This window comes from Citrobacter sp. TBCP-5362, from assembly GCF_005406305.1.
In the GTDB taxonomy this organism is placed as follows: Bacteria; Pseudomonadota; Gammaproteobacteria; order Enterobacterales; family Enterobacteriaceae; genus Citrobacter_B; species Citrobacter_B koseri.
This window is the reverse complement of record NZ_CP040234.1, coordinates 690,006-747,676: the sequence shown is the minus strand read 5'-3', so window position 1 is coordinate 747,676 and position 57,671 is coordinate 690,006. Positions and strand designations below refer to the sequence as shown.

The following is a 57,671-nucleotide window of genomic DNA, read 5'->3' as shown; positions in this document are numbered from 1 at the left end:
TTCCGGGATGAAGACCATCACGGGACGAAGCGGTAATGAAGACGCATATGTGCCGGGCTGAATCAACAACTGAGTGACGTATCCATTTCCAGGGGCCCGGACGATTGTTTGTGCAAGATTATATTTCGCTTCAGCAAGTTGCGCTCTCAGACTAACAATCTGGGACTGTTCGCCATTTACCTTACTGTCCAGTTGACTCTGAATCTGAGCCTGCTCGGCAACAGAAGCTTTTACTACTGCATCCTGAGACAGATAACTTTGTCGGGCATTGTCTATATCTCTTTCAGAAAAGGGATTTACCTTAGCCTGGCTCCCCTTCACATAGCGTTGATAATCTTTATAAAGACGGTCGCGTTCAACTGAGACTCGTATGGTATTTTCCTGAGCTTCAGACAACTGGGCCTTTAGTACCTCAACATTATGGATAGCCGTGACTAAATCTGCCTGTGAACGCTCGACGCGAGACTGATATTTATCAGGCTCAATTTTAAAAAGTACTTCTCCTTTTTTAATTAGTTGATTTGGTTTGTCAATGACTTCAATTACCCTTCCCGTAACCTGAGGGATCACAGGAACAGAAATCACTGCTTTTTGGGCGGTAAATGTATAGGGATGGTTATAGTTCATTAATAAAATAAGCCCACTAACCAGCCCTATACCGCCAAGAGCCGCTGACGAAAGTGTCCACTGATTTACTGGTATCCTGAATAATTTAAAAACTGTCCATGCCAGTGCAATATAGGTCAGTATAATAAGCAAATCCACAATTAAATCTCCGGTGATTCTTTATCTATTTTGTTATGTGTTTTATTTACCAATGTCTCCAGATCTGCAATACGTTTTGTTAATGCGTCTATATCAGGATTTCTTTCAGACTGAGCGGCATTCGCCTGCATGCCCCACCCACGTTCTGGTTGATAGAGCGTGGCCCAGATCCACAAAAAAGGCCAGATGATATGCAGTGTAAACAAGCTAACCCAGCCAGCTGTATGGATCGCGTCAGCATGAGGATGATTACGTTTTTTTGCAATAACATAAGGAATATCATGAATCATGATGACCCCATAAAAAATTATCAGGAATACAAAAAACAGCATTCCTAAAGAGAAATAGTTCAGGAACATACACCCTCACTGAATTATATTTTAAAAATGTAATTAACTACATTATTTCAAATAAATGGATTCTCAGTTTATAGCTAAGGTACTTATGATGGCGCTACAATGAAATAAAATATCCAGGGCCGTAGCCCTGTTTTTGTCTACAATAGAACCCAAAATTACAGGTTGAAAACAGCTGCATCGGAAGCCATTTTATCAATCACCGCTTTCAAATCATCAACTGTAAGTAACTGGTTACTGTTCGGAAGATCTTTACCTTGCCCCTTTCTCAGCACTTTAGTTACGGCATTTCCACTTTGTGAATCAATCAATTCACCTTCAAAGTAGAGCCTGGTTTCCTGAGTCCTGTATCCGCTAATTACCTGTGTTCCTGCCAGCACCATCGCTATCGGGATTACCTCATAAAACTGTAATCCCATATTACTGGTATCAACAGCAGTAATTGCCCCTCTGAAGATCAAGGTGCCAGGGCCTGGTTTATCAACCAGCATAAAGCGCTTTGCGGCGGCCGTTTTCATACTCTGATTAGTGTAATCCAGAATCCCCTGTAGAACAGCTTCACCTACCTGAGTTGATGAGCGAGGCTCAGGATAATAGACAACAGGTTCATAAATAATTTTGGAATAATTTTCCAGATGAGCATTAGAATCGATCCAGCGCATAACTGGCACACCGGTAGTAGAAACGGCTGGTTTCAAGGATGAATAATCCTTCAGGAACCCTGAATATTGTTCTGGTTTTACTCTGTCATTTGCACAGCCAGTTAGTAATGATGTTACCACTATGATGGTAGCAACATATTTCATACTCATTATAACCTCCATGAAAATAATTCTGTGTTGTGTGCTTCCCGGTTCAGACTGATTGAACAAATAAAAGAAGAATAGAAAACAGGCATAAATAATAATATATAAAGTTACATAACATAATTACTTTTTTGGGACACAGACACACAGCCCTGAGACTTTAAAATTATGTATCACATTGATTTAAATGAAATAAATTCATATACACAGATGTTTTCATACCACAAATTCCCATACAAAAAAGTTGAAAATGTAAAATCGAACTTTTCAACGCTAGGGAATATCTGATAGCTGGAGAATAATAACTCCCGATATCTCCTGGTAGCCATATCCCGGCTTAATGCCGGATAAATCAAATTCATCTACTCATCTTTTGACAGCGCATCCATTGCAGATGTGGCTGCACCAACGCCCGGCAGAGCCCCAGAACCGCTACCGACCCGTCGATCACAGCAGTATGTCTGGTAGCCAATGACCACCTGAGTCATCGCGATATAAATCCATCTCCCGTCTCGTTTAGGCTATTATCGTTAGTATATATTGTATTCAGAATGACAACTTTCAGGATGAATATGAGTAAGTTACGCACTGCAATTATCGTGGATGATCATCCCCTCGCGCGTCTGGCTATCCGTGGAGTGCTGGAGAAACAGCGCATTACTGTAATTAACGAATATGAAGACGGGGCGACTGCGCTGGAAGCGTTAACAAAAACGGCTGCGGATATTGTTGTCGTGGATGTCGAGATCCCCGGAGTGAATGGCGTCGAACTGGTAGAAAAGCTCAGAGCATGGCAGTTCACCGGCGTGCTGATCGTCGTGTCCGCGAAAAACGATCGTTACTACAGCAAACGTTGCGCTCAGGTGGGCGCTAACGCTTTCATCAGTAAAAAACAGGATATGGAAAACATTCTGGCCGCCATTAATGCAGCGCAAAATGGTTATAGCTATTTTCCTTTTTTCCTTGAAGCCCCCTCAGTTACGTTAACCGATGCACAACGCCTGGAATCCCTCTCGGCACAGGAGATGAAGGTGATGGGCTATATGCTTAATGGTCTTGATAATTCAAAAATTGGCGATGCAATGCATATCAGCAGCAAAACGGTCAGCACCTATAAAACACGGTTAATGGAAAAGTTAGGCTGCAAATCATTAATTGAACTGCTCTCATTTGCCCACCAAAATAAGCTGACCTGATGATGAATAAATGGCTCATATTCGTGCTCATTGTTTTATCGATTACCGGGCGTGGCGTTCATGCCCAGGATGAGCTACCCGTTGAGCTGGAGTTGTCGGGCTACAATTACATTACGCCGGTTCCTGTTTATCTGAGTGAGGATGATAAGCGCTGGCTGAAGCAGAAAAAAACGCTTAAGGTTGCGGTTTATCAACCAGAGCAATCGCCCCTCGTGCAGACCACGCTTACAGGACGTTACCGTGGGATGAATGCCGATTATCTTGCGCTGATTCAGCATTCACTCAACACCCACATCAGCGTGACGGCCTGGAAAAATCAGGAATCGGCAATTCATGCGCTGAAAGCGGGCGAAGTCGATATGGTATTGACCGGTCTGGAGAGTCGCCCTTTCGCCGAAGAAGGCATTCTGTCCTCGCAGCCGCTGGTACATTCCTGGCCAAATTTAGTGACGTCGTTAGCCAATGTCATGCTTCCCTTGCAGAGTGCGCAAAGCACCCGGGTCGCTACTGTGAATCACTATCCTGATGAGGGGTTTATTCAGCAGTCATTTCCTAACGCAGAGATCATCAATTATCCCACCTATCAGGAAGCGCTCAGCTCCGTCGCGCATGGGCAAAACGCCTGGTTTGTTGGCGACTCACTGACAACCAGCACCTGGCTATCGCAGGAATTTAGCCTCGCGTTGACGACGGTGAAATACTGGCCTGAACCACAGAAAAAAAGCGCCTTTTTATTTTTGCCAACGCAGGAACGTCTGCTGACAATTGTGAATAACACGCTCAGCGCCATCGATGAAAATGTGCATGGGCAAATAGCCCAGTCAATGATCGATAAAGGCAATCTGTCCTTTCTGTTAGAGCCGCTTAACCTGACCAACCGAGAGAAACAGTGGCTGAAAAGTCATAACACACTGCGTGTCATCATTAACCCGTGGTTTGCGCCTTACACTATGGTCGACAGTAACCAGGAAACGCGGGGCGTGGTGGGGGATATCCTGAATCTGATCGGTCTGCAAACCGGTATGCAGTTTGAAACCATTGTCGTCAAATCGAACGAAGAAATGGTTTCTGAAATGAAGAAAAACAACTGGCATATTGTGCAGGCCGCAACCTACGACTTGAGCCGTGAAAACGCGCTCTCCTTTACCCATCCCTTTATTACCACCCAATTCGTCACCGTTGTCAGAAAAGAGAATACGCAGGAGACCACGCTACGGGCGGGGATGAGTGTGGCGATCGGCGCCGACCACGCGTTACTGGAAAAGCTTAAAGCCCAACACCCCGGCATCCAATGGAAAGAGGTGGAAAACTCCAGCGTAGCCTTGAATCTCGTGGCGACGGGAAAGGTGGACGCGGCCATTTCAAATCAGCTGACGGCCCGCTATATGAGCGAGCATTATTATCCCGATCAGCTCGCCTGGCTCCCGATTGCCGGTGAAGCGCCGGCGGCAATCAGTTTTGCCGTTCCCCGTTCCGAACCGGAACTTCGGCAGATCCTGGACAAAGCCCTGGATGATATCCCGCAAAAAGAGATTTTCCAGATCGTCAGTAAATGGATACGCCTGCCGGACGTCAAAATTGATACCTGGGAGTTGTATAACAGACCGTTTTATCTGGTGGCGATACTGGCGACGTTGCTGGTGGTGAGCAGCTTGCTGTGGGCCGTTTACCTGTCGCGGAAAGTCCGCCAAAGGAAACGTTCTCAACGCTTACTGGAGGCGGAACGAAACAAGGCACAGCAAGCCAATGAAGAGAAGCGGGAGTTTCTTTCCCATATGAGCCACGAGATCCGAACGCCGGTCAGTGCAATTATGGGATTTCTGGAACTCTTGCAGCTCTCCCCCGCTCGCTTCAGCCCTGAGGACAAAGCATCGGTGGATCAGGCCGCCCAGGCCTCGCGATCATTGTTAAAACTGATTGGCGAGATCCTCGATCTGGAAAAGATTGAATCAGGACTCTTAGACACCGTTCCGCAGTGGGTAAATGTTGATGCTCTGATAAAAGAAAAAATGACGCTGTTTAGCGCACTGGCGGCCCAAAAAGGGATCGACCTGCGTTATGACTCGCGGCTGGACCCGCAAGAGACGATGCATCTGGACCCCCAGTTACTGGGGCAGGTACTCACCAACCTCATTGGCAACGCGGTTAAATTTACGCAGCAAGGGCATGTCAGGATTTCGGCGACAAAGTCCAACGCGATGCTGGCGCTCTCGGTAAGCGACTCCGGTCCGGGTATTAGCACTGAAGAACAGAACCGTTTATTCACCGCCTTTAGTCAGGGGAAAGCGGGTAAGCATCATCGCGGTTCGGGCCTGGGATTAGCGATCAGCCGGGCATTGATGACGCAAATGGGGGGAACCATCGCGCTGCAAAGCGAAATAAACCGTGGAACCACCCTGACGCTGAACCTGCCCGTGCAAACCTCGCGTGATATCACGCCGGTATCTATTGACGCGCCCCCGCCACCTCCCGTTATTCGGGGGACGCTGCGGGTATTAATCGTTGACGATCATCCCTCCAGTCGACTGCTCCTGAAACGCCAGCTTGCAACGTCAGGTATTGTTGCGGATGAAGCCGAAAACGGCGAAGAGGCCTTACGACACCTTCAGCAACAGCATTATGATTTGCTTATTACCGACCTCAATATGCCCGCAATGGACGGCATTGAACTTACCCGTCAGGTACGGAAATTTAATCGCGACCTCACCATCTGGGGGTTGACCGCCTCAGCGCAAGAACATGAACGCGAACGCTGTCTTGCGGCAGGCATGAATGCCTGTATTTTCAAGCCGATTACGTTATCGCAAATCTCGCACTTCCTTTCAGGAATGTGTGAGACAGCCAATACGATGTTTGATATCGAAATGCTGGGTATGCTGGCGCAAGGCAACCGGGCGCTCATGCTTACAGCGTTAAAAGATGCACAGCAGGAGAACCGCCGTGATTTAATCGCCGCCCGACAAGCGGCGCATACTGAAGATTATCTGACCGTGAAGCGCCATATTCATCGCATTAACGGGACTGCCCAACTGCTGGGCGTTAAGGCATTGATGAAGGTAGCACAGTCGCTGGAAGATAAACTACCTGACGCCATTTCCGCCGCAGACCTTGCCACAGACCTTGATCGCATCGACGCCTTACTTGATGAATTAGATCAGGCTATCGCAACATTCATTCCATAACCTTCCTACACGCGTAGGCGGCGCCTGACAGAAAAATAAGGTGCCGCTGATGTTGTCCCGTTGTTAACCAGGTAAAATTAGCCTTGTTCTGACGGAATATATTTCGTTAATTAAACCTGGGATATTTCCTAAGAAAAATCCATTTTTACCGTCATTTCAAGTTTCAACTATCAAATGACATCAAACCATTAAACCACACCTATCAATAGTGATAGTGTTAAATTTCATCTTTATGGTACATAAATAGTTTTTTATTTCAATAAAGACGGCAATCAGTGGATTGTTGTTCTTTTGAAAGGGAACAAATAGAAGAAACGATCGTTTTTATGATTATATTCGAAATCCATTATTTTTGTGGTGTCATCTGATTTTATTTTCTGTAAATTTCACAAAGAAACATGAGGTGAATTTCTGGCGTTAAATAACCAAAGAGGGCATGCCAAAAAGGGAAGTTTTATGGATTTGTCAAACTCCGTTTTTTCTGATGATTATTTTTTTATCGTCGGTATCAGTACGCTGTTAACATCGGAGTTGATTGATGAAAATTACTACATAGTAGATGTTGAGACAACAAACCTCCTGCAGGTTAAAGAGCATTTTTTTGCAGACAGGAAGATTATTGCGTTTATAAGCAATGATCTTGACTACTATGCATTAAAACATCTACGGAGTATTACGTTTGTTGATAAGCGAAGCCGACTTAATGAAATTCTGTCCTGCCTGTTTGTCAATGATTCCCGATATATTTATCGGGTGAAGTACACGCTTTCAATGCGAGAAAGCGAAGTGCTCTCATGTATGCAAAAAGGGCTTGATGCGAATGAGATTGGTAAACAATTAGGTATGACGGTTAAGACATTTTATGCCCACCGGCGCAGTTTGGTTTTTAAACTTCAGGTCGGCAATCGTATATCTTTGTACCGAACTATCGCACGAGTAGAAAGTTATAAGCAGGACACCTGCGAACACAGTATTTCGTTAATCAGACAATGTCATTCGTCAGATAAGTATTTCACTGGAGGGAATTAGCACATTATTAATTAACATTTAAAGTATCAGTATATTATTTCTTAAATATTAACTTAACTAACTGGATCTTATATGAAAAAGATTGCACTGATTTCCGCGATTTTATCGCTCTCTGTATTTCAGGCAGCAAATGCTGCTGACGGCGTAATTAGTTTTACTGGCAGCATCACCGGTACGGCCTGTGTGGTGGATACCTCTGCGATTGCGCAGCCTGTCAACCTGGGGACTGTCGCGACAACCGCATTCTCAGGCGGTAGCGGAGCAACGGCGGCGGCGAAGCGTTTTAATATTGTGCTGAAATCCTGCCCGGCCAGCATTTCCAACGCCAGTATTCGTTTTGATGGCATCACCGACACGATTAACCCTTCTATTTTAGCACTGAGCAATGGGCAGACAGCGTCGAATGTTGGTGTCGCGATTTATGAGCAGGACAACTCAACGCTGATCCCTGTGGGTTCCGCATCCTCCAGCGTAGCGCTGGAAGAAGATGTTGATAACACACTGACTTACTTTGCCAAATATATGGCAACCGGCGCTGTTGGCGCGGGTACGGCAAACTCTTCAACCGCGTTTACCGTTATTTACCAGTAAAAGCAGGGCCCTTCGCGGCCCTGAGTAATTCACTCAGGATCTCTTCATGTTTCAGAAAGTCTATAAAAAGATTGCCGTTGGTCTTTTGTTTATCTCCGCAACGGCAATAAGCGGTGTGGAAATAGGCGGCACCCGGCTTATTTATAACAGCAGTGGCAATCAGGCGGCAATCAGCGTTAACAATCCAGATAACAAGCCGTATTTAATTCAGTCATGGGTGAGCAAAAGTGAAAATGGCGATGACAGTGACAATGCATTCATCACCACACCGCCTTTATTCAAATTAAATTCGCAGGCGCAGAATTCAGTACGCGTTATGTTATCAGGCGACACGCTCCCTACGGACAGAGAAAGTGTTTACTGGTTGAATATTAAAGCAATCCCTTCGTCATCACCGGATGCTAAAAATGAATTATTGATTGCGGTCAAAAGTAAAATGAAGCTGTTTTATCGTCCGGCAGGATTAAAAGGCGACCCTTCGCTTGCGTATCAGCAGCTAACGTTTTCAAGCGTGGGTGGAAAGTTAAGTGTGCATAACCCCTCGCCGTATAGCGTGTCGCTATACGACATCAAGGTGAATGGGAAACAACTAGCAAAACCTCCAATGGTTTTACCATTTCAAACGGTATCGCTACCTCAGTCGGCGGTAACGGGTGGTGAAGTATCGTGGCGTGCGATTAATGACTTCGGAGGCATTACGGCTGAACATAAATTTAAAATGTAGGTTACAAAGCCATGTTTCATGTCAATGCAGTTTCGGGTTTTGCTAAATTAACTCGGTTATCCACACTTATTTATCTGTGTACGCATACTCCTGCTGTACTGGCTGACGATTATTTCTCTCCAGATTTTATTGAAACCCGTGGAAATATCCCGCGTGATATTGATATTTCTCGTTTTAATGAAGCTGACGGGCAGGTGCCTGGCGTCTATCACGTTGATGTCTATGTAAATGGAAATTATCTGGCATCACAGGATATTTCATTTATTGACAGTAAGAGTGGGTTAATACCGGTGTTGACTCGTGCAGATCTGGTGCAATGGGGCGTTAAGCGCAATGCACAACCTGAATGGATGCACATAGCAGATACCGCGAACGTTGAACACCTCAGCAAACTGCTTCCCGGCAGCCAGCTTATTTTCCAGTTTGACGGGATGCGCCTGGATCTCTCCGTACCGCAGGAGTATCTACAGCGCGATCCCCGGGGGTCGGTATCGCCTGAGCGGTGGGATGACGGACTGAATATGCTGTTCCTGAACTACAACTTCTCAGGCGCTAACACGCATGGCAGCGACAAGTCGAGTAACGACAGCTATTTGAACCTACGTAGCGGTATTAACGTTGGGCCCTGGCGATTGCGTCATTACGCCACTTATAACAACAACGATGGCGCTGGTCACTGGAACACCCTTGGCACATCACTGGAGCGTGACATTAAGGCTCTGAAAAGTCAGTTCAGCATAGGCGATGGCTATACGCAGGCCGGTGTGTTCGACAGCGTGAATTTTCGCGGCGCGCAGCTTTATTCAGATGACAGCATGATGCCGGAAAGCGTCCGTGGTTTTGCTCCCGTGGTACGCGGTATTGCACAAACCAACGCGCAGGTCACCATTCGTCAGGGTGGCAACGTTATCTGGCAATCTTATGTGCCGCCAGGCCCGTTCGCGATTGACGACCTGTACCCGACCACCGCCAGCGGCGATCTGGAAGTGGCGGTACGTGAGGCGGATGGGTCGGTGCATCAGTTTATTCAGCCATTTTCCGCGGTGCCGGTGATGCAACGCGAAGGTCAGTTCAAATATGCGCTGGCAGCAGGGAAATATCGCGCGGCAAACAGCAAAGATAAAGAGCCGGAATTTCTACAGGGCACGCTGAGCTACGGTTTACCCTGGGATAGCACGATATATGGCGGCACGCTGGCATCCGCAGATTACTGGGCCGGAGCACTGGGGATCGGAAAAGGGTTCGGTGAATTCGGCTCGCTCTCTTTTGACGCCACTTTCGCCCGTACGCAAATGCCCGGTAAGACAGAAGAAGGCGTGTCGCTACGCGCGCAATACGCCAAAGACTTTGCTTCGACAGGCACCTCATTCAGTTTGATGGGCTATCGCTATTCCTCATCAGGTTTTCGTGATTTCCAGGAAGCGAACGGGGACGTGAATACCTTTCGAATGGGGAGCGACACAATACGTGAAGGCAACAGCTGGCGCTATGAACGGAACAAACGCAGCAAGGCGCAGGTGACGCTGAACCAGCGACTTGGCGACTGGGGAAATATAAACCTCTCCGCCTGGCAACAGGATTACTGGGGCGGCGACACCGAGCGCAGCGTTAACGTGGGTTACAACACCAGCATAAACAATATCAACTACGGCCTGAACTACAGCTATTCACGCGGTCCCTGGCACAATGAAAACGATCATATCGTCTCTCTGACGATGCAGATTCCGCTCTCACGTTTCCTGCCAGACAGCTGGATGACGGTATCCGGGAACAGCAACAAAAAAGGCGATACGACTTCGCAGGTGGGGTTATCCGGTTCAGCGCTGGAAGATAAAAACCTGAGCTGGAACGTGCAGCAGGGCTACAACAGCAAAGGCTCGGATGCGATGGGAAGCGCTTCCGTCAATTACAAAGGCCGTCATGGCGAGTATCAGCTTGGTTACAACTACTCTCGCGATAACCGCCAGATGTCGGTTGGGGCGATGGGCGGCATTGTGGTTCACCCTTACGGCGTCTCGGCCACGCAGCCTCTTGGCGAAACTATGGCACTGGTGAAAGCGGACAACGCGGCGGATGTGAAAGTGGCGAATAACAGCGGGATTTACACCGACAGCAGAGGTTTTGCCGTGGTGCCGTATGTCACGCCGTATCGGCAGAACAGTCTGTCATTGGATACCGCATCGCTGAACCCGCATACCGATGTGCTGAATGACACCTACACCGTTGTACCGACCAAAGGCGCGCTGGCGCTGGCTGATTACCCTACCGTCACCGGTTATAAGGTCATGCTTCAGTTCACCGGGAAAGAGATTCCGTTTGGCGCGACGACCCGTATTAAAAATCACGACAACATTCCAGAAGGAATGGTTGACGATCGCAAACGCGTCTGGCTCAACGGCGTACCGGAAAAAGGAAGCGTGATCGTTAACTGGGCCGAGGGAAGTTGTCAGGCAACGTATCAGATAACGCAGATCGCTGACAAACCGCAAACAGTCATTGCGCAATGCCACTGATCTGGAGAGAAAGAAAAATGTATCGAATTTTAATCAGCTTAATTTTTACCTCGCTGGGATTATTTTCACACACCGCCCTGGCGTGGAACTGCACTACGGTTACGTCAACAACAACGATCTCACCGCAGAATGTAACTATCTCGCGGGATCTCCCTGTAGGCTCAATAATAGGAACACAGGTTATTACACCGACAATTAATGCCTTTAACTGTTGGGACTCCGCTGAGGGCGTTATATCCAGGCAGATTTTTGGTATCAGAGCCATTGGCACATTCGATTCGTCACTCAACGGGCGTCAGATATATAAAACGAACATTAGCGGCGTGGGGTATTCCCTGTCCGCCGCAACGACAAAATGTGCCGCAGGCATCGTGACCGTTACGGGAAGCAATACCATACGGGGAGACATAAATACCGCTAAGCTCTGTGAAAATATGGCGGGGATGGTGAACAGCAATTTGGATGGCGTGGTTATCGTGACGTTTTATAAGACGGCAGCCGAAACCGGGTCTGGAACCATAACGGCAAGAACCGTGGGATCGTTGGTTATGTTAAATAACGCGCTGCTGTGGCATTCACCCGAATCTTCCGTCAATATCAACGCGTTCACGGTTACCACGCCAGCCTGTAATCTACAAACGACGTTTATCCCCGTGAATATGCAGGACGTGGATAAACAAGCCTTTAATGGCAAAGGCACCACACCGGGAGACGCACACACGCAGTCTTTCGATCTGCCGATGGTTTGTAATGCCGGAACAAAGGTCAGCGTTAAGATGGAAGGCGATATTTTTGATGCGAGCAAAGGCGTGCTGAAAACCATTGGCGGAAATAATGCCGCCACGGGCGTGGGAATCCAATTACTTTATAACAATCAGCCGATGGCGCTGGGTTCTGATGTCGCCGTTGGCACTTCATCCTCCGGCGGCGGATTCACGGTGCCGCTGAAAGCGCGTTATTACCAGACCGGAGACACCATCACGACCGGTGCAGCGAATGGCGTTTTGTCATTTACCATGACATACCAATAAGACAGTGAGGGGGCGGCAAGACCGAAGCTGAACCACGTCCCCTCGCCATTTATTTTACCGGTTTTCCGTGGCGGTCGCCGGATTACGCAATTGCCCTATCAGCCGCTGCATGTTGTCCTCACAGGAAATACCGTCAGGCCGGTTTGCAATACTGGCGATCAGACTCAGCAACTCGCTCTTGCTCTCTTCAAGCTGCTTCTGCATGAGTTCGATCTCCGCGATACGCTTCTCCAGGGATTGTATCAGCCCCTCGTGATCCCACTTTTTCTGCTCCTGCGGTAAAAAGCAGCGGATCTGCTCAAGTGAAAAACCGGCACGCTGAGCGTTATCAATAATCTTCAGCAGATTCGCCACCTCCGCCGAATAATTACGATACCCGTTGCTCTGACGCTGAGGAGGACTGATCAGCCCTTCTGCTTCGTAAAACCGAATACGGGAGGGCGTAAGCCCCGTTACTTTTGCCAGTTCACCAATCTTCATACCGTTTACAGACCTCTCTTGACCTTAAAGTTAACTTTAAACTTATACTCTCTAAACGGTCAACAGAAGATCGTTGCCGGACGAGCGCGCAGACCCTGACGTTTCTCCTTTTTTCGGGAGCCAACGTCCTGGCGCTACGCGCAAGACAAGTCTCTCCCTTTAACAACTTACTGAACCGGAGAAACGATATGGGTTACGTAACAACCAGCGATGGCGTTGACATTTTCTATAAGGACTGGGGGCCGAAAGAGGGAAAAGTGATCTTCTTCCACCACGGCTGGCCGCTCTCCAGCGACGACTGGGATGCTCAGATGCTGTTTTTCGTGGACAAGGGGTTCAGGGTCGTCGCGCACGACAGGCGTGGTCATGGACGTTCCAGCCAGGTGTGGGACGGTCATGACATGGATCATTATGCCGATGACGTTGCCGCAGTCGTTAAGCATTTAGGCGTCCAGGGCGCAATGCACGTCGGGCATTCAACCGGCGGTGGCGAGGTCGTGCGCTATATCGTGCGTCACGGCGAAGATAACGTCTCCAGGGCCGTGCTGATCAGCGCAGTTCCGCCATTGATGGTAAAAACCGACAGCAATCCGCAGGGTACGCCCCGGTCGGTGTTTGACGACTTCCAGGCGCAGCTGGCCGCCAGTCGGGCGCAATTCTATTACGATATCCCTGCGGGTCCCTTCTATGGCTACAACCGTCCGGGTTCCAGTCCGTCTGAGGCGGTCATCTGGAACTGGTGGCGTCAGGGAATGATGGGGGGAGCCAAAGCGCACTACGACGGTATCGTCGCGTTCTCGCAGACGGATTTCACGGAAGATCTCAAGCGTATCACTATCCCGGTTCTGGTTATCCACGGCGATGACGATCAGGTCGTTCCCTACCATGATTCCGGCGTACTTTCAGCCGGGCTGCTCAAAAACGGTACGCTGAATACGTACAAGGGAGCCCCGCACGGCATCCCCACCACGCATGCAGATCGGGTTAACGCCGACCTGCTGGCCTTTGTGAATAGCTGATGCACCGACCACGACGGATGGGCTGGCAAGTCAATTAGCAAAAAAAGGGGTCGCGGGCGGCTGCATTCCAGTTTAAAACATACGAACCTATGTTGAGGAGTCTGACCATGCTGGATCACCGCCCGAACTCACAGGATGATCGCCTGCGGCAGGACACCGCATCGTTGCGCCACGAAATTACCGCAAAAGTCAGAACATATACCGAACATCAGGAACGGGTCGTCTACCCGTTCCCCGGTCTGAGCGTTGCTGAACTCCACGGCCCAATGCCGCCGCTTTCTTATATTTACCAGCCCAGCGTGTCGCTGATCCTCCAGGGAGAAAAGCGCGTCACGTTAGGCGATACGGCCTATGTGTACAACGAATCCCGTTTTCTTCTGACGGCGGTCAATCTGCCAACCGTCGCCGAAGTGATGCAGGCCAGCGCCGAGCGTCCTTTTATATCGCTGTTGCTGGAACTGGATTTATCTGTTGCGCGTGAAGTATTGGTTGATATGGAACAGCACGGCAATGACGTGGGATTCGCAGGCGAAGGACTCTCGCTCAGCCATGCCGACCGTTTTTTGTTTGACGCCATACTGCGCTACATCACGCTCGCAGAACGCCCGCAGGATAAAGGGTATATCGGCAACCTGATTCAGCGGGAAATTCTGTATCGCATTTTAACCAGCCCGGCAGGTATGACGCTGCGGGAAACCGTACTGACAGGATCGAGCAGCCAGAGGATATCTTCCGCAATCAACTGGTTACGCACGCACTATTCCCAACCATTAAAAATGGAGGATCTGGCCGGGATTGCAGGAATGGGCGTTTCGACGCTGCATCACCACTTTCGTCGCATGACCAACATGAGCCCGTTGCAGTATCAGAAGCAATTACGGCTCCATGAAGCCAGACGCCTGTTGTTGTCAGATAATGTGGATGCCTCGACAGCGGCCATCAGAGTGGGTTATGAAAGCGTCAGTCAGTTTCACAGGGAGTACAAACGCCTGTTCGGCATCACGCCAATCGGCGATAAAGTGCAGTCGCTGAAAGGCGCAGAACGCGTCCGGGAAGCGGGAACGTTGACCGGGATACCGCGCTGATACACGCATATCGGACCGCAAAACAGTCGATCCGATATGCGTTGCTTACCGTCAGTTCGACAGTGAAGCCATATCAATCACAAAGCGGTATTTCACATCACCCCGCTCCATACGCTCAAAAGCCTGGTTAATCTGCTGGATATCGATGATCTCACACTCCGGGTACACACCTTTACGGGCGCAGAAATCCAGCATCTCCTGCGTTTGTGCAATCCCGCCAGACGGTGAACCCGTGATGCGACGACGCCCCAGAATCAGCGGCAAGGTACTGAACCCTTCCATATTCCCCAGATTACCGACAATAACCAGCGCCCCTTCCACATCAAGTAGCTGAACGTAGGGTGAAACATCATGGCGCGTCGGGATGGTGTCAATAATCACATCAAAAGAGGACGCCGCGTTATTCATCGCCTCTGCGGAAGTCGAGAGCAGAACGTGTTCGGCGCCCAGCTCATGCGCCTCTTTCGCTTTTGACTCACTGCGGGTGATAACCGTCACCTCTGCGCCCAAAGCGGCCGCCAGACGAACCGCAAGGTGCCCCAGGCCACCGATGCCAATCACCCCTACGCGCGAGCCGGGGCCAACGTTCCAGGTCCGCAGCGGCGAGTAAACGGTGATGCCCGCGCAAAGCAACGGCGCCGCTCTGGCCGGATCAAGGCCTTCCGGCAGATTCAGGACAAACTCCTCGCGAACCACGATATGTTTCGAGTAACCGCCGTAAGTGACGTCTCCTGAGATGCGGTCACGCCCGTTATAGGTCACCGTCGGAAACTCACGGCACATTTGCTCTTCGTGCCTGCGGCACTGATCGCACTCCTGACAGCTATCGACAAGGGTTCCGACCGCCACCTGTTGCCCGACCTGATAACGCGTCACTTTACTGCCGACATCAATCACCCGGCCAATGATTTCGTGTCCGGGAATACAGGGGTAAATCGTCGCGCCCCACTCTTTCCAGTCGTCACGGGTTTGATGCAGATCGCTGTGACAGACGCCTGACCACAGGATCTCGATCGCCACATCATTGGCACGCAATGCGCGTCGTTCAAACGTAAAAGGGGCCAGTGGCGTAGTCGCGTTTAATGCAGCATAACCGATGGTTTTCATAGCAGCTCCAGTTGTTTGTTTTCCACCTGAAACTGTAGCGGTTTGATGAATGGCAGAGTGAGCCTAATCCTGCCGGATGATTGCCTGATACTCCCGACAGAACGTCTGTTACGAATCCCCTGTCATTGAATGGCCCGGGCGGACGCTGGCGCATCATGCCCCGGGCTCTTTTTCAGAAGAGGCTATTCCCCTTTCTCCACAATTAACGGCTCGATATCACTCTCTTTTTTGATAACCAGCGAATCATCGCCACGCAGGCACGTACCGCCATAGTTGCCGCCAACGGTGAAAGTGCAGACCTGAATATACTTCCCGGCCACGTTTGGCAGGCACCACAACTGCTGGTAAATGTTTTTCTGCGCGGCAAATTTCCCACTGGTTTTATCGAGTAACTCTTCCTGATGGCTCACCAGATCGATATTGCTGCCGCAGCGCCCGGCGATCGGTTTCACCGCATAACCGGTGCGCGCCAGTTCGTCATTAACCGTGAAATCGGTATCCAGCAAATAGCGGTGATGCGGGAAGAGCGACCACAGGATAGGCAAAATAGCCTTATTGCCGGGGATCACCGTCCACAGCGGTTCAAACACCAGCACTTCCGGTCGCAATAGCACATCAATCAACCGCACTTCATTTTCAGGATGGCCGGTACGAATCGGCACGGCGGCGTATTCCGTCTCGCTGACTTCACGCACCTGTTCAATTGCGGTTTCCCACGCCCAGGTTTTCCAGACGCAGTTCACCAGGCGGCCATCGCCGTCAATCAGCTGACCGGCATCATCCCAACGCAGCGCATCCAGTCCCCGGAGAATTTTGCTTTCAAACCCGGCCTGGCGCAGCGCCTGCTGCATAAACTGGGCGTGATAGTTCTCCTCAATGTCCTTATCCTGCATGATGTGGACGAAAGGACGCGCGAGGCTGTGTTTCCATGCGCCCGCCAGTTCGTTGATCAACCCTTCCGCCGGATTATGCCCCTTCCCGGTGTAGCCCTTTTCGGCCCAGCGTTCGAGGATCAGCCCCGCTTCGGTATGGCATGATGCGGAATCGGCGTTGTACTCATACACCTTCAGGCCGCGTTCATCCATACAGAAATCCATACGACCGGTGATCATATGGTGGCGACGACGCTGCCAGGAGAGGCGCAAACGCGGCCAGAGGATTTTCGGAATGTCGAACAGCGCCAGCAGGTTATCGTCTTTCAGCACCTTGTCGGTGGCATGCAGGTACATCAGATGCAGCTCGTTGGTGGCTTTAATCAGCTCCTGCTCGGCGCTTTCCGTAATGGTGAAATACTGATGCGGGTCCTGATTAATCACATGCCCGTTCGCCAGCACATAGGCTTTTTGCAGCGGGTCCCGCTCATCCAGCCATTTGCCGTCAAACTGCCCTTTCTCTTCCAGCCGCGCGCCGCGAATCTTCAGTGAATCGTTGGCGATGTCTGGTTGAGGCAGGCTGTACTGCGTGTCCTCGGTCTGAATCATCCAGCCCAGGATCGTGGTGTCGTCAAAGGTATCGCGCAGGGTATAGCAGCCGTTTTCCACCACCATATCCAGCTCGCGGGTCCACTGTTGCCCTGGGGGCAGCGGCGTGTGGATCACATTCTGTTCGGCGATACGGATCTTGTTATCCAGCAACTGGGTAATGATCGCCACATGGCCGGTATCTTTAAACTCGCCGCCGTTTTGCCAGATAAGCAGCGCGCCAGCGACCGGCGCGCGGGGCGAACCATTGGGGAACGCCTGTAACGGCAGGATGTTGTCGTTCACCACTTCGCGCAGGAAACGCAGCGAGAAGATCTCCCACGCCATGCCGACATCCGTGAACACAACCCCATAATTGAGAAAGAGAAAGCGGCGGGCGAACTCAACGCACTGCCATTTATGGCCCATATACTCGTTGCCGATGTAGCTGCGAAACGCGGCATCATCGCTGTATTCCCGTGGGTCGAGGGAGCTGTAATCTGAAGAGTAGATTGCTACGCCACCGGGGGCGTAGCCCAATAATGTCCCGAATGGGGCATCCTGACGGGTCGTTCCTTTGCTCATGCACCTTACCTCAAAACAATACAGCCTGAGCAGTATGGCGTGAATTTTTCGCTCTGCTTGCCTGCTCAATAACACTAACCGGACAGAGGTCGATTCATCATACACCTCTACCCGGCCAGACGGCGCACAGAGACAAAAAATTCATAGCGGGAACGATGTTATGTTTTATTGATAACCACCGGCACGCTCTTATAGGCTGGCGTCAGGCTTTCGCTATCGACCGCATCCAAAGACAACAGCACATTCGCTTCCGGCAGATAGGCGCCAATCGATCCTGCCGCCATGTTGTAGATCACGACCGTCAGCCCGCACATCGCGCGATCCTCACAAGGGCGGCCATGATCGTCCAGCGCCTGAATGGTCACCACATCACCCTGCGCCAGACCGCGCGCCCTGGCTTCCGCCGCATTTAAAAACACGACGTCACGGCGGCCAGTAATGCCGCGATAACGGTCATTCAGGCCATAAATGGTGGTGTTGTACTGATCGTGGCTGCGCAGCGTTGCCAGCACCAGCGCATCAGCGGGTTGCTGCTGACGCTCAACGGCGCGCTGCTGGCTAACGACAAAGTTGGCTTTGCCATTCCCGGTATGCCACTCACGGCGCGAGGCAGGCGTGTCCATGCGAAATCCGCCCGGCGCGGCAATGCGGGCATTGTAGTCATGAAACGCCGGAATAACGGCTTCAATGGCGTCGCGGATCAGAGCATAGTTTCCCACCATCTCTTCCCAGTTCACCGGCGAGCGCGCAAGCGTGGCGCGTGCCATTCCCGCCACAATCGCAGGTTCCGATTTCAGCCACGGCGAAGCCGGTTTCAGAGAGCCGCAGGAGGCGTGCACCATCGACATCGAATCCTCGACGGTGACGGACTGAATCCCCGTCGCCTGAAGGTCGCGCTCCGTTCTGCCCAACGCGGGCAGCAGATAGTTATGCTTCGCCAGCAGCAGGTGCGAGCGGTTCAGTTTGGTTGCCACATGCACCTGCATATCCAGCTTTTGCATTGCCGCAAACGTCCGCTGCGGCTGCGGCATCGCCACGGCCAGATTGCCGCCCATGCAGATTAACGCCTTAGCCTCGCCCCGCTCTATCGCCCGAATGCTCTCCACGCTGGCGCGGCCGTGTTGACGAGGAACGGTAATGGCAAAACGCGCTTCAAGGCGTTGCAGGAAGGCGTCTGACGCCGCTTCGTTAATCCCTACCGAACGGTCGCCCTGCACATTGGAATGCCCACGCAACGGGCAGATACCCGCGCCCGGCTTTCCGATATTGCCTTTCAGCAACAGCAGGTTAACCAGTTGCTGCACATTCCCGGTGCCGTTTTTATGCTGGGTGATCCCCAGGCCGTAGCAAATGATGGTGGCGCGCGATTTATTGTAGCTGTGCGCTAAATCTTCCATCTGGCTGCGCGTCAGACCTGAATCTGCTTCCAGTTCCGCCCAGTTGCACTGGCGCAGGTCATCATACAGCGCCTGATAACCGGCGGTATGCGCAGCAATAAACTCATGATCGAGGCAAGGCTGCTGGTTTAGCAGCACCCGCGCCTCATCCATTTCAATCAGCGCCTTCATCATGCCTTTGAGCAACGACGCATCGCCGCCCATTTTCACCTGGTAGTAGCTGCTGCTGAGTTCGGTCGCCTGGCCGGTGAGCATCTCTTTAGGGCTTTGCGGGAAGCTAAAGCGTTCAAGTCCTCGCTCCGCCAGCGGATTGATGGCGATAATTTTGGCGCCGCGCTTTGCCACATCGCGCAGCGTGGTCAGCATACGAGGATGGTTGGTTCCCGGATTATGCCCGATGCAAATCACCAGATCGCAGCGGTCAAAATCCGCCAGTTCAACGGTGCCTTTCCCCAGACCAATAGCGCGCGTCAGCCCTGCGCTGGTCGGGCCGTGGCACATATTGGAACAGTCCGGGAAGTTGTTGCTGCCGTATTCACGGGCAAACAGCTGATACAGGAACGCCGCTTCATTCGAGGTTCTGCCGGAGGTATAAAACTCTACCTGTTCCGGGGAATCGTAGCTGCGCAGGCGTTCGCCGATTTCCTGAAACGCGATGTCCCATTCCACGGCTTGCCAGGTATCGGTTACGGCATCATATTTCATCGGGTGCGTCAGGCGGCCAATATTTTCCAGCTCGTAATCACTGTACTGCCATAAGGTGGACACCGGATGACGACGGAAAAACGCCGGTGAGGCTTTCTTGCTGGTGGTTTCCCAGGAGACCGCTTTGACGCCATTCTCACAAAGTTCCATCGGCGCCCGATGGCCAGGGTCAGGCCATGCGCAGCCAGGGCAGTCAAAGCCTTTGACCTGATTCATTTTGAACATCGCGATAATATCGCGCGTGACGGCCTTTTGGGAAAACACCGACGCAGAGACCGCTTTCACGGCTCCCCAGCCGCCCGCCGGGCCCTGATAACCGCTTACTCCTGGAACACCATTTTTCATTGTTACTGCTTATTCACTGCCAATTTTTAATGGCGAGTACGGTAACAATTTCCGTCTGATATTGATTTCCTCTTGATGGAGTACAGGCGGGCTACAATTAACGAGTTATATTGTGTTCCCCTTCCAGCGAAAAAACCGGCGCTTAATGTCCCAATCTGTTAAACCGCATGGCCTCCGACTGCTACACTGCTTCAACACACCAACCCAGAAGGCAGGTCAACATGTCAGAGAATACTTATCAACCCGCAAAAGTATGGACGTGGGATAAATCCGCAGGCGGCGGCGCATTCGCCAATATCAACCGTCCCGTTTCTGGCCCGACTCACGACAAGACGTTGCCCGTCGGCAAGCATCCGCTACAGCTCTACTCCCTGGGAACGCCAAACGGCCAGAAAGTGACCATCATGCTGGAGGAGTTGCTGGCGCAGGGCGTGACGGGCGCAGAGTATGACGCCTGGCTGATTCGCATTGGCGACGGCGATCAGTTCTCCAGCGGTTTTGTCGATGTGAACCCAAACTCAAAAATCCCGGCGCTGCGCGACCACTCGCAGAACCCGCCGCTGCGTGTCTTTGAGTCCGGCGCAATTCTGCTCTACCTGGCGGAAAAATTTGGTTATTTCCTGCCGCAGGATCTCGCTAAACGTACCGAAACCCTGAACTGGTTGTTCTGGCTCCAGGGGGCGGCGCCGTTCCTCGGCGGCGGCTTTGGTCACTTCTACAACTACGCGCCGGTGAAAATAGAGTACGCGATCAACCGTTTTACGATGGAAGCCAAGCGTCTGCTGGACGTGCTGGATAAGCAGCTGGCGCGTCATCCGTATGTGGCGGGCGATGAGTACACCATTGCCGATATGGCTGTCTGGCCGTGGTTTGGCAATGTCGTGCTCGGCAACGTGTATGACGCCGCAGAATTTCTGGATGCGGGAAGTTATAAGCACGTACAGCGCTGGGCGAAAGAGATTGCGGAACGTCCGGCGGTCAAACGCGGACGCATTGTGAACCGCACCAACGGGCCGCTCAACGAGCAGCTTCATGAGCGTCACGACGCCAGCGACTTCGACACACAAACCGAAGATAAGCGTCAGAGCTAAACCGTGACGCCGGATGAGATTTTAACGTCGCCATCAGGTGTTATATTGCCTGATGGCGTTCGTTTATCAGGCCTACGGGTTTGTGATAGTCGGCGTTTAATTAAACCCATGTTGCATGAGAATCAGTCCTGCCGGAGTGGAAAGCAGAAATTCGGCAAGCGGTTTTCCGCGCGCCGTCAGACAGGCAAACGCATACTCAGCGATCGGATTATACGGTTCAGGAATATCAACCACGCGCAGGGTACTGATTTGCCGCAGTCTGGGGGCATAGCTGGCATAACCAATAAAAACATCCGTGTAATCGTGGTCGATTAACCATTGCGCCGCCAGCGCTCCGGCGGGAAGCGGCAAAGAATCCCGGCCGCCGACCAGCGCCACAGCACGCGAGCGGATCGCCTCGCCGACGGCTCCCATTCGCGAAAAAAGCTGTTGCGTGTAATCACCGGAAGGATCGCAGCCCGGCGTTGATGTGCCAATTCGCAGATCCTCGCGCATCAGCAACGACCGCCAGTCGTCGCCCTCCCGCATAACGTCAGCACGCACGGTCAGGCAGAGGCGATTCAGCGCAAAGGACGAAACCGACAGCGCCCGCCCGCTCGCCAGCAGCGCCTGCGGATGCGCCACATTAGCCGAGGCGAAAAAGTCGCACGGCTCACCGGCTTCAATCCGTTCACGCAGCAATCCCGCCGGGCCGAAATCACAGCGGATCGTCTCTGCCTGAAAACAGGCCATTAGCGGTTGCCAGACGGCACGCAGGCTGCCTGCGGCAAGGATTTTCATCAGTCAACGCCCTGATAGTCAGTGCGATAAAAACGCTGATACCAGTCATTGGCGACCTTGCGCATATCAATATCCTGGAATTTCTGCGGATAGAGTTTTTTCGCCATCCACAGCTCGCCAATGCCCATCGCTTCCGGCATCGGATAGCCCCAGGCCTTCGCGTAGTCCGGCATCAGATAGACGCGATGATTTTTCACCGCATCAATCACCTGCCACTGCGGGCTTTGCAGGATCTCATCCACCACTTTCGGATAGCGATCCTGAACAAAAATCACCTGCGGATTCCAGGCGATAACCTGTTCCATCGCGACCTGCTTAAAGCCTTTGATGGTCGATGCCGCCACGTTCAACGCCCCCGCGTGCGCCATCATCAGGCCAGTATATTTACCGGAGCCGTAGGTGGTCAGTTCCGGGTTCGCCATATAGGCGCGAACGCGTTGATCTTCCAGGATGTTTTTCAGGCGATCGCTCACCATCTTGCGCCCCTCATCCGTTGCGGCAATCAGCGCTTTTGCTTCGTCAGGTTTATTGACGATATCGCCGATCAGCGTGATCCCTTCACGCAGCCCTTGATCGTAAGCCTGTTCTTCATCCGTCATTGTCGGGTTCATTTTAGCCTGTTCGCCCGCCGCATCATGGCGCAGAGAAATCGCCACCACCGAAATGCCCAGGCTGCTGATTTTGTCGATCATTTCCTGCGGTGCATAGTTAGTGACAAACACCACCTGCGGATGCAGCGCGACCAGTTTTTCCGCATCAACGTGGGTTAAATCACCCAACGCGGCTTTCGTTGTCAGCTCCGGCGCCAGGCGGGCATAACCGTCGCCAAGCTGTTGTTTCCAGTTCGCCATCACGCCAACAATTTTGTCGGTGGCGTTCATCTGCACCAGCAAATTCAGCGTCTGATGCTGGAGTACCACCACGCGATCCACCGTATCCGGGACGGTAACCTGGCGACCAATCTGATCGGTAAACGTACGCTCGGCCTGAGCCATAAACGGCAGGGAAAAAAGCAACGCCAGCAGGGAGAGCTGGCGTAAGGATTTAAACATGGGAGATGTCCTCACAAACGATATATATATTAGTATACAACGATTGCAAGGCCGCTTGATAGATTGCCTTCAGGGATTATCAGGCGCTGGTAACGTCATACTCCATTCGGCGTAGCGCGTCTAATGTGGCTTTGGCTTCCTCTTCATCAATGATGCTCATGGCAAATCCCACATGCACCAGCACCCACTGCCCCACCAGCGTTGCAGGACTGTCTTCGCAGATCAGGGCAATATTCACATCACGCTTGATGCCGCACACTTCAACCTGCGCAAGCTGGTGAATATCTTCACCAACGGACAGAACCTGCCCCGGGACTCCAATACACATAGTTAACCACCTGGACGTTATTCCACTTCAATACTTTTCACTTTCAGCGAGTCGCCGGTATCCACCCGCAGGCGATCGCCCTGACAGTGTGGACACTGCGCGTCATGCTGCGTGATTTCAACCGCCTGGCTGCAATCCCAGCACCACGCCTGAGCGGGTTTATAGTCGATGTGCAACGCACACCCCTGCGCGAGCGTACCCTGGCAAACGATATCAAAGCTGAAGCGCACGGCGCTCTCTTCAACGCACGAGAGCGCGCCAATTTCCAGCCATACGCCGGTGACTCGCGTCACGCCATGCTGTTCCGCCTGCTGCTGGATAATCTCAACCGCGCTCTGGCACAGGGACAGCTCATGCATGCTCGCCGCTCCGGCGTCCAAACAGCAGAGCACGACGCCCTGCCAGCTGCGGCGCATCGGGATCGCTGACCGGCAGCGACAGCAGCATCCGCGCGCAGTCGTCCGCCAGACGCATCCCCTCCTGCGCCGACATACCGTGATTGAGCGGCGACATCAGCGAGCAGGAGAGGTATTGCGAAACCCCGTCCAGTTCACCAACGGTAAAGGTCATCGCGCCATACGGCAGACGTAATCCGAGTTTTTCACTGACTTTGCGTACCGGCCAGAGCTGATCGGGGCCGGGAAAAATCAGCGCGCTCAGCATCCACGGCGCGATCACGCAGCCCGTCCACTGCCCTTCAAACAGGGTGAAGTCAGAGACATACACCGGCATATTCGGGTGCAAAAACGAGAGATCGTGCATTGAGCGTCGGGCAATCTCTTCAAACGCCGCCTGAACCTGCATTCTCGGAGAGGACGGGAACCCTGAAATCTCCTCAGACATGCGCAGCCTCCCGTGGAATAGCCTCAACGCCCGACTCGCGCAGCGCGGCAAGAACCTGCGCCAGAGCAGGTTCAATCATCGCTTCAACCGTTGGCGTCAGGCCGATATGCGGCTCCAGCGATTCCGGGATCACGCCGATCAGCGTCAGCTTTTTCGGAAACTCGCCAGTGAAGCGCAGGGCCGACAGAACGTCGGCCAGGCCAAGCTGATGCGGTGAGATTTTGTTGGTGAACAGCGCAGGCACCTCATCATCACGCAGGATCATAAGGGTTCCCGGCGTGTTCTTTCTCGACACGATGGCGTCCGCGATGATCAGGTGATCTCTGTCCGCCATATCGCCGAGAAGCTCCATTCCCGCCGTGCCGCCATCAAGGATCTCCACGAAATCCGGCAGGATGTACCGCTGTTCTAACGCTTCAACGATACGCACCCCGATGGCTTCATCGGTCAGCAAAATATTGCCGACCCCTAACACTAAAATCCGCATTACAGAACCTTAACTGAGACGACTTCGTTCCCGTCAGCGTCCACTACGTGCACCGCGCACGCCATGCAAGGGTCGAAGGAGTGAATGGTACGCACCACTTCCAGCGGTTTTTCTGGATCGGCGATCGGCGTCCCCACCAGCGACTGCTCGTACGGCCCCACTTCATCGTTAAAGTTACGCGGACCGGAGTTCCAGGTGGACGGAACCACCGCCTGGTAGTTGCTGATAATGCCGTCTTTAATGACCATCCAGTGAGAGAGCATACCGCGCGGCGCCTCAAGGAAGCCCACCCCTTTAAACTCACCCGTCGCCGGGATATCCGGTTTGACGAACGTGGTGTGGTCGCCTTTCCCGATATTGGCGATCAGCGCGCTGTACTGATTTTGCAGAATACCCTGCAATTCGCAGCAGTGAACGGTGCGGCCAATGATACGCCCCAGCGTGGAGTGCAGTTGCGCCACTTCCAGCGTTTTGCCGGTCAGTTTCTGGTAGATCGCGATGATTTCATTCAGTTTGGCCTTCGTGGACTCGCGTCCCGCCGCCAGTTTAACCAGCATATTGGCCAGCGGCCCCACTTCAACGGTTTTGCCGTAGAAGGTCGGGGACTTAACCCACGAGTATTTACCGTCATCAGACCAACCGGTGTATTCCGGGACGGTAGTCCCTTCCCACGGTTCCTGCGGCGCTTCGTCTTTGTACCAGGCGTGCTTCGCGCTCTCCTGAATCCCTTTAATCAGGTATTCATCGGAATGCGAGGCGATCGGGCGATACGTCGACAGATCCGCATTCTGGATATAGCCGCCAGGGAACAGGAAGCTGCCGTTTTTACCGTCGGTCGGAAATTCCGGCGCGCTCAGGTAGTTAACCGCGCCTTTTCCGCGCTCCAGCCATTCTGGATAGAACGCCGCGATTACCGCCGTATCCACCTTGTAAACCTGCTCAACAAAGTCGCTCAGCTTGTCGATGAAGGACTTGATGTACATCAGGCGTTCAAGGTTCAGCACGCCGAGACCGTCGAGGTTGATCGGGTTCGCCACCCCGCCCACCGCCAGGTTCTGGATGTGCGGCGTTTTACCGCCCAGCAGCGCCACCACGCGGTTGGCGTCACGCTGGCATTCCAGCGCTTGCAGATAGTGCGCGACCGCAATCAGGTTCACTTCCGGCGGCAGTTTCATCGCCGGGTGTCCCCAGTAGCCGTTAGCGAAAATCCCTAACTGGCCGCTGGCAACGAGGTCTTTGATCTTGTTCTGCACCTTCGTGAACTCTTCCGCGCTATTCAGGTGCCAGCTCGACACGCCGTTCAACAGCGCCGACGCTTTCGCCGGATCGGCCTTCAGCGCAGAGGTGATATCCACCCAGTCCAGCGCAGAAAGCTGGTAGAAGTGCACAATATGGTCATGGGTAGTATGCGCCGCCAGAATGATGTTACGGATGTACTGCGCATTGACCGGAACGTCAATCTTCAGCGCGCTCTCCGCCGCACGAACGGAAGAGATCGCGTGGGTCGTGGTACATACGCCACAGATACGCTGCACAATCATCCAGGCATCGCGCGGATCGCGATTCTTCACGATCTCTTCCATGCCGCGCCACATGGTGCCGGATGCCCATGCTTTTGACACCACACCGTTCTCGATTTCGCAGTCGATGCGTAAATGACCCTCAATACGGGTTACCGGATCAATAGTAATTCTCTGGCTCATGCTTTGCTCGCCTCATGACGATTGTGATCGTTTTGTTTTAATGGAGGAAGTATCGGCAGTAGACGAATGAGTAAGATGTATGCACAAATCTCAATAGCCACAAAACCAATAGAAATCAGCAGTTCTTCCCAGGTGGGGAAGTAGTGGTAGCCGCCGCCGGGATTGAACGCCACCAGCGAGTAGGACATACGCCACGTTGCGCAGCCCAGCAGCATACTGAGGGCGGACAGATACAACATCCGCGAGTCGCCGCGCAGTTTCGGCAGACGGAGCACCACCAGCGGGAAGACCATCAGCAGGACTTCAACCCAGAACAGCAAGGAGTAGTAGTCACCGGCAAACGCATAAGAGAGCTTGTCGCGGTAAATCAGTTCACCGAAACGGCACACGAGGAACAGCGCGATGAAAACGCTGATAGTACCGGTCAGCTTGATAAACAAACTTTTCTCATCCGGGCCGTTGCCTTTTAAGCCGCTCTGCACCAGAGAGCCTTCAAAAATAACGATGGAGAAACCCATGATGAAGGCGGTGAACAATGAGAACAGCGGTAGCATTTCATAGCTCTGCCACAGCGGATGTACTTTAATACCGGCGGCAATCATCAACGATCCCATTGACGACTGGTGCATGGTCGGCAGCAACGCCCCGAGAGCGATAACAAAGAACATCACTTTGTTCAGACGCTTAAGCGAGACTTTCCAGCCCAGACGTTCAAACAGCGCGGGGGCAAACTCCAGCGCCATCACGCCAATATAGATGGTCATACAGACCGCCGTTTCAAACAGCACCGAGTTCACATTGAAGTGCCCTGGGATGTAGAAATACGGCAGGTTCCAGTAACGACCAACGTCAATGGTGATCGACAGCCCGCCCAAAGAGTAACCGAACAGGCTTGCCAGCAGCGCCGGGCGCACCAGCGGATGGTATTGCCCCCGGTTGAAGACATACACCGCCCACGCCAGCGCCCAACCGCCGCACGCGAAGCCGGTGCCGATCAGCAGGTCAAAAGCGATCCACACGCCCCAGGGGAAGCCGCCGTTCAGATCGGAGACCGATCCCAGCCCGAAGACCAGACGTTTCACAATGAGAAGCATACACAGGACGACAAGCGGCCCGAAGATGATGATCGGTTTACTGATTATTTTCCCGCCCAGCGGTTTAGGATCATGACTCATGATCGTCTCCTCCGTCGTGATGCTCGTTTTTCGTATTACGACGAACCATCACGGTTAAGCCCGCCAGCACAGCCAGTGGCAGCATCATGCCTTTATACAGGGTGTGTTGAATGTGTTCAGAACGCGCGCCAGTTGACAGATCGGCCAGTTGAGGGAGATCCAGATTCTGGTAAGGAACGCCAGTCAGCACCAGCACCTGCGTGCCGCCGCCCTCTTTTTCACCGTACAGATGCGGGTAATACTTCGGTACGGTATGCAGATACGTATCGCCAGTCTGCAACGTCTGGCGCGGATAGTGGTATTCGCTGCCAGGCTTCAGCGCCAGGCGTTTTTGCGCCTCCGCCATCAGCTCTTCTCGCGTACCAAAAATCACCGCGCCCGCCGGACATACCTCAACGCACCCCGGCAGACCGCCTTTGTCCAGGCGTTCAACGCCCTTCTGGTTGCACAGTTCACACTTGTGCAGCGCGCCAAACGGGTTGTTGTAGTCGTATTTCGGCACGTTGTACGGGCAGGCGACCATGCAGTAGCGACAGCCGGTACAGACGTCTTTGTTGTAATGAACGATGCCGGTTTTCGGGTCTTTCTTCAGCGCGGATACCGGGCAAACGGAGACGCAGTTAGGGTCAACGCAGTGCATACACTGTTTCTTAATGTACGCGTAGCCGTTCTCTGTCTGATCTTTATTGACGCCACTTCCGCTATGCCACACCTGAATGATGTTATTAGTGTAAGGCGACAGCTTGTCGTTATTCGACCAGGTTTGCGCCCCTTCCGGGTTACGCGCCGGGAAGTTGATATCCTGGCATTTGGTCACACACGCCTGACAGCCCACGCACAGCGTCGAGTCATACAGCATCCCCAGGGAACCCGGGATAGGCGGACGGTTTTCCGCAGCCGCATGGCTGATGGACGGCGACGCGCCCAGCAGCAATGCCCCGCCAGAGGCTGCTTTAATAAAGTTACGTCTGTTCACGGTTATTCTCCCCGTGAGTCAGCGTTATCTTTCTTCTGCTGACGCCCCAGTTCACGTACCGCCATCACGCTGACACCGGCAACCAGCCCAACCACGCCGCCAAGCAGCCCGACGGCGCCTGTGGAAATGTGGCCGCCCTCTTTCAGGTTGACATCCGGCTTCTCGGAACGCGGGGTTTGATTTTCCACATGGGCGAGTTGGTGGATGCCTTTATGAAAGCCAACGCCTTCCTCGTTACAACCGTAGCAGGGGTGCCCAATCGCCACCGGCCACACGCCGCCGACATCGCAGAACTGCAACGTCGAACAGTTGCCGTAGGTTTCAGGCCCTTTACAGCCCAGATGGTAGAGGCACCAGCCTTCACGGTGGCCTTCATCGCCGAACTCTTTGGCGAAGCGACCGGCGTCAAAATGCGGGCGGCGTTCGCAGTGTTCGTGAATCAGACGGCCATAGGCGAAGGTTGGACGGTTTTTGGCATCCAGCTTCGGCGGTTTACCGTAAGTGATGATGTGGGCAACCGTTGCCAGGAAGTTATGCGGGTTCGGCGGGCAGCCCGGGATATTGATAACGGTTTTGCCCGGCAGGACTTCCTGCAACCCGACGGCGCCGGTCGGGTTTACGCCAGCGGCAGCGACGCCGCCCCACGCGGAACAGGAGCCGATCGCGATAATCGCCGCTGCGCCTTCCGCCGCCTTGCGGATGTGATCCACAATCGGCTCGCCGGCAACCATGCAGTAAATACCGTTATCTTTTAATGGGATGGAACCATCGACAACCAACACATACTGCCCTTTATACTTCTCCAGAGCGTTATGCTTGTTCTCTTCAACCTGATGGCCGAAGGCGGCAGAGAGGACCTCGTGGTACTCCAGAGAGATCGTTTCCAGAACAAGGTTTTCTACCGTTGGGTGGGTCGCGCGAAGGAGCGATTCGGTACATCCCGTACATTCCTGAGCGCCGATCCAGACGACGGGCGGGCGCTGCGGACGGGAAACCGATTCGGCCATTTCTGCGGCGGCTTTGCTACTGAGCCCCATAGTTGCGGCCAGTGCTGCACAAAGCTTCATGAAATCACGACGATTAACGCCGTGAGAAGTGATGAGAGTATTATCTCCAGTCATTTTATTGTTATTCCGTTGCAAAGACCTGGCTCTATTTTGCACCGTTCACAAATAACTTATTGCGATCGGCGCGCCATTTACCACACTTTCTTTATGGTTATTGAACCATGATACTTTGACGGAACAACAAAACGAAGGAGTAAGACAATAGTGTAATTAATTAAACCGGGGTAATACCCCCTTCGGATCAATTTTCGAGACGATAACCCGCCATAAAGAACCGGATAGTCGTATTCGATTGATTCTCCCGAAAGAAGTCCATCACCATATCTTTGTCCAGGCCATAACGGCGCGTCAGAATCCCCGCTTCCCAGGCGCTTAATTGTCGATCGCCGGTTTTTTCAAACATGCGATGCGAAAATCCTAATACGAATCCGCGCTTATAATCAGAACAAAAACCCGCCACGTTACGCGCGCTATCGGCACACGTTGCGTTTAATCCGGCCATCAGGCCCTTACCAAAATGATTGTCCATGATACCTCCAATCGCTATATAACAAATTATATAGCGATTTTTTAAGCGAACGCCAGAGGTATCACATACTTTTTTTTACCGGATCAGAAGGCGACCCATTCATCGCCTGACTTCGCGGCAGACGCCCCGCGCGGACTGGCTGGAGAGACCGTTTTCGCCGGGCTGATTTGCGCGTCATTATGAGAAAGGCGGAACTGTTGCACAGAGCGTTGCAGCTCTTCCGTTTGCCGTTCCAGCGCCGCCGCTGCCGCAGAAACTTGCTCCACCAGCGCGGCGTTTTGTTGGGTCACGCTGTCCATCTGGGTTATCGCCACGCCAACCTGAGAGATCCCTTTGCTTTGTTCCTCAGAAGCGGCAGCGATCTGCTTCATGATGGTGGTGACTTCAGTTACTCCGCGCAGAATGGCCTCCATTGTCGCGCCCGTCTCCTGCACCAGCTGCGCACCCTGCTCGACACGACGCACGGATTCAGCGATCAGCGTTTCAATCTCTTTGGCGGCCCCGGCGCTACGGCTGGCCAGATTACGCACTTCACCGGCGACGACCGCAAACCCACGCCCTTGTTCACCGGCTCTGGCGGCTTCAACGGCGGCGTTCAGCGCCAGAATATTGGTCTGGAAGGCAATACTGTTGATGACATTCGTAATTTCGGCGATCTGTCTGGAGCTGGCTGAAATACCGTCCATCGTCTCGACCACCTCAGAAACCAGCGTGCCGCCTTTTCCAGCCGTCGCGGAAGCGGCATCAGCAAGCTGACTGGCCTGGCGCGCATTATCCGCATTCAATTTCACCGTCGCGGTGAGCTGTTCCATGCTTGCAGCGGTCTCTTCCAGCGCCGCCGCCTGCTCTTCCGTACGGGAAGAGAGATCGTTATTGCCGCTGGAGATCTCTGTCGCGCCGCGCCAGATATTGTCACTGCCTGAACGAATCGAGCTGACCGCTTCCCGCAGACTATCCTGCATCGCGCTCAGTAACGGCACCAGACGACCGACACAGTTACGGCCAAACTCTTCAATCGGCTGGCTCAGATCGCCTTGCGCAATCTGGCGGAACTGTTGGCGAATGCGCGCCAGCGGTTTCACTAACATCGTGACCAGGTAACGGTCGGTAAAGAAGAGAATCACAATTCCCAGAATAACGGCAGTGATAATCAGGGTGCGGATAATTGACGTTTTGCCGTCCACCATCACGCGGGTGCTGTCCAGCATCGTGCCGGCCGCGCTGTTAAAACGTTCTGCGCTGGCGCCGAAGGCGCGGCTCAGGGCGGGGGTGACATTATTCGCCTGTTCTGCGAATTCGGTGAGCGTACCCTGCTGCGCCAGTTGCATCTGCGGCGCGACGCCCTTATCAAGCAACGCCTGCCAGTTTGCCAATACCGCAGCGGCGATCTCCGGGTCCATCGGCCCTGGAGAGAGCGTTTTCATCTCTTCCAGCTTTTTGCTCATATTGTCCAGCGCCTGCTGTACTGGTACAAAATCGGGCGTACCGCCGCCGATTTTAACGTCCATCGCACGGCTTAAACGCGTGACAAAACGAAAATACTGATCGTTCCCCTGACTTAGCACCGTCATCTGACGCACAATATGACGATCGATATCATTCCCTTCCGCCACTTTAGATAATGCATGGACGCTGAATAAACCAACGCCCGACCAAAGAAGACAGAAGAGCCCCAATATTGTCAGCATGACAATACGAATAGTGAAGTTTTGCAGCAAACGCATAAGAATTTCCTTGCCGTACTTGAGGGATTCGCCATCAGGCGACACTTATACTCGTTATCGGCAGAGAATGCAGAATATATACTTTCTTTATTGTTTTTTTACTTAACTAAGTATACGAATCATCGTCAGCACGCTATTCCTGTGAATGCTTATAAAGCATAACGGCATTATTATGCCGCAAAGCAATATGCCGCACCTGAAATAATCGTTTGTTTTTCATTGTAAATATTTCTCAAACCAGGCCAGAGTGCGCGCCCAGGCCAGATCCGCTGCGGCCTTATCATAGCGGGGAGTCGAATCATTATGAAAACCATGATTCACCCCAGGATAGATATACGCTTCATAAACTTTATTATTCGCCTTCAGCGCCGTTTCGTAGGCAGGCCAGCCTTCATTAATTGAGGTATCTAACTCGGCGTAATGTAATAATAAAGGCGCATTAATTTTAGGTACATCTGACGCCGGAGCCTGACGACCATAAAAAGGAACGGCGCACGCCAGTTCTGGATAGGCCACCGCCGCCGCATTTGATACGCCGCCGCCATAGCAGAATCCCGTAATAGCCACTTTTCCGCTGGCCGCCGGATGACGCTGCATAAACTCAATCGCGGCAAAGAAATCATTCATTAATTTTGTGGGATCAACCTGCTGCTGTAATTCCCGGCCCTTATCGTCATTACCGGGGTATCCGCCTACCGAGCTTAATCCATCAGGCGCCAGCGCAATATAACCTGCTTTCGCCACGCGTCGTGCGACATCCTCAATATAGGGATTCAGCCCCCTGTTCTCGTGTACGACCACGACCGCAGGCGTTTTCCCCGTCGCCTTCGCCGGTTTCACCAGATAGCCGCGCACCTCGCCATGCCCGTTCGGTGACGGATACGTAATGTATTCCGGCAAAATGTCCGGGTCGGTAAAGTCCACCTGCACCGCCAGCGCGTAATTCGGCTTCAGGAGATTAAACAGCGCAAGCGCGGTCACGCCGCCGACGGCATACTTTGCCGCGAGGTTAAGAAACTCGCGTTTAGAGATTTTTCCATGTGCATAGTAGTCATAGTAATCGAGCAACTCCTGCGGAAAGTCTTTGGCAGTCAGACGCGGCATAGTTTCACTCCTGAATTGATGTTTTTTTAAGCAAAGCATAACGACGTGTTTTTGCCCAATTTTTCGCATCAATGTGACCTGACGAACGGGATAAACCCCGCTGAGCCGCTAGAATAGAAACGTTGTTTTGAAATTCACTTTCTCTAAGGAGATGACATGGCCTGGTTAGCCAACCCCGAACGTTATGAGCAGATGCTTTATCGCTACTGCGGTAAAAGCGGTTTGCGTTTACCCGCGCTATCGCTGGGTTTGTGGCACAGTTTCGGCCACGTTCAGGCGCTGGATTCACAGCGTGCGCTGCTGCGTAAAGCCTTTGATTCAGGCATCACCCATTTTGATTTAGCCAATAACTACGGCCCGCCGCCGGGAAGCGCAGAAGAGAACTTTGGCCGTTTGCTGCGGGAAGATTTTGCGCCGTATCGCGATGAGCTGATCATTTCCACCAAAGCGGGTTATGACATGTGGCCTGGGCCATACGGCTCCGGCGGGTCGCGTAAGTACCTGCTCGCCAGCCTCGATCAGAGCCTGAAGCGGATGGGGCTGGACTATGTCGATATCTTCTATTCCCACCGTGTCGATGAAAACACGCCAATGGAAGAGACCGCATCCGCGCTGGCGCAGGCGGTACAAAGCGGTAAGGCGCTTTACGTCGGCATCTCCTCCTATTCGCCTGAGCGAACTCAACGAATGGCGGAACTGCTGCGCGAATGGAAAATCCCGCTGCTGATTCATCAGCCGTCCTACAATCTGCTCAACCGCTGGGTGGATAAAAGCGGCCTACTGGATACGCTGGCGGCCAACGGCATGGGTTGCATTGCGTTCACACCGCTGGCTCAGGGATTGTTAACCGGAAAATACTTAAACGGTATCCCGGAAGGTTCACGTATGCAGCGTGAAGGGAAAAAAGTTCGCGGTCTGACGGAGAATATGCTGACGGAAGCGAATCTGAACAGCCTGCGTTTACTCAATGAGATGGCGCAACGTCGCGGCCAGTCAATGGCGCAGATGGCGCTTAGCTGGCTGTTGAAAGATAATCGCGTGACGTCGGTGCTGATCGGCGCCAGTCGACCAGAGCAGTTGGAAGAAAATGTGCAGGCGTTGTCGAACCTGACATTCAGCGCTGATGAGTTAGCGCAAATCGATAAACATGTCGCGGACGGCGAGCTGAACCTCTGGCAAGCCTCATCGGATAAATAACGCTTTCGGGCACGCGCGCCGGGTGGCGGTTCCGCCTTACCCGGCCAACGTCAGGCGCGTTTATTAAACCTCTTCCGGTTTGATTAGCGGCCGCTGATATTCAGGCCACACCAGAGCAACCAGGGAGGGATACGCCTCCAGGCTAAATTCCCGGAAACATTGCCGCAAGTTAAGCACATCCAGATCGGAATGCGGAACCTTTTCCCCGTTCAGACAACGCTTTTTAATGTTGTCATAATATTTATAGACCGCAGAGTTGAGATCGCTGCAACGGCGCTGCGCATCAAATAACCCCGGCGTGCCGTTTAGCTCCGCCATCGTCATCCGCTTTATCGTTGCGTGAAGAAAATCAATATATTCGTGATTGACTCGCCAGTACCATACCGGTGTAATAGTATTCATGAGCGACGAAAAATGATCTTCGCCCTCCTCTTTGGACAAGGGTTCCGCTTGATTTACTGGATTAGACGCCTCAGCAGAGCGCTGTTTATTAAATTCGTGCATCAAGAAAAGCACGCCGCCAGTGAGTAATAGCAGAGTGATAATAGAATAAAAAATGCTGTTCATATGCCGACTCCATTTTTTTTGATTTTAAAATTACACCATGCTATTGTCAACGAGACCTGCCTTATAAAAAACAATATACTATTGATAGTAAAGGACATTCCAACATGCTTCCCGAGCATCTTGTGCCGACTCGTTTTCATTTATCTGCCTCGCCAGGCGATGCTGAGACCGTAGAAAATAGTGAAAATTTGACTCAGGGAAAGAAAACGCTGAGCGATTACGAGCCAGATATTTTAATTAGCGCCACACCGACTGGTCAATCTAAAAACATGTTACTTGAAGAACGTGACCGTCATTTAAAAGACCGGCTTTATCGCGTAGCTAAAATTGAGACGTTTGCTCGTCTTATTAATAGCCTACAGGCGGAAGGCGATGTTGATGCTCAGGCATTAAGTAAAATTCTGGCAGATGCCACAACAAAAATAAACGATCACGGCAATGAAATTTGGCTTAATCTCATAACCAGAGAGAAAAACTCTCCCGTTTTTTATTCTCTGGAAGAGAAATAATATGAAAGACGTTGAAGATAATAATGTTTATTTAGCTTTAGATAATAATAAAAGCGATGAATTTATCTTAAAGCAAAATCTTAAAGCGCTTATCGCCAATAAAAACGCGACCCTCGAACAGGTGGCGCAGGAGATCGTGTCGATTCCCGCCGCGTTAGTGCGGCTGAAATGGCAAAATCGCCGTGAAATCTATGCGCTCCAGGTCAAAGAAGAGATCTACGGTTCGGTTATCAATACGATTATTGAGCAACATCCCGAGATGCGGGACAAAATCATGGCGCGCCTGGAGAGCACATATCAACACTTACTGGCGCGAGAAACGGCGACCCTGCGCCTGACCCGTAAGCTATCCGATGGCGATTACCGAACGACCAATATCACCACCGTCGCGCTGAATGAAAAACGTTTTCCCACGACGAAGTAATCTGGCGAATCAGCAATCCAGCGATACCGCATCATACAGGCCTGGTAAGCGCAGCGCCATCAGGCAATAAAAAAGCCGGGTACGGCTTGCGCCCTACCCGGCCTGTCTGTCTGCCCATCAGCAACAACGATTACTTCGCTTTCGCGACCTCTTCACCCACGAGACCAATTTTCAGGTAACCCGCCTGGTGCAGCGTATCCATCACTTTCATCATTGTTTCATAATCAACGGTTTTATCCGCACGGAAGAAGATCGTCGTGTCTTTCTTCCCTTCGGTTAACGCGTTCAGCTCACCAATCATGGTTTCATCCGTTACCTGATCGTTGCCGATAAACATGCTGTTGTCGGCCTTCACGGACAGATAAACCGGTTTTTCCGGGCGCGGCTGCGGGGTGCTGGTGGACGCAGGAAGATTCACCTTCACGTCCACCGTTGCCAGCGGCGCGGCCACCATAAAGATAATCAGCAGAACCAGCATGACGTCGATAAACGGCGTCACGTTGATTTCATGCATTTCACCGTTATCGTCCAGATTTTCATTAAGACGCATTGCCATGGAACATTATCCTACACGTAATTTCTGCGCGGTACGTACCGGCTGAGCGGAAGCGCTCGCGTTCAGATCCAGATCGCGGCTTTGCAGTAGCAGAATCTGTGCCGCCACGTCGCCCAGCGTCGCTTTGTAGCTGCCGATCTGACGTGCGAAAATGTTGTAAATCACGACCGCAGGAATTGCCGCGACCAGGCCGATCGCCGTAGCCAGCAACGCTTCCGCGATACCCGGCGCGACAACCGCGAGGTTGGTGGTCTGGGTTTGCGCGATGCCGATGAAGCTGTTCATGATGCCCCATACCGTACCAAACAGACCGACAAACGGAGAGATGGCGCCGATGGTCGCCAGGTAGCCATTGCCGCGTCCCATATGACGGCCAACCGCCGCTACGCGACGCTCCAGGCGGAACCCGGTACGCTCTTTAATACCTTCGTTGTCTTCACTGCCTTCCGACAGTTCCAGCTCGTTCTGCGCTTCATAGAGCAACTGTGAGCTTAAACTTTTCGCCGCGAATGCGGAGGCAATATTGCTGGCCTGGTCTAAAGAACGCGCTTCAGCCAGCTGCTGTTGTTCACGCTTGAGCCGACGCTTCTGCGTAAAGAACTCAAGACTCTTACTGAAGAAGATAGCCCAGGTGACTACTGACGCCAGAATCAGACCAATCATCACGCACTTAACCACGATGTCGGCGTGCTGATACATACCCCAGACGGAGAGATCCGTCTGCATCAAATTATTACCCACTCTGTATCTCCAGGACGCAAATCACAAATTCTGAGCGTAATAATATCAAAACGACGTCGAATTGATAGTCGTTCTCATTACTATTTACATAGTGCCGCACCTTTGGTTTCTTTTCCTTGCGCTTACGCAGTAAAAAAGTCACCAGATGTCATTTTGAGAAAATTTTCTGCTTTATGCCGATTCTTCAGGATGCGTCACTCATCATTCATGATAGTTTAGACATCCAGACGTATAAAAATGGGTACTCCAACATGGCAGAAAAACATCTTGAAACCAAACTGGTGAGCGCAGGACGCAGCAAAAAATACACGCAGGGATCGGTGAACAGCGTCATTCAGCGCGCCTCCTCGCTGGTATTTGACACCGTAGAAGCCAAAAAGCACGCCACCCGCAACCGCGCCAATGGCGAGCTTTTCTATGGCCGTCGCGGAACGCTAACCCATTTTTCGCTACAGGAAGCCATGTGCGAACTGGAAGGCGGCGCCGGATGCGCGCTCTTCCCCTGCGGCGCGGCGGCTGTCGCCAACACGATTCTGGCCTTTGTGGAACAGGGCGATCACGTCCTGATGACCAACACCGCTTACGAACCCAGTCAGGATTTTTGCACCAAAGTTCTCGCCAGACTCGGCGTGACGACCGGCTGGTTTGATCCGCTGGTCGGCGCGGATATCGTGAAGCATATTCAGCCCAATACGAAAGTAGTGTTTCTCGAATCTCCTGGCTCCATCACGATGGAAGTGCATGACATCCCGGCGATTGTCGGCGCGGTAAGACGCGTTGCGCCAGACGCCGTCATTATGATTGATAACACCTGGGCGGCGGGCGTGCTGTTTAAGGCGCTGGATTTCGGGATCGATATCTCCATCCAGGCAGGAACGAAATACCTGATTGGTCACTCGGATGCGATGGTCGGCACGGCCGTGTCTAATGCGCGTTGTTGGGAGCAATTACGCGAAAACGCCTATCTGATGGGGCAAATGCTGGACGCAGATACCGCTTATATGACCAGCCGTGGGCTACGTACGCTGGGCGTGCGCTTACGCCAGCATCATGAAAGCAGCCTGAAAGTCGCCGAGTGGCTGGCGAATCACCCTCAGGTCGCCCGCGTTAATCATCCCGCCCTTCCTGGCAGCAAAGGCCACGAATTCTGGAAGCGCGATTTCACGGGCAGCAGCGGGTTGTTCTCGTTTGTGCTGAATAAAAGGCTGAGCAATGAGGCGCTTTCCGCTTATCTGGATAATTTCAGCTTGTTCAGCATGGCCTACTCCTGGGGCGGCTTTGAATCCTTAATTCTGCCTAACCAGCCGGAACATATCGCCGCCATTCGTCCCGAAGGCGACGTTGATTTCACCGGCACGCTGATCCGTTTGCACATCGGTTTAGAGAATGTTGACGATCTGATTGCAGATTTAGCCGCAGGATTCACGCGTATTGTGTAAAGTTTCCGGTCATGGACAGAATTGCAGACACTCCGGGCAGAAAAGTCTGCATTTGTTGCGTCCGGGATCAAGGCATCCCGGGCAATTCAGGAGTACAATAGCCCCATAAACGCGGTTCCACAGGAAAGTCCATGGCTGTCATTCAAGATATTATCGCTGCGCTCTGGCAACACGATTTTGCCGCGCTGGCGGACCCACACGTTGTTAGCGTTGTCTACTTTGTGATGTTTGCCACGCTATTTTTAGAAAATGGCCTGCTCCCGGCCTCTTTTTTACCCGGAGACAGCCTGCTCTTACTGGCAGGCGCGCTGGTTGCACAAGGTGTCATGGACTTTGTCCCCACGATCCTTATTCTGACGACAGCCGCCAGTCTCGGCTGCTGGCTGAGCTATATTCAGGGGCGCTGGCTGGGAAATACGCAAACGGTGAAAGGCTGGCTGGCGCAGCTTCCCGTTAAATACCATCAGCGCGCGACCTGTATGTTCGACCGGCACGGCCTGCTGGCGCTGCTTGCCGGGCGCTTTCTGGCGTTTGTGCGCACCCTGCTGCCCACAATGGCGGGGATTTCAGGGTTGTCCAGCCGCCGGTTTCAGTTTTTTAACTGGTTGAGCGGGCTGCTGTGGGTCGGCGTGGTGACCAGTTTCGGCTACGCGCTCAGCATGATCCCATTCGTGAAACGTCATGAAGATCAGGTGATGACGTTTTTGATGATCCTGCCGATTGCCCTGCTGGCCGCCGGTTTGATCGGCACATTATTCGTCGTGATCAAGAAGAAGTATTGCAGCGCCTGATTTGCTGATTGCCGGATGGCGCTCACGCTTATCCGGCTTACACATGATTAGCTTCCCTGCATCATTCTCATTCGTGCCGCATCCTCCCCCGGCGTTACGCCAAAATAGCGTTTGAACTCCCGACTGAACTGCGACGCGCTCTCGTAGCCGACGCGCATCGCAGCGGCGCTGGCTTTCATCCCGTCGTGAATGATCATCATCCGCGCTTTATGCAGACGATAGGTTTTCAGGTACTGCAACGGCGAGGTACTGGTAACGGATTTAAAATTATGATGGAACGCCGAGACACTCATGTTGGCTTCCGCCGCCAGTTGCTCAACGTTCAGGTTCTCGGTGTATTTGGTTTCAATCCGCTTCAGCACCCGGCTAATCAGGCTGAAATGGGTCTGGCGGCTGACCAGCGCCAGCAGCGCGCCGCCACGCGGCCCCATCAGAACGTGATACAGAATTTCGCGAATAATCTGTTTCCCCAGAATACGCGCATCCAGCGGCCTTTCCATCACATCTAACAGGCGTTCCGCCGCACAAAGAATGTCATCCGACAGCGTGGCGGAGTTAATCCCGCTTGCCGCCATCGACGGTTGAAACAGATCGTCCTCGCCAATGTCCATCAGCAACTCCTGCAATTGCAGGATATCAACATTCAGACGAATCCCCGCAAGCGGTACTTCCGGCGTCGCATAAGTTTCACATTCAAAGGGTAAAGGTACTGTCAGCAGCAGATATTCATTGGCATCGTACTGAAATACGCGTTCATTGATATAACCGATCTTATGCCCCGAAAAGAGAAATATGATGCCAGGCTGATACATCACAGGCGTGCGCAACCCCGGCTCCGTGCCGTAGAGCAAACGCACGTCTGGCAGGCAGTCATTCAGGTTATTTTGATTGTTTATCAGCTGCTTAATTTTATCTGTCAGCAACAGGCAGATGGCTTCACGGTTCATGGCGCGCTTTTTTCTCATCGGTTTACGACGCGTTGATTGTGCGCAAATTTATCTTTTTTCTCCAGCGCTCTGGAGAAATGGGCAAGACATTGGCAGAAATGAGCATTGAGAGGAAGGCGGCTGGCGACCACAATGTTCACCATCAGGCAGACATTCGCCTGCCCACTTTTTTACCCACATAAGGGAACGAGCAATGAACAACTTTAATCTGCATACCCCAACCCGCATTCTGTTTGGTAAAGGCGCGATTGCCGATCTGCGCGATCAAATCCCTCAGGGCGCCCGCGTATTGATCACCTACGGCGGCGGCAGCGTGAAAAAGACCGGCGTACTGGATCAGGTACATGACGCGCTGAAAGGTCTGGACGTGCTGGAATTTGGCGGCATCGAGCCAAACCCGTCTTATGAAACGCTGATGAACGCCGTCAACATTGTACGTGATGAGAAAGTGACGTTCCTGCTGGCGGTCGGCGGCGGTTCCGTGCTGGATGGCACTAAATTTATCGCGGCGGCGGCGCAATATGACGAAGGCGTGGACCCGTGGCGCATTCTGGAAACCCGTGGCAACGACGTGAAAAGCGCCGTACCGATGGGATCGGTGCTGACGTTGCCGGCAACGGGTTCAGAATCTAACTCCGGGGCGGTGATTTCCCGTAAAACCACCGGCGATAAGCTGGCCTTTATGACACCGTTCGTCCAACCCGTGTTTGCGGTGCTCGATCCGGTTTATACCTACACCCTGCCGCCGCGCCAGGTTGCTAACGGCGTTGTGGATGCATTCGTTCACACCGTTGAGCAGTATGTCACTTATCCGGTTGACGGAAAAATTCAGGATCGCTTTGCCGAAGGTATCCTGCTGACGCTTGTCGAAGAAGGCCCGAAAGCGCTGAAAGAGCCGGAAAACTACGATGTCCGCGCCAACGTAATGTGGGCGGCCACTCAGGCGCTGAACGGTTTGATCGGCGCGGGCGTCCCGCAGGACTGGGCAACGCATATGCTGGGTCATGAGCTGACGGCGATGCACGGCCTTGATCACGCGCAGACGCTGGCTATCGTCCTGCCTGCGCTGTGGAATGAAAAACGCGATACCAAACGCGCCAAACTGTTGCAGTACGCAGAGCGAGTCTGGAATATCACCGACGGTTCCGACGATGCGCGTATTGATGCCGCCATCGCCGCCACCCGCCGCTTCTTTGAGCAAATGGGCGTACCGACTCGCCTGTCTGATTACGGTCTGGACGGCAGTTCCATTCCGGCATTACTGGCAAAACTGGAAGCGCACGGCGGCACAAATCTGGGTGAACATCAGGACATTACGCTGGATGTCAGCCGTCGGATTTACGAAGCGGCTCGCTAAGGTTTTTTCGCCTCTGGCTTTCGTTTTTGGACATTTCGTCCAGACTTAAGTCACACAACCTCACCGGAGTTTGCTCCGGTGAGATCGCATAAAGGAGGAACGCATGGCTAATCCAACCGTTATCAAGCTACAGGATGGCAACGTAATGCCACAACTGGGCCTGGGAGTCTGGAAGGCAAGCAACGAGGAAGCAATTTCCGCCATTCATAAGGCGCTGGAAGTGGGATATCGCTCCATTGATACCGCTGCGGCGTACAAAAATGAAGAAGGCGTCGGAAAAGCGTTAAAAGATGCCGGTATCGACCGGGAAGAGCTGTTTATTACCACCAAACTGTGGAATGACGATCAGAAACGCCCTCGAGAAGCCTTGCAGGAAAGCCTGGATAAGCTCCAGTTGGATCACCTCGATCTCTATCTGATGCACTGGCCCGTTCCGGCTATCGACCATTATGTTGACGCCTGGGAAGGGATGATTGAACTGCAAAGAGAGGGGCTGGTGAAAAGCATCGGCGTGTGTAACTTCCAGGTAAACCACCTCCAGCGTCTGATCGATGAAACCGGCGTTACACCGGTGATCAACCAGATCGAATTGCATCCGCTGATGCAACAGCGTCAGCTGCATGCCTGGAATGCGACGCACAAGATCCAGACCGAGTCCTGGAGCCCGCTGGCGCAAGGCGGCGCAGGCGTTTTCGATCAGAAAATCATTCGCGATCTGGCGGATAAATACGGTAAATCTCCGGCGCAAATTGTGATCCGCTGGCATCTGGATAACGGGCTGGTGGTGATCCCTAAATCCGTCACCCCTTCACGTATTGCGGAAAACTTCGACGTCTGGGATTTCCGTCTCGACAAAGACGAATTAAGCGAAGTGGCCAAACTTGACCAGGGTAAACGCCTGGGGCCGGACCCGGATCAGTTCGGCGGCTAACCTTCCTTTCCGGCCCGACATTTATGTCGGGCTTTTTGACTACCAGGCGGGTTTGGTAGAAAGTGTTGAGTCGGTACGCGACGCGAATTGTGAACTCAGCAACGGAGAAAAGGAATGAGCTGTATTTTTTGCCAAATCGTTGAGGGTAAAGCCCCCTGCCATAAGATCTGGGAAGACGAGCATCATCTGGCCTTCCTCTCCATCTTCCCGAACACCGACGGTTTTACGGTGGTGATCCCGAAGAAGCATTATCCCAGCTATGCGTTCGACTTGCCGCCGCAGGCGCTGGCCGATCTGATGCTTGCCACCCAAAAAGTGGCGAAAAAGCTGGATAACGCCTTCCCGGACGTGGGACGTACGGGAATGTTTTTTGAAGGATTTGGCGTGGATCATGTGCACAGCAAGCTCAGCCCGATGCACGGCACCGCTAACCTGAACGAATGGAAGCCTATTGAATCGCGGCAGGCGAAATTCTTTGAACAGTACGAAGGCTATTTGTCATCGCATGACCACGAGCGAGCGGATGACGAAAAACTGGCAGCGCTGGCCGCCAGAATTCGTGAAGCGAACGCGTAATCCGTCCGTTTGCCGGATAGCGGTGCAGGCACCTTATCCGGCAAACAGCTAACGGGTTTAACGTCCGGCTACCTTGCTGCGTTTTTTATTGCTTGCAGGCGTCTGACGCTGATGCGCCACTGGCGTATGCTTAGTCAACGCCGGGCGCGTATTGCGGTTCTGACGACGGGCTTCACGCATCTCGTCCAGCGTAGGCGCCGGAACCAGACACTCGCGACGACTGCCAATCAGATGCTTTTTCCCCATCTCTTCCAGCGCCTGGCGAATCAGCGGCCAGTTCGCCGGATCGTGGTAACGCAGCAGCGCTTTATGCAGACGACGCTGTTTGTCGCCTCTCGGCACCACCACGTCTTCACTCTTATAGCCAATTTTACCCAGCGGGTTTTTCCCGGTGTAATACATGGTCGTCGAGTTCGCCAGCGGCGACGGATAGAAGTTCTGCACCTGATCCAGACGGAAGCGATGGCGTTTCAACCACAGCGCCAGATTCACCATATCTTCGTCCCGCGTACCGGGGTGCGCAGAGATAAAATACGGGATCAGGTACTGCTCTTTCCCGGCCTGTTTTGAGTAAAGATCGAACAGTTCTTTGAAGCGATCATAGCTGCCCATGCCCGGCTTCATCATCTTCGACAGCGGCCCTTCTTCGGTATGCTCCGGCGCAATCTTCAGATAGCCGCCCACATGATGGCTCGCCAGCTCTTTGATATAACGCGGATCTTCAACGGCAATGTCGTAACGCACGCCGGAGGCGATCAGGATCTTCTTGATGCCTTTCAGATCGCGGGCGCGGCGATAGAGGTTGATCGTCGGCTCATGGTTGGTATCCATATGCGAGCAGATATCCGGGTACACGCACGACAGGCGGCGGCAGGTTTGTTCCGCGCGCGGCGACTTACAGCGCAGCATATACATGTTGGCCGTCGGCCCGCCGAGATCGGAAATCACGCCGGTAAAGCCCGGTACGGTATCGCGGATCGCTTCGATCTCATTGATGATCGAATCTTCTGAACGGCTCTGAATAATGCGGCCTTCGTGTTCGGTAATCGAACAGAACGAGCAGCCGCCGAAACACCCGCGCATGATGTTAATCGAGAAGCGGATCATTTCGTAAGCCGGAATGCGGCTGTCACCGTATGCCGGATGCGGCACGCGCTTATACGGCAGCGCAAAAACGCTGTCCATCTCTTCGGTAGAGAGCGGAATGGCGGGCGGGTTGATCCAGATATAGCGATCGCCATGCTTTTGCATCAGCGCACGCGCGCAGCCAGGGTTGGTTTCGTGATGCAGAATACGCGACGCGTGCGCATACAGCACCTTATCGCCCTTCACCTTCTCAAAGGACGGCAGCAGCACGTAGGTTTTCTCCCACGGCTTCGGACGCGGCGGCTGAACGGTCACGGCTTTGGCTTCCTGCTTTTTCGGCACAACCGGTTTGTTATCCGCGCACGGCAGATCTTCACCATACGGATGGGGGATCGGATCAATTTTCCCTGGCGTATCCAGACGCGTGGAATCAACCCCACTCCAGCCCGGCAGGGCTTCTTTAACAATAATCGCGGTGTTACGCACATCGCGGATCTGGCCGATCGGCTCCCCCATTGCCAGGCGGTGCGCAACTTCAACCAGCGGGCGCTCGCCGTTGCCGAACATCAGCATATCGGCTTTCGCATCCACCAGCACCGAGCGGCGTACGGTATCAGACCAGTAATCATAGTGCGCGGTACGACGCAGACTGGCTTCAATACCGCCGAGGATCACCGGCACGTCTTTCCAGGCCTCTTTACAGCGCTGGGTATAGACCAGCGTCGCACGATCCGGGCGCTTCCCCGCCACGTTATCCGGCGTATAGGCGTCGTCATGGCGCAGTCGGCGATCGGCGGTATAACGGTTGATCATCGAGTCCATGTTGCCCGCAGTGACGCCGAAAAACAGATTCGGTTTCCCCAGACGCATAAAGTCATCTTTGCTGTTCCAGTCCGGCTGGGCAATGATGCCGACACGGAAACCCTGCGCTTCCAGCATACGACCGCAAATCGCCATCCCAAAGCTCGGATGATCGACATACGCATCACCGGTAACCAGAATAATGTCGCAGCTATCCCAGCCAAGTTGATCCATTTCGTCGCGTGACATCGGCAAAAAAGGCGCGGGACCAAAACAGGCCGCCCAGTATTGAGGCCAGGAGAAAAGATCTCTGTCTGGCTGGATCAGGGATATTGCGCTCATAATGCTTCCAAAAAATGGTAAAAAAATAATCAAAGGCCGGGGATTATATGCCGGAACGAAAGAGAAAGGTATTCACTTCTCGCCCTTGCGGGCGAGGGAAGATTTACGGCGCCGGGTTCACCAGCATTTGTCCGATAGACCCCCGGTCGGCCATTTCCAGCGTCTGGCTGTTGAAGTAGAACGGGAAGTGCGCCCAGGAAGGCTGTCCGTAATAAACCAGTAATTCCACCTGTCCGTCCACCCATACCGTATCTTTCCAGCCCCGATCTTCCGGGAACGGCATGGCGCCATTGACGTTGCGGATCAGGAAAGAGACACCCTCAATATGGAAAGGCTGCGGCATATCGGCGCGAACGGTCCAGCGCTCCCAGGAACCTTGCTGGGCGGTGATATCAATGCGGTTGACGTCCCACAATTGCCCGTTGATGCCGGGATCGTCCCCGAGGCTAATATCCCGGCTGCGAATCGGCGCGCCGCTGACAATCTCCGTTGGCAATAAACGCATCGGCAGGCTGTCAGTCACCAGCGGCAGCAACCCGGTTGGCCGTAAGGTCAGCACCAGCGTAGAGACCAGAATGCTGGAAGGTTCAAAGAAGCCACGGATGCGATCGACAATACTGGCCGCTTCCCCGCAGGTGATCGACACCTCATCGCCATTGGTCATATCGACCAGAATTTCCCGGCGTTCACCGGGCGCCAGCGACAGTTGTTTGACGGACACCGGCGCGGGTAAAAGGCCCTGATCGCCAGAAATAACATGCAGCGCGCGACCGTCGCTCATTTGCAACTGGTAACGGCGAGAGTTTGACGCATTCAGCAAGCGCAGGCGAACCCAGCCGCGGGAAACTTCCACGTAAGGACTTTGCGCGCCGTTGACCAGCAGCGTATCGCCAACAAACCCGCCGCTGCCCGGTTCGCTGTACTCCGGCGTACCGAAATTATCCAGCCGCTTATCCTGGATAATGATCGGGAAATCATCCACGCCGTAATGATTGGGGATCGGCAGCGATTTGCTGACCTCATCCTCGATCAGCCACATCCCGGCAAGGCCGTTATAGACCTGCTGCGCGGTACGGTTTGGCGTATTGGCGTGATACCACAGCACGGCGGCGTTCTGACGAATCGGCAATACCGGCGCCCAGTCAGCGTTGGGCGACATCATCCGCGCAGGGCCGCCCATCAGCGGCCCCGGCACCTGCAATCCGCTGACAGTCATGGAGACATTTTCAGTCAGACGGTTGCTGTAGATGAGCTTAACGTCATCCCCTTTCCAGACGCGAATCGTCGGCCCCAGGTAACGCCCGTTAATCCCCCAGACGGGCGCGCGCGTACCCTGCGTAAAGGACCAGTGTGCGCGCTGCAACGTCATAAACAACGGCTGCCCGCGACGGGACTCCAGCAGCGGCGGAACGGGCAGAGGCTGCTGCTGACCGGCTGCATTAGCCTTCAGCGGAACGGCACCGGCACACAGTGCGATCCCCGAAGCCTGAATGAACTGACGCCGACTGAGTGACATATAAGCTCCATTTAAAACAGACAAAGAGTGCGCAGGAAGTCGTTTCCCACAAAAACGCGATCACACTGATTCAGACTTTGCCGGTCGCTTCGCGCTCTGCAATTTCCTGATCGAGTTCTGCAATTTTTTGTTCCATCAACGAGCGGCAATGCGCCGCCAGTTCACGAACCTGATCCTTACCAAACTGGCTGATGTCCACCGGCGGCAGCATCTCTACAATCACCAGACCGTTATTCAGTCGGTTAAGCTTAATTTTATTCGATGTATTGGAAACACACACCGGAATCACCGGAACACCGGCGGCGATAGCGGCATGAAAGGCGCCGGTTTTAAACGGCAGCAGGCCACGGCCACGGCTGCGCGTTCCTTCCGGGAACATCCAGATAGAGATACGGCGCTTTTTAAAATGGCTCACCACTTCCGCGATTGTGCCGTGCGCTTTGGCACGATTATTTCGGTCAATCAACAAGTTACCTGTTAACCAGTACAGCTGGCCAAAAAACGGGATCCAGACCAGGCTCTTTTTGCCGACCGTCACCGTAGGCGGTTGCACAATGTTTGCTGCCGTCACCATATCGTAGTTGTTCTGATGGTTAGCGATATAGATAGCGTTGCCATAGCTTTCGGCATCAGCAGGCTTACGGCACTCCACCTTCAGGCCATAAAGCGGCGCCAGACGGCCAAACATATGGCCAAACGTCGCGACGTGCTTCGGGTTACGCGGGCTGAAAAGGCAGTAGATCGAACCGAAAATGCAGACAAGAATGCAGTAAATAACGGTAATGATTAGACGAAAGATATATAGCATAACAACCTCTGAAGGCCTAAGAGCGTCGCATTCTACGTCACCTGATATCAGGTTAGGGCTTTGTTAAGAGCGGCTCTCTGGAAAAGCGTATTGTTAATCGCAATGCGCGAATAAACAACGGTTTTACGGGAAATTTTATTGTTAATCCGGCCTGACAGCATCGTTAAAACCGCAGGCCGGACAAGGCGTTTACGCCGCCATCCGGCACAATGAGATGGCCTGATGGCGCTTAAAATCGCCTTATTCTTCGCTGTCGCCGTCGCGGGCGCGTCGTGGCGAGTCAATCTCAATACGATCGATGCGCTGCAAACCGCGCATCAGCGTACCGCGACGACCGCGCTCGCCGGTCACTTTTTGCAGCTCTTCAGGGCGCAGTTTGATTTTGCGCTTGCCGACATGAATCGTGAGCGTGCTTTGCGGCGGCAGAACGTAGAGCTGGGCCAGCGTATCGTCGCCTCTGGCCGCTTCCGCAGACGGAATGTTGATGATCTTGTTCCCTTTCCCCTTCGACAACTGCGGCAGATCGCTGACCGGGAACATCAACATACGCCCGGCGGCGGTGATCGCCAGCAGCATATCGGTTTCATCTTCAATCACCACCGGCGGCATAACGTGCGCGTTTTCCGGCAACGTGATCAGCGCTTTACCCGCGCGGTTGCGGGCCACCAGATCGTTAAAGGTACAGACGAAACCATAGCCGGCGTCCGAGGCCATCAGCAGTTTCTGCTCATCCCCTTCCATCAGCATATGCTCTACGGTCGCGCCCGGCGGCAGCGTCAGTTTACCGGTCAACGGCTCGCCCTGACCACGCGCCGACGGCAGCGTAATCGGGTCGATGGCGTAGCTGCGCCCGGTCGTGTCGATAAACACCACCGGCTGGTTGCTCTTGCCTTTCGCCGAGGCTTTCCAGCTGTCGCCCGATTTATAGTTCAGACCCTGCGCGTCAATATCATGGCCTTTGGCGCTACGCACCCAGCCCATCTGCGACAGCACGATCGTCACCGGTTCAGACGGCAGCATGTCATGCTCGCTCATCGCTTTAGCTTCTTCACGCTCGCGCAGTGGGGAGCGGCGATCGTCACCATACGCGTCTGAATCCGCCTGCAACTCTTTCTTCAGCAGGGTGTTCATTTTGCGCTCGGAGGCCAGAATGCCCTGCAATTGATCGCGCTCTTTCGCCAGCTCATCCTGTTCGCCGCGAATCTTCATCTCTTCCAGTTTGGCGAGATGGCGCAGTTTCAGTTCGAGGATGGCTTCGGCCTGGGTTTCCGTGATGCCAAAACGCGACATCAGCGCCGGTTTCGGTTCATCCTCATGGCGGATTATCTCAATCACTTCGTCGATATTGAGAAACGCCACCAGCAAACCTTCCAGAATATGCAGGCGCTTGAGGACTTTCTCCAGACGATAGTTCAGGCGGCGGCGCACGGTATCGCGACGGAACGCCAGCCATTCGGTCAGGATCTCCAGCAGGTTTTTCACCGCCGGGCGACCGTCCAGACCGATCATGTTCAGGTTGATGCGGTAGCTCTTTTCCAGGTCCGTGGTCGCAAACAGGTGGTTCATCACCTGCTCCATATCCACGCGGTTGGAACGCGGCACGATCACCAGACGGGTCGGGTTTTCGTGATCGGACTCGTCGCGCAGATCGTCAACCATCGGCAGCTTTTTGTTCCGCATCTGGGCGGCGATCTGCTCCAGTACGCGAGCGCCGGACACCTGGTGCGGCAGCGCGGTAATCACCACCGCGCCATCTTCTTTTTTCCATACCGCGCGCATACGCACGGAGCCGCGACCATTTTCGTAAATCTTACGGATTTCCGCACGGGAGGTGATGATTTCCGCTTCGGTCGGGTAGTCCGGCCCCTGCACGATATCCAGCACCTGCTCAAGTGTTGTTTTCGGCTGCTCAATCAGGGTGATCGCGGCTTTCGCCACTTCGCGCAGGTTATGCGGCGGAATGTCTGTCGCCATCCCAACGGCGATGCCGGTGGTGCCATTGAGCAGAATATTGGGCAGACGCGCAGGCAGCATCTTCGGCTCTTGCAGGGTGCCATCAAAGTTCGGCACCCAGTCCGCCGTCCCCTGACCGAGTTCGCTCAGCAGGACTTCCGCGTATTTCGACAGACGGGATTCGGTATAACGCATCGCCGCGAAGGATTTCGGATCGTCCGGCGCGCCCCAGTTCCCCTGCCCGTCAACCAGCGGGTAACGGTAAGAGAACGGCTGCGCCATCAGCACCATCGCTTCATAACAGGCGCTGTCGCCGTGCGGATGGTATTTACCCAGCACGTCGCCGACGGTACGGGCGGATTTTTTAAATTTGGCGCTGGCGTTCAGCCCCAGTTCAGACATCGCGTACACGATGCGACGCTGAACCGGCTTCAGTCCGTCACCAATAAACGGCAACGCCCTGTCCATGATGACGTACATGGAGTAGTTCAGATAGGCGTTTTCCGTGAATTCATGCAGCGCAAGGCGCTCTGCCATATCGCTCATTAATCGTGGTTCCTCAACTGTTAGCCTGAACAATAACCCAGTATCCGTCAGGCAATATTGCCGCAGATACTACCTTATCTGGCGCGTTGAGTCACAAAGAAAAAGGGCCGCGAGTGCGGCCCTGATGGGGTTTATTTGGCGACTTTGGTGATTTGCTTCACGTCGATTTCAACGGAATTCCAGTCTTTATCCACTTCGCCCTGGATTTCAACCAGGTCCTGCGGCGTTACGGTAACGCCGTTCCAGCGTTTGTGGTCGATATCGACATTCACCGTCCCGGTGGCATCCTTGAACAGATACAGATCGTCGGAGATACGCTCAACGATGTTGCCACGCAGGGTGACCCAGGCGTCATCACGCATTGATTTCGCGCTTTCTACGGTCGTATTACTCCCGTTCGGGCCAACAAACCCGCCGCCCTGACTTTGCGTCGCCGTCGGGCCAGAAAATCCACCTTGCTGAGCCGCCAGAACCGGAGCGGAACACAACGCCATTACGGCAACCATTGCAGCCAATTTTTTCATGACTCTCTCTCCCTTTTTACGCTGTTTCGTCTCAATTAAATAAGGTAATCCTTAACAACTTCTTAAGGCAAAAAAAGATACTTTTTTTTCTGTACAACGCGCGCCGCGACAGGGTTTACTGGCGAGAGAAAGAGTCACCGCAGGGATGAACATATGCGTATTTTACTGGTAGAAGATGACGCGCTGATTGGCGATGGCATCAAGGCGGGTTTAAGCAAAATGGGATTCAGCGTCGACTGGTTCACCGAAGGTCGTCAGGGTAAAGAAGCGCTCTACAGCGCGCCTTATGATGCGGTGATCCTCGACCTTACGCTACCGGGGATGGACGGGCGGGATATCCTGCGCGAATGGCGTGAACAGGGAAAACGCGAACCCGTACTGATTCTGACGGCGCGCGATGCGCTGGCGGAACGCGTGGAGGGGCTGCGTCTGGGAGCGGACGACTATCTGTGCAAACCTTTCGCGCTGATTGAAGTCGCCGCCCGCCTGGAAGCGCTGTTACGCCGCGCTAACGGCCAGGTGAGCAACGAACTACGCCACGGCCAGGTTACGCTCAATCCCGGTAATCTGGTCGCGACGCTGGCAGGCGATCCGCTGCCCCTGAAGCCGAAAGAGTTTGCCCTGCTGGAGCTGCTGATGCGCAACGTCGGGCGCGTGTTGCCGCGTAAGCTCATCGAAGAGAAGCTGTATACCTGGGACGAAGATGTCTCCAGCAATACCATTGAGGTACATGTTCATCACTTACGCCGTAAGCTGGGCAGTGATTTTATCCGCACCGTACACGGGATCGGCTACACCCTGGGCAACCCATGAAACTCACACAACGTCTCAGCCTGCGCGTCAGGCTCACGCTTATTTTTCTGATCCTGGCCGCCATCACCTGGGTGGCTTCCAGCTTCGTGGCCTGGAAACAGACGACCGACAACGTCGACGAGCTGTTTGATACCCAGCTCATGCTGTTTGCGAAGCGCCTTATTACTCTGGATGTCAACGAAATCTCGGCGCCTGAACGGATGGCGCAGACGCCGAAAAAATTGAAGCATGGTCATGTCGATGACGATGTGCTGGCCTTTGCGGTGTATACCGCCGACGGCAGAATGGTGCTGAACGATGGCGATAATGGCCGGGATATTCCCTACAGCTACCGTCGGGAAGGTTTTGATGACGGATACCTGAATGGCGATGACGATAAATGGCGTTTTGTCTGGCTGACCTCTGCGGATGGCAAGTACCGTATCGTCGTCGCTCAGGAGCTGGAGTACCGCGAGGATATGGCGCTGGCGATTGTCACCGCGCAGCTAACGCCGTGGCTGATCGCGCTTCCGCTGATGCTGCTCATCCTGATTGTGCTGCTTAGCCGGGAGCTCAGGCCGCTGAAAAAGCTCGCCCAGGCGCTGCGTTTGCGCTCCCCGGAATCGGAAGAGCCGCTTGACGATAAGGGTGTGCCAAGTGAGGTTCGTCCGTTAGTCGGCGCGCTCAACCAGTTATTTGCCCGTACGCATTCGATGATGGTGCGCGAGCGGCAATTCACGTCAGACGCGGCGCATGAGTTACGCAGCCCGCTCACTGCGCTGAAAGTACAAACCGAGGTGGCGCAACTCTCGGACGACGACCCGCAGGCGCGTCAAAAAGCGCTCATGCAACTGCATACGGGGATTGAGCGCGCCACGCGCCTGGTAGACCAGCTCTTAACCCTTTCACGGCTCGACTCGCTCGATAACCTGCAAGATGTCGCGGAAGTCTCGCTGGAGGCGCTACTGCAATCCGCCGTGATGGATATCTGGCAACCGGCCCAGCAGGCGCATATTGACGTGCGCCTGCACGTTAACGCCCACAACGTCACACGCACGGGCCAACCGCTGCTGCTCAGCCTGCTGGTGCGCAATTTGCTGGATAACGCCATTCGTTACAGCCCACAGGGCAGCGTGGTGAACGTGACGCTGAATGCCCGGTATTTTACCGTCCGGGATAATGGCCCCGGCGTTTCGCCGGCGGTGCTGGCGCGTATCGGCGAACGATTCTATCGCCCGCCAGGGCAGAGCGTCACCGGCAGTGGCCTGGGTTTGTCGATTGTCCGCCGCATCGCCTCGCTGCATGGGATGAGCGTCTCGTTTGGCAATGCGCCGGAAGGAGGCTTTGAAGCCGTAGTAACCTGGTGATCGCGAGATTATTGCGCAATGAGCAAAAGACTTTGCACATTTTGCTCATTTCACCGGGCCGCTCATCTGCGTAAAATCTGTTTCAAACGCATTCCTGAGAGGACAAATAATGAGCAACATTCTGATTATCAACGGGGCGAAAAAATTTGCGCACTCCAATGGTCAGTTGAACGATACCCTGACCGAAGTGGCGGATGGCCTTCTGCGCGACCTCGGGCATGATGTTAAAATCGTCCGCGCTGAAAGTGATTACGATGTCAAAGCCGAAGTACAGCACTTCGTCTGGGCTGACGTGGTTATCTGGCAGATGCCTGGCTGGTGGATGGGCGCGCCGTGGACCGTAAAAAAATACATGGATGACGTCTTTACCGAAGGCCACGGTACGCTGTACGCCAGCGATGGCCGCACCCGTTCGGACGCGTCAAAAAAATACGGCTCCGGCGGTCTGATTCAGGGGAAAAAATACATGCTTTCTCTGACCTGGAACGCACCGATGGAGGCTTTCACCGACAACGATCAGTTCTTCCACGGCGTTGGCGTGGATGGCGTATACCTGCCGTTCCACAAGGCCAATCAGTTCCTCGGAATGGAAGCGCTGCCGACCTTTATCACCAATGACGTCATCAAAATGCCGGATGTCCCGCGTTATATCGCAGAATATCGCAAGCATCTGAGCGAGATTTTTGGTTAACTAGTAGCCTGGAATTAGAAGGAGTTAACCATGCTTACTGTCATTGCTGAAATCCGTACCCGTCCAGGTCAACATCACCGTCAGGCGGTACTGGATCAGTTTGCCAAAATCATTCCGACCGTGCTGAAAGAAGAGGGTTGCCACGGCTACGCGCCGATGGTCGATCACGCTGCGGGCGTGGCCTTTCAGACGACCGCACCTGACTCAATCGTGATGGTTGAACAGTGGGAAAGCGTTGCGCATCTCGAAGCGCATTTGCAAACCCCGCATATGAAAGCCTACGCCGAAGCCGTTAAAGGCGACGTGCTGGAAACAAGTATCCGTATTCTGGAGTCAGGCGTTTAAGTTTTGCGCTAAATGCCGGATGGCGCTTCGCTTATCCGGCCTACAGCACGACACTAACGCCGGATGGCGCTCCGCTTATCCGGCCTACAGCGCATTCCCCGAATGTAGGCCCGGTAAACGCAGTGCCACCGGGCAATTCCGGGCAATATGGTTACCAGTACAGCTTCCAGCACTGGGTAAAACGCGTTAACGCTTCCACGTAGAAATAATCCCCCCAGCTTGCACACTCATCGACCCCTTTGTTGCTCGAAAGGTGGTACACCGAATGTTTCAACAGCCCGTTCCCCTTCTCATTTTTCGCCATCAGATAGCGCTTCGTTAGCGATGACATGATTCCCATCGCCCACTGCTGATAACACTCACGATCCGGATCGGTCACGGGCAGGTGTTTGATCAACTCCAGCAGGCCGCACACAGCAATCGCCGCCGACGAGGCGTCACGCAGCGCGTCTGTCCCCACCAGCGCCAGATCCCAATGGCAGACCGCGTCTTCCGGCAGGCGATTAAGGAAATAGTTCGCCAGCTTTTTCGACAGCGCCACCATCTCTTTGTCGCCCGTGTAGATATAGCTCAGCAGGAAGCCATAAATCCCCCACGCCTGACCGCGCGACCAGCATGAATCATCCGCATAACCCTGCTGGGTGTTGCCGTAACGCGGCGCGCCGGTTTTCACATCCATGTAGTAAGTATGGAAGGTAGACGCATCTTCACGGATCAGGTATTTCGCGGCCTGCGCCACATGGGCTTTTGCCGCCTCGGCAAAACGCGGATCGCCCGTCTGCTCGCTCGCCCAGTACAGCAGCGGCAGGTTCATGTTGCAGTCGATGATCATCCGCCCGGCCTGTTCGGGATCGTTAAGATCGCCCCACGCCTGGATAATCTGCGCCTTTTCATGGAAACGCTCCAGTAGCGCTTCCGCCGCCATCAGCGAAAAACCACGCGCATCACGGTTGCCCGTCAGTCGCCAGGCTGCGACGCAGGACAGGGTATAAAGGAACCCCAGATCGTGGGTGTTGGTGTCGTGGCGTCCGGCAATACGCAGGCCAAAAGAACGCACATGTTTTTCCGCCAGTTCACGATATTTCGCCTCGCCGCTCATCTCCCACGCCAGCCACAGTTGCCCGGTCCAGAAGCTGGTAGTCCACTCAACGTTATCAGTTAACGGGTAATAACCGTTAACGCAGGTTTCGGCAGGAAATTTTTCACCGAATTCCGTTAAATGACGGCTAATCAGTTCGAGGACGTGTTCACGCGCACTGATCATTTCATCCTGAAAAGTTCCGGCATCAACCGGGCTGCCAGGAAATGCGCGCAACGTTTCCTCAACGATATGATTTAACATATTTCGGTTCCTTCTAAATTAAACCCAATGAAATTTAATGCGCCGTATTATTTTCGGCGATCTCAATAGCAGTACGATGGCGGGATTTACTCTGACATGCCGATAAGGTAAATGCCGAAATAAGCGTAAAGGTCAGCGCAATAATCCCCATGATGATATACGTTTTCTCAAAACCAATTCGGTCATACATTAATCCGGCAGGTGAAGAGATCACCACATTGCCGACATACAGCATTGCCTGATAGCCCAATAAATACATGGTCGCATTGACGCGTTTATCAAAGTGTTCAGCAATGTATTTAAAGACCGAAACCAACAGCAGACAGATTTCCAGACCATACAGCGGCTTCAGTACGGAGATGAGCAGGTGTGAATCACACAGCCCGGAAATAATCAGACGCGCGCCAACCAGCGCCCCCACAATCAACAAACCGCGTTTAGCGCCGATCGCGTTAACAAATAATGGAACCACCATATACATGACAAATTCCATTCCCGACTGCACGGTTCCCAGATAGCCAAACACCGCGTTGCCTTCATGTACGTCAGAGAAGAAGGTGACAAAGTAGCGGGAGAACTGCTGCTCTGCGATAAACATCATCCACGCCACGCCGGCGACGTACAGGCAGAACGCCCAGAACTTACGGCTGCGCAACAGCGCGTAGACATCCGCCGGGACGATTTTCTCTTTTGTCAGCACGTCCGCTGCGTTTGCCGCATTCACATTCACTTTCAGACTCAGCAGTACCACCAGCATCACTACCGACGCCACGCTGCCCATAATGAAGTTATACGCCGGAGAGAGGTTAAACAGCAGGCCGGAAAACGACGACGCCACCGCCCACCCCAGCGAGCCCCACATGCGGATTTGGCCAAACTCCATGCCGTTAAGACGGCTGAAGCGGTCAGAGTAGGATTCACAAGCCGCCACGCCAGCATACCAGGCAAAGCTCAGGTAAATCGCGCCGATAACAATGCCCAGCATGGTGTTTGAAAGCAATAATGGCTGATAAACATAAATAAAGAATGGCGCCATTAGTGCCGACATCATCACAACAAAATAGAGCAGGTATTTGCTCATGCCGATTTTATCGAGAATGTAGCCATAAATGGGCTTCAGAATGACCGCAAAAATACCGTTTACCGCAAACACCGTACCAATAACCGTGCCGCTTAGCTGTGCTTTCTGCCCCAGCCAGATGGCCAGTAAACCAATACTGGCAGACCAGGTAAAAAAATAGAGGAATATAAAGCTACTGATTTTATAATATTCAGTTCTGTTATTTGTTGAACAATTTTTCATACCATCCTCGCCAACGTGTAGGGGCCAGAGTTTTATAAAAAGAACGATAACTGGCGTGCGCTTTCTGGTTCGCGAATAACCACCTGGTTATCGTTTATTTGCAGTTGCGGAATTGCCGTATATTTTTTCTGTTGCCCGGAAGCAGAAACCGCGCAACACAGCCAGCTTTCGCCCTGTGCAATCTCTGCGGTAAGCAGTGGAATCGCGGCGCATTGTGCAAACATAATGCTGCTGTTCGGCGGCGTAATAATGCTGTCCGGCTGGCGGGCCAGCGCGGGCGACAGATCGACGATCGTGCTGCATCCATTCTCCGCCGCCAGGTAGCATCCGCGCTCACTGAGCTGATGCGCCGCTTTCATCACCGCAAAGCCGCCTTCCACGGTTTGCAACGTTCGCGCGCTGTGGATGCGGTGCAGGCGAAGATGCCACTCGCCGAAGGGCGCCAGCCAGGTCTCGACAGTGACGTCATGCCACGGAGACCAGCGGGAAAAAATAAAATTCTCATCGACCCGCACTTCGTCGCAGCGACGGCGGCCACGGAAATAGTTGTCGCCATCCGCCAGCAGCAGCATGGAGTCGCACGCCGCATGTTTAAGGCCATAGCGTCCGCGTTCAATGGTGAAACCAAAACGGCTGGAGTAGGCAAACTTCGTGTATTTCGCTTCGGTGTTAACGTAGTTATTCAGTTCAAGCTGGCCCGAAGTCAGCATCGTGACATGGTCTGAATTCTCACTGTGCTGCAAAATTTGTGCGGCATGGGGAATAACGTGTTTTTCTGCACATTGCGGCAGCGGGAGTTCTTCGGCCTGCCAGAAGGCGTGATCGTCCGGCAAGGCGAGGATCAAAAAAACCTTCAGCGCCCAGTAAGGGGAGCCCGGCGAGTTGTAATCTTCACACATCGCCAGATTCGGATAAGCAAACCCCAACGTCAGAATGCCGTCACGATCGACGATCGGCTGCTGCTGCCACCAGCGCAGATGCCGCA

54 protein-coding genes (2 of these 54 cut by a window edge) are annotated in these 57,671 nt (G+C 53.4%); 22 read left to right on the top strand and 32 right to left on the bottom strand.

The window, feature by feature from the left end; genetic code table 11:
• The 3 genes from FD428_RS03595 to FD428_RS03585 form a co-directional block, all read right to left on the bottom strand.
• Positions 1–765 carry the 5' portion of an HlyD family secretion protein gene (locus FD428_RS03595; RefSeq protein ID WP_114848328.1) on the bottom strand. Its footprint begins 372 nt before the window's first position, so the window shows 765 of its 1,137 coding nt (coding positions 1–765); its start codon is at positions 763–765; its stop codon lies beyond the left edge, outside the window.
• Between the two features lie 2 nt (positions 766–767).
• Entirely contained in the window at positions 768–1,124 is a 357-nt protein-coding gene (locus FD428_RS03590) for a DUF3302 domain-containing protein (protein ID WP_114848329.1), read from the bottom strand.
• 155 nt (positions 1,125–1,279) lie between these two features.
• Positions 1,280–1,933, bottom strand: coding sequence for a DUF3313 domain-containing protein (locus tag FD428_RS03585; RefSeq protein WP_114848384.1), 654 nt, complete (start codon positions 1,931–1,933; stop codon positions 1,280–1,282).
• Between the two features lie 566 nt (positions 1,934–2,499).
• Between FD428_RS03585 and evgA the strand changes: the two genes are divergently transcribed.
• From evgA to FD428_RS03550, 7 genes are all read left to right on the top strand, one after another.
• Positions 2,500–3,123, top strand: coding sequence for an acid-sensing system DNA-binding response regulator EvgA (evgA, locus tag FD428_RS03580; protein WP_371417131.1), 624 nt, complete (start codon positions 2,500–2,502; stop codon positions 3,121–3,123).
• Positions 3,123–6,305, top strand: coding sequence for a response regulator (locus tag FD428_RS03575; RefSeq protein WP_114848331.1), 3,183 nt, complete (start codon positions 3,123–3,125; stop codon positions 6,303–6,305). Before evgA ends, FD428_RS03575 begins: the two co-directional genes overlap by 1 nt.
• A gap of 456 nt (positions 6,306–6,761) precedes the next feature.
• Complete coding sequence (locus FD428_RS03570) at positions 6,762–7,334, top strand: LuxR C-terminal-related transcriptional regulator (protein WP_012135108.1); 573 nt, start codon at positions 6,762–6,764, stop codon at positions 7,332–7,334.
• A gap of 72 nt (positions 7,335–7,406) precedes the next feature.
• Positions 7,407–7,925: a fimbrial protein gene (locus FD428_RS03565; RefSeq protein ID WP_012135109.1), complete on the top strand. Its 519-nt coding sequence runs from the start codon at positions 7,407–7,409 to the stop codon at positions 7,923–7,925.
• A gap of 46 nt (positions 7,926–7,971) precedes the next feature.
• Complete coding sequence (locus FD428_RS03560) at positions 7,972–8,649, top strand: molecular chaperone (protein WP_114848332.1); 678 nt, start codon at positions 7,972–7,974, stop codon at positions 8,647–8,649.
• Positions 8,650–8,660: 11 nt separating this feature from the next.
• Positions 8,661–11,162 carry a fimbria/pilus outer membrane usher protein gene (locus tag FD428_RS03555; protein ID WP_114848333.1) on the top strand — a complete coding sequence of 834 codons (2,502 nt, stop codon included), beginning with the start codon at positions 8,661–8,663 and terminating at the stop codon, positions 11,160–11,162.
• The gene (locus tag FD428_RS03550) at positions 11,153–12,193 is read left to right on the top strand and encodes a fimbrial protein (protein WP_223849107.1); all 1,041 of its coding nucleotides are present in this window, start codon (positions 11,153–11,155) and stop codon (positions 12,191–12,193) included. Before FD428_RS03555 ends, FD428_RS03550 begins: the two co-directional genes overlap by 10 nt.
• A gap of 54 nt (positions 12,194–12,247) precedes the next feature.
• Here FD428_RS03550 and FD428_RS03545 read toward each other — a convergent pair whose 3' ends face one another.
• On the bottom strand, positions 12,248–12,673 hold the full coding sequence (locus FD428_RS03545) for a MerR family transcriptional regulator (RefSeq protein ID WP_058668106.1): 426 nt from the start codon (positions 12,671–12,673) through the stop codon (positions 12,248–12,250).
• Between the two features lie 188 nt (positions 12,674–12,861).
• Between FD428_RS03545 and FD428_RS03540 the strand changes: the two genes are divergently transcribed.
• Positions 12,862–13,692 carry an alpha/beta fold hydrolase gene (locus FD428_RS03540; protein ID WP_012135114.1) on the top strand — a complete coding sequence of 277 codons (831 nt, stop codon included), beginning with the start codon at positions 12,862–12,864 and terminating at the stop codon, positions 13,690–13,692.
• Between the two features lie 107 nt (positions 13,693–13,799).
• Entirely contained in the window at positions 13,800–14,777 is a 978-nt protein-coding gene (locus FD428_RS03535) for an AraC family transcriptional regulator (RefSeq protein ID WP_223849108.1), read from the top strand.
• A 51-nt stretch (positions 14,778–14,828) separates the two neighbouring features.
• Here the strand turns inward: FD428_RS03535 and FD428_RS03530 are convergent, their stop codons facing one another.
• From FD428_RS03530 to FD428_RS03520, 3 genes are all read right to left on the bottom strand, one after another.
• Positions 14,829–15,884, bottom strand: a complete 1,056-nt coding sequence (locus tag FD428_RS03530; protein ID WP_012135116.1) for an NAD(P)-dependent alcohol dehydrogenase — start codon at positions 15,882–15,884, stop codon at positions 14,829–14,831.
• A 182-nt stretch (positions 15,885–16,066) separates the two neighbouring features.
• Complete coding sequence (gene gss / locus FD428_RS03525) at positions 16,067–17,929, bottom strand: bifunctional glutathionylspermidine amidase/synthase (protein WP_012135118.1); 1,863 nt, start codon at positions 17,927–17,929, stop codon at positions 16,067–16,069.
• 158 nt (positions 17,930–18,087) lie between these two features.
• Entirely contained in the window at positions 18,088–20,376 is a 2,289-nt protein-coding gene (locus FD428_RS03520; protein WP_114848335.1) for an FdhF/YdeP family oxidoreductase, read from the bottom strand.
• A gap of 221 nt (positions 20,377–20,597) precedes the next feature.
• Between FD428_RS03520 and yghU the strand changes: the two genes are divergently transcribed.
• The gene (gene yghU, locus FD428_RS03515; protein WP_049011849.1) at positions 20,598–21,467 is read left to right on the top strand and encodes a glutathione-dependent disulfide-bond oxidoreductase; all 870 of its coding nucleotides are present in this window, start codon (positions 20,598–20,600) and stop codon (positions 21,465–21,467) included.
• A gap of 96 nt (positions 21,468–21,563) precedes the next feature.
• Here yghU and FD428_RS03510 read toward each other — a convergent pair whose 3' ends face one another.
• From FD428_RS03510 to yghX, 13 genes are all read right to left on the bottom strand, one after another.
• A complete protein-coding gene (locus FD428_RS03510; protein ID WP_110493823.1) occupies positions 21,564–22,247 on the bottom strand; it encodes a molybdate ABC transporter substrate-binding protein in 684 nt (227 codons plus the stop codon).
• Entirely contained in the window at positions 22,247–23,299 is a 1,053-nt protein-coding gene (locus FD428_RS03505; RefSeq protein ID WP_114848336.1) for an ABC transporter substrate-binding protein, read from the bottom strand. The genes FD428_RS03510 and FD428_RS03505 overlap by 1 nt, the downstream gene beginning before the upstream one ends.
• Before the next feature lie 79 nt (positions 23,300–23,378).
• Positions 23,379–23,627, bottom strand: a complete 249-nt coding sequence (gene hybG, locus FD428_RS03500) for a hydrogenase maturation factor HybG (protein ID WP_012135123.1) — start codon at positions 23,625–23,627, stop codon at positions 23,379–23,381.
• A 17-nt stretch (positions 23,628–23,644) separates the two neighbouring features.
• The gene (gene hypA / locus FD428_RS03495; protein WP_012135124.1) at positions 23,645–23,986 is read right to left on the bottom strand and encodes a hydrogenase maturation nickel metallochaperone HypA; all 342 of its coding nucleotides are present in this window, start codon (positions 23,984–23,986) and stop codon (positions 23,645–23,647) included.
• The gene (gene hybE, locus FD428_RS03490; protein ID WP_114848337.1) at positions 23,979–24,470 is read right to left on the bottom strand and encodes a hydrogenase-2 assembly chaperone; all 492 of its coding nucleotides are present in this window, start codon (positions 24,468–24,470) and stop codon (positions 23,979–23,981) included. Before hybE ends, hypA begins: the two co-directional genes overlap by 8 nt.
• A complete protein-coding gene (locus FD428_RS03485; protein ID WP_058668111.1) occupies positions 24,463–24,957 on the bottom strand; it encodes a HyaD/HybD family hydrogenase maturation endopeptidase in 495 nt (164 codons plus the stop codon). Before FD428_RS03485 ends, hybE begins: the two co-directional genes overlap by 8 nt.
• On the bottom strand, positions 24,957–26,660 hold the full coding sequence (gene hybC / locus FD428_RS03480; protein ID WP_012135127.1) for a hydrogenase 2 large subunit: 1,704 nt from the start codon (positions 26,658–26,660) through the stop codon (positions 24,957–24,959). Before hybC ends, FD428_RS03485 begins: the two co-directional genes overlap by 1 nt.
• A complete protein-coding gene (hybB, locus tag FD428_RS03475) occupies positions 26,657–27,835 on the bottom strand; it encodes a Ni/Fe-hydrogenase cytochrome b subunit (protein WP_012135128.1) in 1,179 nt (392 codons plus the stop codon). The genes hybC and hybB overlap by 4 nt, the downstream gene beginning before the upstream one ends.
• Entirely contained in the window at positions 27,825–28,811 is a 987-nt protein-coding gene (gene hybA, locus FD428_RS03470) for a hydrogenase 2 operon protein HybA (RefSeq protein ID WP_024130950.1), read from the bottom strand. The genes hybB and hybA overlap by 11 nt, the downstream gene beginning before the upstream one ends.
• Before the next feature lie 2 nt (positions 28,812–28,813).
• A complete protein-coding gene (hybO, locus tag FD428_RS03465; RefSeq protein WP_047461202.1) occupies positions 28,814–29,932 on the bottom strand; it encodes a hydrogenase 2 small subunit in 1,119 nt (372 codons plus the stop codon).
• Between the two features lie 187 nt (positions 29,933–30,119).
• The gene (locus tag FD428_RS03460; protein ID WP_012135131.1) at positions 30,120–30,407 is read right to left on the bottom strand and encodes a DUF2623 family protein; all 288 of its coding nucleotides are present in this window, start codon (positions 30,405–30,407) and stop codon (positions 30,120–30,122) included.
• An 83-nt stretch (positions 30,408–30,490) separates the two neighbouring features.
• Entirely contained in the window at positions 30,491–32,131 is a 1,641-nt protein-coding gene (locus FD428_RS03455) for a methyl-accepting chemotaxis protein (RefSeq protein WP_024130951.1), read from the bottom strand.
• 216 nt (positions 32,132–32,347) lie between these two features.
• Positions 32,348–33,235, bottom strand: coding sequence for a YghX family hydrolase (gene yghX / locus FD428_RS03450; protein WP_123907422.1), 888 nt, complete (start codon positions 33,233–33,235; stop codon positions 32,348–32,350).
• A 156-nt stretch (positions 33,236–33,391) separates the two neighbouring features.
• Between yghX and FD428_RS03445 the strand changes: the two genes are divergently transcribed.
• A complete protein-coding gene (locus FD428_RS03445; protein WP_012135135.1) occupies positions 33,392–34,432 on the top strand; it encodes an aldo/keto reductase in 1,041 nt (346 codons plus the stop codon).
• Between the two features lie 63 nt (positions 34,433–34,495).
• On the opposite strand, the gene FD428_RS03440 is transcribed toward FD428_RS03445, so the two are convergent.
• The gene (locus FD428_RS03440; RefSeq protein WP_012135136.1) at positions 34,496–34,999 is read right to left on the bottom strand and encodes an ESA_00282 family adhesion-associated protein; all 504 of its coding nucleotides are present in this window, start codon (positions 34,997–34,999) and stop codon (positions 34,496–34,498) included.
• A gap of 104 nt (positions 35,000–35,103) precedes the next feature.
• Between FD428_RS03440 and FD428_RS03435 the strand changes: the two genes are divergently transcribed.
• Positions 35,104–35,508 carry a hypothetical protein gene (locus FD428_RS03435; RefSeq protein ID WP_012135137.1) on the top strand — a complete coding sequence of 135 codons (405 nt, stop codon included), beginning with the start codon at positions 35,104–35,106 and terminating at the stop codon, positions 35,506–35,508.
• Position 35,509: 1 nt separating this feature from the next.
• Positions 35,510–35,932 carry a hypothetical protein gene (locus tag FD428_RS03430; RefSeq protein ID WP_047461188.1) on the top strand — a complete coding sequence of 141 codons (423 nt, stop codon included), beginning with the start codon at positions 35,510–35,512 and terminating at the stop codon, positions 35,930–35,932.
• 130 nt (positions 35,933–36,062) lie between these two features.
• On the opposite strand, the gene exbD is transcribed toward FD428_RS03430, so the two are convergent.
• Positions 36,063–36,488: a TonB system transport protein ExbD gene (gene exbD / locus FD428_RS03425; protein ID WP_012135139.1), complete on the bottom strand. Its 426-nt coding sequence runs from the start codon at positions 36,486–36,488 to the stop codon at positions 36,063–36,065.
• Positions 36,489–36,494: 6 nt separating this feature from the next.
• Positions 36,495–37,229: a tol-pal system-associated acyl-CoA thioesterase gene (exbB, locus tag FD428_RS03420; RefSeq protein WP_024130953.1), complete on the bottom strand. Its 735-nt coding sequence runs from the start codon at positions 37,227–37,229 to the stop codon at positions 36,495–36,497.
• A gap of 251 nt (positions 37,230–37,480) precedes the next feature.
• Here exbB and metC point away from each other — a divergent pair, with 251 nt between their 5' ends.
• A complete protein-coding gene (metC, locus tag FD428_RS03415; protein ID WP_114848386.1) occupies positions 37,481–38,668 on the top strand; it encodes a cystathionine beta-lyase in 1,188 nt (395 codons plus the stop codon).
• A 131-nt stretch (positions 38,669–38,799) separates the two neighbouring features.
• A complete protein-coding gene (yghB, locus tag FD428_RS03410) occupies positions 38,800–39,459 on the top strand; it encodes a DedA family general envelope maintenance protein YghB (protein ID WP_012135142.1) in 660 nt (219 codons plus the stop codon).
• A 47-nt stretch (positions 39,460–39,506) separates the two neighbouring features.
• Here the strand turns inward: yghB and FD428_RS03405 are convergent, their stop codons facing one another.
• Complete coding sequence (locus FD428_RS03405; RefSeq protein ID WP_137675730.1) at positions 39,507–40,406, bottom strand: AraC family transcriptional regulator; 900 nt, start codon at positions 40,404–40,406, stop codon at positions 39,507–39,509.
• Between the two features lie 193 nt (positions 40,407–40,599).
• On the opposite strand from FD428_RS03405, the gene yqhD reads away from it, so the two are divergent.
• The 3 genes from yqhD (at position 40,600) to FD428_RS03390 (ending at position 43,270) form a co-directional block, all read left to right on the top strand.
• Positions 40,600–41,763, top strand: a complete 1,164-nt coding sequence (gene yqhD / locus FD428_RS03400) for an alcohol dehydrogenase (RefSeq protein ID WP_012135145.1) — start codon at positions 40,600–40,602, stop codon at positions 41,761–41,763.
• A gap of 103 nt (positions 41,764–41,866) precedes the next feature.
• Entirely contained in the window at positions 41,867–42,694 is an 828-nt protein-coding gene (gene dkgA, locus FD428_RS03395) for a 2,5-didehydrogluconate reductase DkgA (protein ID WP_012135146.1), read from the top strand.
• Positions 42,695–42,808: 114 nt separating this feature from the next.
• On the top strand, positions 42,809–43,270 hold the full coding sequence (locus FD428_RS03390) for an HIT family protein (protein ID WP_049009960.1): 462 nt from the start codon (positions 42,809–42,811) through the stop codon (positions 43,268–43,270).
• Between the two features lie 57 nt (positions 43,271–43,327).
• On the opposite strand, the gene FD428_RS03385 is transcribed toward FD428_RS03390, so the two are convergent.
• The 5 genes from FD428_RS03385 to FD428_RS03365 all read right to left on the bottom strand — a co-directional run bounded on the left by FD428_RS03385 (position 43,328) and on the right by FD428_RS03365 (position 50,846).
• Positions 43,328–45,499: a YgiQ family radical SAM protein gene (locus tag FD428_RS03385; RefSeq protein ID WP_114848338.1), complete on the bottom strand. Its 2,172-nt coding sequence runs from the start codon at positions 45,497–45,499 to the stop codon at positions 43,328–43,330.
• A 103-nt stretch (positions 45,500–45,602) separates the two neighbouring features.
• On the bottom strand, positions 45,603–47,015 hold the full coding sequence (gene ftsP, locus FD428_RS03380; RefSeq protein WP_012135149.1) for a cell division protein FtsP: 1,413 nt from the start codon (positions 47,013–47,015) through the stop codon (positions 45,603–45,605).
• Between the two features lie 70 nt (positions 47,016–47,085).
• Positions 47,086–47,823 (bottom strand): 1-acylglycerol-3-phosphate O-acyltransferase, encoded by a 738-nt coding sequence (gene plsC / locus FD428_RS03375; RefSeq protein WP_047461176.1) that lies wholly within the window; start codon positions 47,821–47,823, stop codon positions 47,086–47,088.
• 240 nt (positions 47,824–48,063) lie between these two features.
• Positions 48,064–50,322: a DNA topoisomerase IV subunit A gene (gene parC, locus FD428_RS03370; protein WP_012135151.1), complete on the bottom strand. Its 2,259-nt coding sequence runs from the start codon at positions 50,320–50,322 to the stop codon at positions 48,064–48,066.
• A gap of 131 nt (positions 50,323–50,453) precedes the next feature.
• Complete coding sequence (locus tag FD428_RS03365; protein ID WP_012135152.1) at positions 50,454–50,846, bottom strand: YgiW/YdeI family stress tolerance OB fold protein; 393 nt, start codon at positions 50,844–50,846, stop codon at positions 50,454–50,456.
• 153 nt (positions 50,847–50,999) lie between these two features.
• Between FD428_RS03365 and qseB the strand changes: the two genes are divergently transcribed.
• From qseB to FD428_RS03345, 4 genes are all read left to right on the top strand, one after another.
• On the top strand, positions 51,000–51,659 hold the full coding sequence (gene qseB, locus FD428_RS03360) for a quorum sensing response regulator transcription factor QseB (protein WP_012135153.1): 660 nt from the start codon (positions 51,000–51,002) through the stop codon (positions 51,657–51,659).
• Entirely contained in the window at positions 51,656–53,005 is a 1,350-nt protein-coding gene (qseC, locus tag FD428_RS03355) for a quorum sensing histidine kinase QseC (RefSeq protein WP_049009955.1), read from the top strand. The genes qseB and qseC overlap by 4 nt, the downstream gene beginning before the upstream one ends.
• 109 nt (positions 53,006–53,114) lie before the next feature.
• Positions 53,115–53,696, top strand: coding sequence for an NAD(P)H-dependent oxidoreductase (locus tag FD428_RS03350; protein WP_047461170.1), 582 nt, complete (start codon positions 53,115–53,117; stop codon positions 53,694–53,696).
• Positions 53,697–53,726: 30 nt separating this feature from the next.
• Positions 53,727–54,041: a putative quinol monooxygenase gene (locus FD428_RS03345; protein ID WP_012135156.1), complete on the top strand. Its 315-nt coding sequence runs from the start codon at positions 53,727–53,729 to the stop codon at positions 54,039–54,041.
• 151 nt (positions 54,042–54,192) lie between these two features.
• On the opposite strand, the gene FD428_RS03340 is transcribed toward FD428_RS03345, so the two are convergent.
• The 3 genes in view from FD428_RS03340 to FD428_RS03330 are tightly spaced (at most 34 nt apart) and all read right to left on the bottom strand, a layout consistent with a single transcriptional unit that may run on beyond the window.
• Entirely contained in the window at positions 54,193–55,383 is a 1,191-nt protein-coding gene (locus FD428_RS03340) for a glycoside hydrolase family 88 protein (RefSeq protein ID WP_114848339.1), read from the bottom strand.
• Between the two features lie 34 nt (positions 55,384–55,417).
• On the bottom strand, positions 55,418–56,686 hold the full coding sequence (locus tag FD428_RS03335; RefSeq protein ID WP_012135158.1) for an oligosaccharide MFS transporter: 1,269 nt from the start codon (positions 56,684–56,686) through the stop codon (positions 55,418–55,420).
• 32 nt (positions 56,687–56,718) lie between these two features.
• Positions 56,719–57,671, bottom strand: the 3' portion of a protein-coding gene (locus FD428_RS03330) for a DUF2264 domain-containing protein (protein WP_114848340.1). It continues 868 nt past the right edge of the window; only the last 953 of its 1,821 coding nucleotides appear in the window; the start codon falls outside the window, past its right edge; its stop codon occupies positions 56,719–56,721.

What these genes read in the sequence shown, in the direction of transcription:
- FD428_RS03555 (WP_114848333.1), top strand. Translation starts at nt 8,661, where the DNA reads ATGTTTCATGTCAATGCAGTTTCGGGTTTTGCTAAATTAACTCGGTTA.
- gss (WP_012135118.1), bottom strand. Translation starts at nt 17,929, where the DNA reads ATGAGCAAAGGAACGACCCGTCAGGATGCCCCATTCGGGACATTATTG.
- parC (WP_012135151.1), bottom strand. Translation starts at nt 50,322, where the DNA reads ATGAGCGATATGGCAGAGCGCCTTGCGCTGCATGAATTCACGGAAAAC.
- hybE (WP_114848337.1), bottom strand. Translation starts at nt 24,470, where the DNA reads ATGTCTGAGGAGATTTCAGGGTTCCCGTCCTCTCCGAGAATGCAGGTT.
- metC (WP_114848386.1), top strand. Translation starts at nt 37,481, where the DNA reads ATGGCAGAAAAACATCTTGAAACCAAACTGGTGAGCGCAGGACGCAGC.
- FD428_RS03565 (WP_012135109.1), top strand. Translation starts at nt 7,407, where the DNA reads ATGAAAAAGATTGCACTGATTTCCGCGATTTTATCGCTCTCTGTATTT.
- FD428_RS03545 (WP_058668106.1), bottom strand. Translation starts at nt 12,673, where the DNA reads ATGAAGATTGGTGAACTGGCAAAAGTAACGGGGCTTACGCCCTCCCGT.
- FD428_RS03550 (WP_223849107.1), top strand. Translation starts at nt 11,153, where the DNA reads ATGCCACTGATCTGGAGAGAAAGAAAAATGTATCGAATTTTAATCAGC.
- FD428_RS03460 (WP_012135131.1), bottom strand. Translation starts at nt 30,407, where the DNA reads ATGGACAATCATTTTGGTAAGGGCCTGATGGCCGGATTAAACGCAACG.
- FD428_RS03445 (WP_012135135.1), top strand. Translation starts at nt 33,392, where the DNA reads ATGGCCTGGTTAGCCAACCCCGAACGTTATGAGCAGATGCTTTATCGC.
- FD428_RS03590 (WP_114848329.1), bottom strand. Translation starts at nt 1,124, where the DNA reads ATGTTCCTGAACTATTTCTCTTTAGGAATGCTGTTTTTTGTATTCCTG.
- FD428_RS03510 (WP_110493823.1), bottom strand. Translation starts at nt 22,247, where the DNA reads ATGAAAATCCTTGCCGCAGGCAGCCTGCGTGCCGTCTGGCAACCGCTA.
- FD428_RS03535 (WP_223849108.1), top strand. Translation starts at nt 13,800, where the DNA reads ATGCTGGATCACCGCCCGAACTCACAGGATGATCGCCTGCGGCAGGAC.
- plsC (WP_047461176.1), bottom strand. Translation starts at nt 47,823, where the DNA reads ATGCTATATATCTTTCGTCTAATCATTACCGTTATTTACTGCATTCTT.
- FD428_RS03435 (WP_012135137.1), top strand. Translation starts at nt 35,104, where the DNA reads ATGCTTCCCGAGCATCTTGTGCCGACTCGTTTTCATTTATCTGCCTCG.
- FD428_RS03505 (WP_114848336.1), bottom strand. Translation starts at nt 23,299, where the DNA reads ATGTTTAAATCCTTACGCCAGCTCTCCCTGCTGGCGTTGCTTTTTTCC.
- FD428_RS03345 (WP_012135156.1), top strand. Translation starts at nt 53,727, where the DNA reads ATGCTTACTGTCATTGCTGAAATCCGTACCCGTCCAGGTCAACATCAC.
- FD428_RS03560 (WP_114848332.1), top strand. Translation starts at nt 7,972, where the DNA reads ATGTTTCAGAAAGTCTATAAAAAGATTGCCGTTGGTCTTTTGTTTATC.
- qseC (WP_049009955.1), top strand. Translation starts at nt 51,656, where the DNA reads ATGAAACTCACACAACGTCTCAGCCTGCGCGTCAGGCTCACGCTTATT.
- FD428_RS03340 (WP_114848339.1), bottom strand. Translation starts at nt 55,383, where the DNA reads ATGTTAAATCATATCGTTGAGGAAACGTTGCGCGCATTTCCTGGCAGC.
- ftsP (WP_012135149.1), bottom strand. Translation starts at nt 47,015, where the DNA reads ATGTCACTCAGTCGGCGTCAGTTCATTCAGGCTTCGGGGATCGCACTG.
- qseB (WP_012135153.1), top strand. Translation starts at nt 51,000, where the DNA reads ATGCGTATTTTACTGGTAGAAGATGACGCGCTGATTGGCGATGGCATC.
- exbD (WP_012135139.1), bottom strand. Translation starts at nt 36,488, where the DNA reads ATGGCAATGCGTCTTAATGAAAATCTGGACGATAACGGTGAAATGCAT.
- FD428_RS03430 (WP_047461188.1), top strand. Translation starts at nt 35,510, where the DNA reads ATGAAAGACGTTGAAGATAATAATGTTTATTTAGCTTTAGATAATAAT.
- yghB (WP_012135142.1), top strand. Translation starts at nt 38,800, where the DNA reads ATGGCTGTCATTCAAGATATTATCGCTGCGCTCTGGCAACACGATTTT.
- FD428_RS03390 (WP_049009960.1), top strand. Translation starts at nt 42,809, where the DNA reads ATGAGCTGTATTTTTTGCCAAATCGTTGAGGGTAAAGCCCCCTGCCAT.
- FD428_RS03530 (WP_012135116.1), bottom strand. Translation starts at nt 15,884, where the DNA reads ATGAAAACCATCGGTTATGCTGCATTAAACGCGACTACGCCACTGGCC.
- FD428_RS03570 (WP_012135108.1), top strand. Translation starts at nt 6,762, where the DNA reads ATGGATTTGTCAAACTCCGTTTTTTCTGATGATTATTTTTTTATCGTC.
- FD428_RS03350 (WP_047461170.1), top strand. Translation starts at nt 53,115, where the DNA reads ATGAGCAACATTCTGATTATCAACGGGGCGAAAAAATTTGCGCACTCC.
- FD428_RS03335 (WP_012135158.1), bottom strand. Translation starts at nt 56,686, where the DNA reads ATGAAAAATTGTTCAACAAATAACAGAACTGAATATTATAAAATCAGT.
- FD428_RS03520 (WP_114848335.1), bottom strand. Translation starts at nt 20,376, where the DNA reads ATGAAAAATGGTGTTCCAGGAGTAAGCGGTTATCAGGGCCCGGCGGGC.
- FD428_RS03405 (WP_137675730.1), bottom strand. Translation starts at nt 40,406, where the DNA reads ATGAACCGTGAAGCCATCTGCCTGTTGCTGACAGATAAAATTAAGCAG.
- hybG (WP_012135123.1), bottom strand. Translation starts at nt 23,627, where the DNA reads ATGTGTATTGGAGTCCCGGGGCAGGTTCTGTCCGTTGGTGAAGATATT.
- FD428_RS03485 (WP_058668111.1), bottom strand. Translation starts at nt 24,957, where the DNA reads ATGCGGATTTTAGTGTTAGGGGTCGGCAATATTTTGCTGACCGATGAA.
- FD428_RS03575 (WP_114848331.1), top strand. Translation starts at nt 3,123, where the DNA reads ATGATGAATAAATGGCTCATATTCGTGCTCATTGTTTTATCGATTACC.
- FD428_RS03540 (WP_012135114.1), top strand. Translation starts at nt 12,862, where the DNA reads ATGGGTTACGTAACAACCAGCGATGGCGTTGACATTTTCTATAAGGAC.
- hybC (WP_012135127.1), bottom strand. Translation starts at nt 26,660, where the DNA reads ATGAGCCAGAGAATTACTATTGATCCGGTAACCCGTATTGAGGGTCAT.
- hypA (WP_012135124.1), bottom strand. Translation starts at nt 23,986, where the DNA reads ATGCATGAGCTGTCCCTGTGCCAGAGCGCGGTTGAGATTATCCAGCAG.
- FD428_RS03440 (WP_012135136.1), bottom strand. Translation starts at nt 34,999, where the DNA reads ATGAACAGCATTTTTTATTCTATTATCACTCTGCTATTACTCACTGGC.
- dkgA (WP_012135146.1), top strand. Translation starts at nt 41,867, where the DNA reads ATGGCTAATCCAACCGTTATCAAGCTACAGGATGGCAACGTAATGCCA.
- hybO (WP_047461202.1), bottom strand. Translation starts at nt 29,932, where the DNA reads ATGACTGGAGATAATACTCTCATCACTTCTCACGGCGTTAATCGTCGT.
- yghX (WP_123907422.1), bottom strand. Translation starts at nt 33,235, where the DNA reads ATGCCGCGTCTGACTGCCAAAGACTTTCCGCAGGAGTTGCTCGATTAC.
- FD428_RS03455 (WP_024130951.1), bottom strand. Translation starts at nt 32,131, where the DNA reads ATGCGTTTGCTGCAAAACTTCACTATTCGTATTGTCATGCTGACAATA.
- FD428_RS03585 (WP_114848384.1), bottom strand. Translation starts at nt 1,933, where the DNA reads ATGAGTATGAAATATGTTGCTACCATCATAGTGGTAACATCATTACTA.
- yghU (WP_049011849.1), top strand. Translation starts at nt 20,598, where the DNA reads ATGTCAGAGAATACTTATCAACCCGCAAAAGTATGGACGTGGGATAAA.
- yqhD (WP_012135145.1), top strand. Translation starts at nt 40,600, where the DNA reads ATGAACAACTTTAATCTGCATACCCCAACCCGCATTCTGTTTGGTAAA.
- evgA (WP_371417131.1), top strand. Translation starts at nt 2,500, where the DNA reads ATGAGTAAGTTACGCACTGCAATTATCGTGGATGATCATCCCCTCGCG.
- FD428_RS03365 (WP_012135152.1), bottom strand. Translation starts at nt 50,846, where the DNA reads ATGAAAAAATTGGCTGCAATGGTTGCCGTAATGGCGTTGTGTTCCGCT.
- FD428_RS03385 (WP_114848338.1), bottom strand. Translation starts at nt 45,499, where the DNA reads ATGAGCGCAATATCCCTGATCCAGCCAGACAGAGATCTTTTCTCCTGG.
- hybB (WP_012135128.1), bottom strand. Translation starts at nt 27,835, where the DNA reads ATGAGTCATGATCCTAAACCGCTGGGCGGGAAAATAATCAGTAAACCG.